Origin of the sequence: Methylocystis sp. B8 (assembly GCF_005771425.1) — a bacterium.
Lineage (GTDB): Bacteria > Pseudomonadota > Alphaproteobacteria > Rhizobiales > Beijerinckiaceae > Methylocystis.
On record NZ_VBTZ01000003.1, the window covers coordinates 55,111 to 112,781 of the forward strand.

At 57.1% G+C, this 57,671-nt stretch carries 47 protein-coding genes and 12 pseudogenes (1 of these 59 running past the window's edge); 51 read left to right on the forward strand and 8 right to left on the reverse strand.

Annotation, left to right across the window (positions count from 1 at the left end; translation table 11 throughout):
- A protein-coding gene (locus FEV16_RS06980; protein ID WP_138166926.1) for a site-specific integrase crosses the window boundary here: on the forward strand, positions 1 to 1,130 show its 3' portion. It extends 217 nt beyond the left edge of the window; the window shows 1,130 of its 1,347 coding nt (coding positions 218–1,347); its start codon lies beyond the left edge, outside the window; its stop codon occupies positions 1,128 to 1,130.
- Between the two features lie 77 nt (positions 1,131 to 1,207).
- Here the strand turns inward: FEV16_RS06980 and FEV16_RS06985 are convergent, their stop codons facing one another.
- Positions 1,208 to 2,161, reverse strand: coding sequence for a GDP-L-fucose synthase (locus tag FEV16_RS06985; protein WP_138166927.1), 954 nt, complete (start codon positions 2,159 to 2,161; stop codon positions 1,208 to 1,210).
- Between the two features lie 1,075 nt (positions 2,162 to 3,236).
- Between FEV16_RS06985 and FEV16_RS17155 the strand changes: the two are divergent.
- The 8 genes and pseudogenes from FEV16_RS17155 to FEV16_RS07025 all read left to right on the forward strand — a co-directional run.
- Positions 3,237 to 3,613 (forward strand): annotated as a pseudogene (locus FEV16_RS17155) (transposase); the annotation flags it as partial.
- Positions 3,614 to 3,806: 193 nt separating this feature from the next.
- Positions 3,807 to 4,828: pseudogene (locus FEV16_RS06995) on the forward strand (IS110 family transposase).
- Between the two features lie 788 nt (positions 4,829 to 5,616).
- Entirely contained in the window at positions 5,617 to 5,997 is a 381-nt protein-coding gene (locus FEV16_RS17160; protein WP_246657212.1) for a DUF3363 domain-containing protein, read from the forward strand.
- A gap of 121 nt (positions 5,998 to 6,118) precedes the next feature.
- A pseudogene (locus FEV16_RS07005) lies at positions 6,119 to 6,421 on the forward strand (transposase); the annotation flags it as partial.
- 158 nt (positions 6,422 to 6,579) lie between these two features.
- Positions 6,580 to 6,946: pseudogene (locus FEV16_RS07010) on the forward strand (integrase core domain-containing protein); the annotation flags it as partial.
- Positions 6,947 to 7,048: 102 nt separating this feature from the next.
- Positions 7,049 to 7,251 (forward strand): annotated as a pseudogene (locus tag FEV16_RS17165) (sulfite exporter TauE/SafE family protein); the annotation flags it as partial.
- Between the two features lie 210 nt (positions 7,252 to 7,461).
- The gene (locus FEV16_RS07015) at positions 7,462 to 8,868 is read left to right on the forward strand and encodes a glycosyltransferase family 1 protein (protein ID WP_138166929.1); all 1,407 of its coding nucleotides are present in this window, start codon (positions 7,462 to 7,464) and stop codon (positions 8,866 to 8,868) included.
- Positions 8,869 to 9,188: 320 nt separating this feature from the next.
- Entirely contained in the window at positions 9,189 to 10,916 is a 1,728-nt protein-coding gene (locus FEV16_RS07025) for a glycosyltransferase family 2 protein (RefSeq protein WP_138166930.1), read from the forward strand.
- A gap of 213 nt (positions 10,917 to 11,129) precedes the next feature.
- On the opposite strand, the pseudogene FEV16_RS17175 reads toward FEV16_RS07025, so the two are convergent.
- Positions 11,130 to 11,264: pseudogene (locus tag FEV16_RS17175) on the reverse strand (IS630 family transposase); the annotation flags it as partial.
- Positions 11,265 to 11,340: 76 nt separating this feature from the next.
- Here FEV16_RS17175 and FEV16_RS07035 point away from each other — a divergent pair.
- The 3 genes and pseudogenes from FEV16_RS07035 (at position 11,341) to FEV16_RS07045 (ending at position 13,813) form a co-directional block, all read left to right on the forward strand.
- Complete coding sequence (locus tag FEV16_RS07035; RefSeq protein WP_138166932.1) at positions 11,341 to 11,937, forward strand: transposase; 597 nt, start codon at positions 11,341 to 11,343, stop codon at positions 11,935 to 11,937.
- Positions 11,938 to 12,107: 170 nt separating this feature from the next.
- Positions 12,108 to 12,297, forward strand: a pseudogene (locus tag FEV16_RS07040) (IS5/IS1182 family transposase); the annotation flags it as partial.
- Between the two features lie 121 nt (positions 12,298 to 12,418).
- The gene (locus FEV16_RS07045; RefSeq protein ID WP_138166933.1) at positions 12,419 to 13,813 is read left to right on the forward strand and encodes a glycosyltransferase; all 1,395 of its coding nucleotides are present in this window, start codon (positions 12,419 to 12,421) and stop codon (positions 13,811 to 13,813) included.
- Between the two features lie 106 nt (positions 13,814 to 13,919).
- Here the strand turns inward: FEV16_RS07045 and FEV16_RS07050 are convergent.
- Positions 13,920 to 14,068 (reverse strand): annotated as a pseudogene (locus FEV16_RS07050) (IS5/IS1182 family transposase); the annotation flags it as partial.
- A 312-nt stretch (positions 14,069 to 14,380) separates the two neighbouring features.
- On the opposite strand from FEV16_RS07050, the gene FEV16_RS07055 reads away from it, so the two are divergent.
- Positions 14,381 to 15,520, forward strand: a complete 1,140-nt coding sequence (locus tag FEV16_RS07055) for a glycosyltransferase (RefSeq protein WP_210234865.1) — start codon at positions 14,381 to 14,383, stop codon at positions 15,518 to 15,520.
- A gap of 613 nt (positions 15,521 to 16,133) precedes the next feature.
- Here FEV16_RS07055 and FEV16_RS07060 read toward each other — a convergent pair.
- A pseudogene (locus FEV16_RS07060) lies at positions 16,134 to 16,334 on the reverse strand (IS110 family transposase); the annotation flags it as partial.
- A 265-nt stretch (positions 16,335 to 16,599) separates the two neighbouring features.
- Here FEV16_RS07060 and FEV16_RS07065 point away from each other — a divergent pair.
- Positions 16,600 to 16,710, forward strand: a pseudogene (locus tag FEV16_RS07065) (IS5/IS1182 family transposase); the annotation flags it as partial.
- Here the strand turns inward: FEV16_RS07065 and FEV16_RS07070 are convergent.
- The 4 genes and pseudogenes from FEV16_RS07070 to FEV16_RS07085 all read right to left on the reverse strand — a co-directional run.
- Positions 16,700 to 17,920: an SGNH/GDSL hydrolase family protein gene (locus tag FEV16_RS07070; protein ID WP_138166934.1), complete on the reverse strand. Its 1,221-nt coding sequence runs from the start codon at positions 17,918 to 17,920 to the stop codon at positions 16,700 to 16,702. The pseudogene FEV16_RS07065 and the gene FEV16_RS07070 sit on opposite strands and share 11 nt — an antisense overlap.
- Before the next feature lie 134 nt (positions 17,921 to 18,054).
- Positions 18,055 to 18,813 (reverse strand): annotated as a pseudogene (locus FEV16_RS07075) (IS5 family transposase).
- A 112-nt stretch (positions 18,814 to 18,925) separates the two neighbouring features.
- The gene (locus FEV16_RS07080; protein WP_138166935.1) at positions 18,926 to 20,122 is read right to left on the reverse strand and encodes a glycosyltransferase; all 1,197 of its coding nucleotides are present in this window, start codon (positions 20,120 to 20,122) and stop codon (positions 18,926 to 18,928) included.
- A gap of 195 nt (positions 20,123 to 20,317) precedes the next feature.
- Positions 20,318 to 20,533: pseudogene (locus FEV16_RS07085) on the reverse strand (transposase); the annotation flags it as partial.
- A 203-nt stretch (positions 20,534 to 20,736) separates the two neighbouring features.
- Here FEV16_RS07085 and FEV16_RS07090 point away from each other — a divergent pair.
- From FEV16_RS07090 to FEV16_RS07270, 37 genes are all read left to right on the forward strand, one after another.
- Positions 20,737 to 21,378 carry a winged helix-turn-helix transcriptional regulator gene (locus tag FEV16_RS07090; protein WP_138166936.1) on the forward strand — a complete coding sequence of 214 codons (642 nt, stop codon included), beginning with the start codon at positions 20,737 to 20,739 and terminating at the stop codon, positions 21,376 to 21,378.
- On the forward strand, positions 21,375 to 21,890 hold the full coding sequence (locus FEV16_RS07095; protein WP_138166937.1) for a transcriptional activator RfaH: 516 nt from the start codon (positions 21,375 to 21,377) through the stop codon (positions 21,888 to 21,890). The genes FEV16_RS07090 and FEV16_RS07095 overlap by 4 nt, the downstream gene beginning before the upstream one ends.
- Positions 21,891 to 22,062: 172 nt before the next feature.
- Positions 22,063 to 22,737: an NTP transferase domain-containing protein gene (locus tag FEV16_RS07100; protein ID WP_138166938.1), complete on the forward strand. Its 675-nt coding sequence runs from the start codon at positions 22,063 to 22,065 to the stop codon at positions 22,735 to 22,737.
- The gene (locus FEV16_RS07105) at positions 22,734 to 23,750 is read left to right on the forward strand and encodes a Gfo/Idh/MocA family oxidoreductase (protein ID WP_138166939.1); all 1,017 of its coding nucleotides are present in this window, start codon (positions 22,734 to 22,736) and stop codon (positions 23,748 to 23,750) included. The genes FEV16_RS07100 and FEV16_RS07105 overlap by 4 nt, the downstream gene beginning before the upstream one ends.
- Positions 23,747 to 24,916: a DegT/DnrJ/EryC1/StrS family aminotransferase gene (locus tag FEV16_RS07110; RefSeq protein WP_138166940.1), complete on the forward strand. Its 1,170-nt coding sequence runs from the start codon at positions 23,747 to 23,749 to the stop codon at positions 24,914 to 24,916. Before FEV16_RS07105 ends, FEV16_RS07110 begins: the two co-directional genes overlap by 4 nt.
- Positions 24,898 to 25,929, forward strand: coding sequence for an NAD(P)-dependent oxidoreductase (locus FEV16_RS07115; RefSeq protein WP_138166941.1), 1,032 nt, complete (start codon positions 24,898 to 24,900; stop codon positions 25,927 to 25,929). Before FEV16_RS07110 ends, FEV16_RS07115 begins: the two co-directional genes overlap by 19 nt.
- A gap of 9 nt (positions 25,930 to 25,938) precedes the next feature.
- Positions 25,939 to 26,700, forward strand: coding sequence for a GNAT family N-acetyltransferase (locus tag FEV16_RS07120; protein ID WP_138166942.1), 762 nt, complete (start codon positions 25,939 to 25,941; stop codon positions 26,698 to 26,700).
- Positions 26,697 to 27,710: an N-acetylneuraminate synthase family protein gene (locus tag FEV16_RS07125; protein WP_138166943.1), complete on the forward strand. Its 1,014-nt coding sequence runs from the start codon at positions 26,697 to 26,699 to the stop codon at positions 27,708 to 27,710. Before FEV16_RS07120 ends, FEV16_RS07125 begins: the two co-directional genes overlap by 4 nt.
- A 36-nt stretch (positions 27,711 to 27,746) precedes the next feature.
- Positions 27,747 to 29,582, forward strand: coding sequence for an asparagine synthase (glutamine-hydrolyzing) (gene asnB, locus FEV16_RS07130; RefSeq protein ID WP_138166944.1), 1,836 nt, complete (start codon positions 27,747 to 27,749; stop codon positions 29,580 to 29,582).
- Entirely contained in the window at positions 29,582 to 30,724 is a 1,143-nt protein-coding gene (locus tag FEV16_RS07135) for an N-acetyl sugar amidotransferase (RefSeq protein ID WP_138166945.1), read from the forward strand. The genes asnB and FEV16_RS07135 overlap by 1 nt, the downstream gene beginning before the upstream one ends.
- Positions 30,721 to 31,104 (forward strand): hypothetical protein, encoded by a 384-nt coding sequence (locus tag FEV16_RS07140; protein WP_138166946.1) that lies wholly within the window; start codon positions 30,721 to 30,723, stop codon positions 31,102 to 31,104. The genes FEV16_RS07135 and FEV16_RS07140 overlap by 4 nt, the downstream gene beginning before the upstream one ends.
- A complete protein-coding gene (locus FEV16_RS07145; RefSeq protein ID WP_138166947.1) occupies positions 31,101 to 31,931 on the forward strand; it encodes a class I SAM-dependent methyltransferase in 831 nt (276 codons plus the stop codon). The genes FEV16_RS07140 and FEV16_RS07145 overlap by 4 nt, the downstream gene beginning before the upstream one ends.
- Positions 31,932 to 31,945: 14 nt before the next feature.
- Positions 31,946 to 32,863, forward strand: coding sequence for a class I SAM-dependent methyltransferase (locus FEV16_RS07150; RefSeq protein WP_171015155.1), 918 nt, complete (start codon positions 31,946 to 31,948; stop codon positions 32,861 to 32,863).
- 4 nt (positions 32,864 to 32,867) lie between these two features.
- Complete coding sequence (locus tag FEV16_RS07155; RefSeq protein WP_246657213.1) at positions 32,868 to 33,581, forward strand: class I SAM-dependent methyltransferase; 714 nt, start codon at positions 32,868 to 32,870, stop codon at positions 33,579 to 33,581.
- Positions 33,582 to 33,660: 79 nt separating this feature from the next.
- On the forward strand, positions 33,661 to 35,439 hold the full coding sequence (locus FEV16_RS07160) for an asparagine synthase-related protein (protein WP_246657214.1): 1,779 nt from the start codon (positions 33,661 to 33,663) through the stop codon (positions 35,437 to 35,439).
- Positions 35,436 to 36,806 carry a DUF4910 domain-containing protein gene (locus FEV16_RS07165; protein WP_210234866.1) on the forward strand — a complete coding sequence of 457 codons (1,371 nt, stop codon included), beginning with the start codon at positions 35,436 to 35,438 and terminating at the stop codon, positions 36,804 to 36,806. The genes FEV16_RS07160 and FEV16_RS07165 overlap by 4 nt, the downstream gene beginning before the upstream one ends.
- The gene (gene dmpG / locus FEV16_RS07170; protein ID WP_138166950.1) at positions 36,803 to 37,885 is read left to right on the forward strand and encodes a 4-hydroxy-2-oxovalerate aldolase; all 1,083 of its coding nucleotides are present in this window, start codon (positions 36,803 to 36,805) and stop codon (positions 37,883 to 37,885) included. The genes FEV16_RS07165 and dmpG overlap by 4 nt, the downstream gene beginning before the upstream one ends.
- Positions 37,882 to 39,444: a class I adenylate-forming enzyme family protein gene (locus tag FEV16_RS07175; RefSeq protein WP_138166951.1), complete on the forward strand. Its 1,563-nt coding sequence runs from the start codon at positions 37,882 to 37,884 to the stop codon at positions 39,442 to 39,444. The genes dmpG and FEV16_RS07175 overlap by 4 nt, the downstream gene beginning before the upstream one ends.
- Positions 39,441 to 40,685 (forward strand): methyltransferase domain-containing protein, encoded by a 1,245-nt coding sequence (locus FEV16_RS07180; RefSeq protein ID WP_138166952.1) that lies wholly within the window; start codon positions 39,441 to 39,443, stop codon positions 40,683 to 40,685. Before FEV16_RS07175 ends, FEV16_RS07180 begins: the two co-directional genes overlap by 4 nt.
- A gap of 218 nt (positions 40,686 to 40,903) precedes the next feature.
- A complete protein-coding gene (locus FEV16_RS07185; RefSeq protein WP_138166953.1) occupies positions 40,904 to 41,476 on the forward strand; it encodes a VOC family protein in 573 nt (190 codons plus the stop codon).
- A gap of 76 nt (positions 41,477 to 41,552) precedes the next feature.
- A complete protein-coding gene (locus FEV16_RS07190) occupies positions 41,553 to 42,221 on the forward strand; it encodes a cyclase family protein (protein ID WP_210234867.1) in 669 nt (222 codons plus the stop codon).
- Positions 42,222 to 42,235: 14 nt separating this feature from the next.
- Entirely contained in the window at positions 42,236 to 42,493 is a 258-nt protein-coding gene (locus tag FEV16_RS07195) for a phosphopantetheine-binding protein (RefSeq protein WP_138166954.1), read from the forward strand.
- A complete protein-coding gene (locus FEV16_RS07200; RefSeq protein WP_138166955.1) occupies positions 42,490 to 43,656 on the forward strand; it encodes a class I SAM-dependent methyltransferase in 1,167 nt (388 codons plus the stop codon). Before FEV16_RS07195 ends, FEV16_RS07200 begins: the two co-directional genes overlap by 4 nt.
- 1 nt (position 43,657) lies before the next feature.
- Entirely contained in the window at positions 43,658 to 44,506 is an 849-nt protein-coding gene (locus FEV16_RS07205; protein ID WP_138166956.1) for an AAC(3) family N-acetyltransferase, read from the forward strand.
- Positions 44,467 to 46,248, forward strand: coding sequence for a hypothetical protein (locus FEV16_RS07210; RefSeq protein ID WP_138166957.1), 1,782 nt, complete (start codon positions 44,467 to 44,469; stop codon positions 46,246 to 46,248). The genes FEV16_RS07205 and FEV16_RS07210 overlap by 40 nt, the downstream gene beginning before the upstream one ends.
- 16 nt (positions 46,249 to 46,264) lie before the next feature.
- Positions 46,265 to 47,503, forward strand: coding sequence for an ABC transporter ATP-binding protein (locus FEV16_RS16850; protein ID WP_171015156.1), 1,239 nt, complete (start codon positions 46,265 to 46,267; stop codon positions 47,501 to 47,503).
- Positions 47,504 to 47,517: 14 nt separating this feature from the next.
- The gene (locus tag FEV16_RS07220; RefSeq protein ID WP_138166958.1) at positions 47,518 to 48,747 is read left to right on the forward strand and encodes a hypothetical protein; all 1,230 of its coding nucleotides are present in this window, start codon (positions 47,518 to 47,520) and stop codon (positions 48,745 to 48,747) included.
- Between the two features lie 100 nt (positions 48,748 to 48,847).
- Positions 48,848 to 49,870: an FkbM family methyltransferase gene (locus tag FEV16_RS07225; RefSeq protein ID WP_171015157.1), complete on the forward strand. Its 1,023-nt coding sequence runs from the start codon at positions 48,848 to 48,850 to the stop codon at positions 49,868 to 49,870.
- Between the two features lie 38 nt (positions 49,871 to 49,908).
- Complete coding sequence (locus FEV16_RS07230) at positions 49,909 to 50,757, forward strand: ABC transporter permease (RefSeq protein ID WP_171015158.1); 849 nt, start codon at positions 49,909 to 49,911, stop codon at positions 50,755 to 50,757.
- Positions 50,758 to 50,776: 19 nt separating this feature from the next.
- Positions 50,777 to 51,523, forward strand: coding sequence for an FkbM family methyltransferase (locus tag FEV16_RS07235; RefSeq protein WP_138166961.1), 747 nt, complete (start codon positions 50,777 to 50,779; stop codon positions 51,521 to 51,523).
- Position 51,524: 1 nt separating this feature from the next.
- Positions 51,525 to 52,433: a glycosyltransferase family A protein gene (locus FEV16_RS07240; protein ID WP_171015159.1), complete on the forward strand. Its 909-nt coding sequence runs from the start codon at positions 51,525 to 51,527 to the stop codon at positions 52,431 to 52,433.
- The gene (locus tag FEV16_RS07245; RefSeq protein ID WP_138166963.1) at positions 52,430 to 53,119 is read left to right on the forward strand and encodes a class I SAM-dependent methyltransferase; all 690 of its coding nucleotides are present in this window, start codon (positions 52,430 to 52,432) and stop codon (positions 53,117 to 53,119) included. Before FEV16_RS07240 ends, FEV16_RS07245 begins: the two co-directional genes overlap by 4 nt.
- Before the next feature lie 25 nt (positions 53,120 to 53,144).
- On the forward strand, positions 53,145 to 53,741 hold the full coding sequence (locus FEV16_RS17420) for an acyltransferase (RefSeq protein WP_171015160.1): 597 nt from the start codon (positions 53,145 to 53,147) through the stop codon (positions 53,739 to 53,741).
- Positions 53,742 to 53,754: 13 nt separating this feature from the next.
- Entirely contained in the window at positions 53,755 to 54,633 is an 879-nt protein-coding gene (locus FEV16_RS07255) for a hypothetical protein (RefSeq protein WP_210234868.1), read from the forward strand.
- Entirely contained in the window at positions 54,630 to 55,556 is a 927-nt protein-coding gene (locus FEV16_RS07260; RefSeq protein ID WP_138166966.1) for an NAD(P)-dependent oxidoreductase, read from the forward strand. Before FEV16_RS07255 ends, FEV16_RS07260 begins: the two co-directional genes overlap by 4 nt.
- Positions 55,553 to 56,773, forward strand: coding sequence for a glycosyltransferase (locus FEV16_RS07265; RefSeq protein WP_138166967.1), 1,221 nt, complete (start codon positions 55,553 to 55,555; stop codon positions 56,771 to 56,773). Before FEV16_RS07260 ends, FEV16_RS07265 begins: the two co-directional genes overlap by 4 nt.
- Before the next feature lie 10 nt (positions 56,774 to 56,783).
- Positions 56,784 to 57,644: a glycosyltransferase family 2 protein gene (locus tag FEV16_RS07270; protein ID WP_138166968.1), complete on the forward strand. Its 861-nt coding sequence runs from the start codon at positions 56,784 to 56,786 to the stop codon at positions 57,642 to 57,644.
- The last annotated feature ends 27 nt before the right edge of the window (positions 57,645 to 57,671 follow it).

Genomic DNA, 57,671 nt, shown 5'->3' on the forward strand with positions numbered 1-57,671 from the left:
GGCTGGCCCAGGCAACGCTCGCAGATGTGCGTCACGGCAGTGACCCCGCAGAAGAACGCCGCGAGGAGCGAGCGGCGATCACCGTCGACGAACTCGCAAAGAGATTTCTCGCCGAGCACGTAGGGCCCAAGCGGAAGGGCACAACGGCGGTTCATTACCGCAGCCTGATAGAACGCTATGTCTTGCCCAAACATGGATCCCGGAAGGCGCATGATTTCACGCGGTCAGACCTCGCACGGTTACATTTGTCGATACGAGACCATCCCTATCAGGCAAATCGGCTGCTCGCGGTAGTCGCAAGCATGTATTCTTTCGCAGAGCGGCTTGGACTAGTCGCAGATGGGTGCAATCCCGCGGCTCGGATTGAGCGGTTTCCAGAGTCGCGGCGGGAACGCTTCCTAACGACGGAAGAGTTGGCGCGGCTCGGAGAGGCATTTCGCCGATTTGAGAACGACGGGCGGTTCCGAGAGGGGATTGTAGCGCTGCGGCTCCTACTTTTTACAGGAGCGCGCTTGCGCGAAATCCTTCATCTGCGCTGGGAACATGTTGATATGGAGCGGGGCTTGCTGTTTCTCCCCGATTCCAAGACCGGCAAGAAGACGATATTTCTTAACGCGCCGGCGCTGTCGGTACTTCGATCGCTGGAGAGGGGCGGAGCTTGCGTCATACCCGGCGCGGATCCAAATTTCCCGCGAGCGGATCTTAAGAAGCCATGGGCGGCAGTGACTGAGGCCGCCGCTCTTCCGGGGTTGCGCATTCATGACCTGCGACATTCGTTCGCCAGTGTCGGCGCCGGAGCAGGACTTGGCTTGCCGATCGTCGGCAAGCTCCTTGGCCATACGCAGGCTTCCACGACTAGCCGCTATGCGCATCTCGACGCCGATCCGATCCGACGCGCAGCTGATGCGATAGGTGAGACCATTGCCGCAGCGCTTGATAAAAATGGCGGCAGTAATGCAAGTTCGAAGTCTGGTCAAAAGCATTTGTCACTTTGCGACAAACTTCAGTTGTCGCCAATCTGGCGTCCTATTCCCGCAAATCGCAATAATCTGCTCTTCCCAAAAATCTCGATCACTTTATCGTCCGGCCCTCTCAAAAGCCACGACTCTAACTTCATCTGGACGACATAGCCGGGATCACGGCAGACCGTCCTTTCCAAAATTTCGCAGCAAATAGCTGTCTTCATCAAGAAAAGGGCGAATGAGCTTCACGCGGACGCTCCCTCCAGCTCGACGGGCGCGACCTTATTTTTAAGAAACCAGCGATAGGCGTCGACCACACCTTCCTCAAGACCAATTTGAGGGAGCCAGCCGAGCGTCATGATTCGGCTCGAATCCATCAGCTTGCGAGGCGTGCCGTCTGGCTTCGAGGCGTCGAAAACGATGCGCCCTTCATAGCCAACGGCGCGCTTCACGAGCTCGGCGAGGCCACGAATGGAGATTTCAGAGCCCGCGCCGCAGTTGATGTGCTCGTAGTCGTCGTAATTGTCTAGACAGAAGACGACGCCCCGCGCGAGGTCGTCCACATGGAGGAACTCCCGCAAGGGCGTGCCGGTGCCCCAGACAACGACTTCGCTCAGCCCTGCCTGCTTCCCTTCGTGGAACTTGCGAATGAGCGCCGGCATCACGTGGCTTGTCTTCAGGTCGAAATTATCATTCGGCCCGTAGAGATTGCAGGGCATAACGGAAATGTATCGGCGACCATATTGCTTGCGGTAGGCTTGGCACAGCTTAATGCCGGCAATCTTGGCGATGGCGTACCATTCGTTCGTAGACTCAAGTGGCCCCGTTAAAAGCGCCTCCTCCTTGATCGGCTGTGGCGCGAACTTCGGATAGATGCAGGAAGAGCCGAGAAATACGAGGCGGTCGACTCCGGCCGCGTGAGCGGAATGAATGACATTAACCTCGATCGCAAGATTGTCGTAAATGAAATCAGCCGGATATGTGTCATTGGCGTAAATGCCCCCGACTTTCGCCGCAGCGAAAATTATTGCGTCCGGACGGCTCTGCTTCAGCCAGACCTCGACAGCCATCTGATGGCGCAAGTCTACGACTGCTCGGTCGGCCTTAATAACCTGGTCCCCCCGAGCTTCCAAATATCGAACCAAGGCGGAACCTACCATGCCGTTATGGCCTGCGACCCATATTCTCCGACAGGTCAACTTATCGTCTCCATCCAAGTGTAGTCCCAGATCTTGGGCCTACGACAACCATCAGTGCTTCATCTCCGTAGGTAACCGCAAAAAGCAATCCCACGCATTCGTTAAAACAACAGTGGTCTCACCTAAATCCCTTGCGGATCACCATACGGACGAGACACCTAATTGTCGAGTATAGAAGCCTGCGCCTGTATTGCGACATATCTGCTGCGATCGCGCTTGTTCATCCGGAGGGGTCAGAGTTCGAGGGTGAGATTGGCGCAACTGCGTCGCGTGATCAACCTGCAACCGGTGGAACTGGCCAGGTTCCAGCCGGTCGATGTTGGTCCATGCGTGCCTTTGAGCGTGACAACAGCAGGGACTCTCATCGCCAGCGAATGGAAGTTCAGGGGCAGGTCAGCATGGAGGGAATACCGCGCGGCAAATAAGTCAGAATTATCCCGTGGAGGATTCCGCGCGGGTCATCCGGAAAGCCGCAGGTGGATTTGGTGATTTAGTCGGCGGACAGGCCGAAGAGTGGGACGCGGCTGATTACTGCTCAAGGCGCCAGCGCCGTGGGTATTACTTCAAAATTCAGTATTCACTGCCAGCAAGTCGGCATCCATGTCGAGAGCAGTACCGTCTGAAGCCATGCCGACAATGACGTCGACCGTAACTACGTCGACATCGAGGACACGATTGCCTCGCTTACGAAGCGGTAGGGTTGCGTCGCCTTCAATTGCATTCGATGGCTCTATTCCTGCTTAAGGGGTCGATATGAAAGATCGTAAGACCAGCTTATTGCCATCGAGATCACGCCATTGTTGCTCGGTGCACTGATCTGCTCGCACCGCGAAATACATAGTTCCTCTCGCAGCTCTCCAACCGAGGACTTGAAAATCAGGTCTCGGCGTGCGCCCCGCAAGACACGCGTCAATTTGCTGCGCAAGCGCCGCATTGCCCGCCACTCTAAAATAGAGCGCATTCCGGCCGCAGATTTTTTGAAAGACCGGAAGATCTGAAACGGTGACGCTCGTTCTATAGCGAGTGGCTTCAATCAAGGGCAATCCGAACCCTTCCGCGATCGAAAGCGAAACGAGATCCACAACGTTTTCGCCGTTCGAAGACCGTCGGCGCCTATTCGGCTTGGCGTCATGGCGCTGGCAGTCAGGAACGTCGATTGACGTTTCCGGCCATATCTCCAAGGCTGGTGACGGGGAGGTCTGAACTCCGCTTTACGAAGCGGCCAACATTATGCTGACGCGCTTCAAGGGCTTTAGCAGCCTCAGAGCCTGGGGCCTGAAGATTGCCCGAAAGCGCGGCCACAAGCGCGCTTGCGTGGCGGTCGCGCGCAAGCTCGCGGTAATCATGCGCGCCATGTGGCGTGATGGTTCGACGTTCCCATTCAAAGCGCCGGCGGCGCAGAAAAAGCCGAAAGGAAAGCGCGCGCTAAAGCTCCTTGGCGCTGCCACGTGAAGCTCAATTTGCTGCATCGACGACGGCGGACTGACGACGTTTTGAATCGAGGGAATCCGCGCGAGCGGAGAACAGTTCTGATGCAGACCAAGGGCGGCGGGAAGCACGATATCTTATGAAATGGCCTGCCCCTCACCTACCGGCTGGGGTGGTGGTGGCCCTGGCGGGTGAAAGAAATCTGGGGGATTCCACAATGAATATCGACGTGCTTGGAATTGACCTTAGCAAAAATGTTTGCAGCGTCGTTGGGCTGGACGGAAAAGGCGAGGTCGTTTTCCGCCGCCGCATCCGGAGAATTACATTGGCGCAGCTGGTCGAGAAGCTCCCAGCGTGCACCATCGGTATGGAGGCATGCTGCGGAGCCCATCATCTTGGACGTCAATTTACGGCTCTGGGGCACACGGTCAAATTGATGCCCCCTGAATATGTAAAGTGTTACGTCAAGGCACAGAAAAATGACGACCGCGATGCCGAAGGAATCCCGGAAGCCGCGACCAGGCCAACGATGCGGTTTGTCACCTTGAAGAGCGAGGAACAGCTCGACATCCAGTCACTCTACCGCACGAGGGACCGTCTCGTCGGCGAACGAACCGCGCTCATCAATCAGCTGCGAGCTGTCCTTTTTGAGCGCGGCCTGGTTATCCCCAAAGGCCGAACAAAGCTGGATCGGTGGTTGCGGGAAGAACTGCCGAGCGCGAGCGGGCTGACCCCCGTATGCAGAAGCTGGTGAGCGACCTGATGCTCGAACTCCGGGAACTCGATACGCGGATTGCTGCATTCGATCGCGAGTTCGCCGAATTGAGCCGAACCGACGAAACAATGCGCTCTCTGCTGTCGATTCCCGGCGTCGGCGTCATCAACGCCACGGCGATCGGAACCGCCATTGGCGATGGGTCCGCATTTGCGAAAGCGCGTGACTTCGCGGAATGGCTGGGGCTCGTTCCCTGTCAAGTGACGACCCGAGGAAAGCCCCGGCTCGTCGGAATTACGAAACGTGGCAGCAGTTATTTGCGTATTTACTGATCCGCGGCGCCCGCTCCGTATTGCCGGGTCTGGCTAAGAGCGAGACCCCGTCTTGGGAGTTGGCCTCGCGCGCCGCTCGAATGGGCGAAACGCAATGTCGTTGTCGTCGCCTTGGCGAACAAACTGGCTCGTATCGTGTGGGCCGTTGCGCGGTCGGGGAACACGTTCGACTCCCGTCTGGTAGCAGTGTGACGGCTGAAAGAATGACAGTGGAAATGCGCCCGAGCCGCATTCCGATTGCAAGAAATGTGCGGGTGGTGTGAACAAAGATGGCCCAACAATCGATCGGCGTTCGGTAAACCTGTCATCAGGCAAGGGCCCATTCGAGGCCGCGTATCTTATCAGGAACCGACCGCGCGACTCTCCATCTTGGCCGGACTTTTCATGTCGAGGCCGGATACGTTGATGCAGATTGTACGGTCCATTTTGAACACAACGCTTGCAGTCGGGGCAGGCCATACGTTGCCAGTGGCGCGCATGCGCGCGACCACGTTGATATGTCTGTGGATGATGCCCCGCGATCCCGATGCGGACTTGTGCCGCAGCTTTTTTTTTGACGTTGCTGAGCACGGAGGAGTGCATGGCGCTTCAGAGCTTTTCAAACGCGGGAGCGGTGCTGACATGACGGCTTTAACAGCCCGCGCGATCAACCGAAAACGCGCGCCTTCGCGCGCGACATCACCGTTGCTTGCGATTAACCGATGGAGGAAGATATGGAGACGAAAAAGCCGGGACGACGCCCGATTAAGAGGGCAAGATAAAAGAGACAGCCTGCGGCCTTGTCCGGCGGTCGGTTTGTTATTTCGGATCAATACGCTCGCACAGGCTGCCGGTTTCATCCACAGCCTGCCAAACAGAATAACTATTTGCGCTCGCATATCAATTTCCACCTCGCACGACTCTTGAGATGGCTGGCGACGACGATATCCGGATTCGCCCCGGGCATATTCGCCAGAAAAAGCCGGGAAAGGGAAAGAGTTTTGTGTCGCGCGTGCTCGCGGCGACGCAGAAGGCGGACGGATTGTATCGATCAGCCCCGCGCGGGAAGGGTCGCGGCGCCTTCGGCCGCGGCCGCGCCGCGAGCTTCTTCGCACTGCTTGGGTGGAGTGGCGTGGCTTGTGCTTGCTGTTCGATCCGCACTTTCGCTCAAGGATCAGATCCACGCAAATGGCGCCACGTGGCTGGACCGGCGTCTTTTCGCCAACGAGCCTTTGCCGATCTTGGAAGCAGGCTTAGGTCTGGATGTCAGCAACGCGGTGGAGGCGGAGGGCGTCTTATCGCCGAAGGACTTGCTAGACGACAGCGGCAGCGACTCGTCTTCGCCAACGATCTCCTCGAAACGCTGCGCGCTCGCGAGCTGAATGAAGCGTCCGCCCGACTCCGTCCGATCAGCGTCTAGCTGGCGCGCCACGCGCTTGCCGGAGATCGACGTGTCCGGGATCGCCGCGAGGCAATTGCGGGTCACGTCATCGACGATGTTCAGGACTGACCCGCTTCGTCGACGACGGGCGTATCGAGATCGACTCCAATATCGTCGAGCGTTTCATTCGTCCGATCGCTTTGAACCGAAAAAATGCGCTCTTCGCCAGATCCGACGGCGGCGAGCACTGGGGGATCATCGCCTCGCTCGCGGAGAACTGCAAACTCTGTCGCGTCGATCCGCGGGCCTACTTCGGGGACAGGCTCACGAAGATCGTCAACGGTCATCTCAACAGCGAGATCGACGGGCTCCTAGCTCCTACCTTGGGCCTCGCGCCGCCCGCTGCGCTCAAAGACGTGGCCTGAAAACGCCGCTTACGATCTGGGAGGGTACGCCCGGCGAGGTTGAAACGCACCGCTCCCGCAGTATTCAAACTATTTCCTCCCGTTCCCAACCGACGCTGTATCGCATTCGCCCAAATCGTTTCATCATGAGGCAGATGCTCTGCTATGGCCGGAGCGTCCGAGAATGCCTGGCCATCAGGATAAATCGCAAGCTTAACTCGACGGACGTCATCGACGTGCTGTCCGATCTGTTCATTCTGCGCGGCGTCCCCGGCCATGTGCGATCAGACAATGGCCCCGAGTTCATCGCCAAGGTCGTGCAGGATTGGATAACCCGCCGTCGGCGCCAGGACCGCTTACGTCGAGCCAGGCAGTCCATGGGAGAATGGCTATTGCGAGAGCTTCAATTCGAAGCTTCGCGACGAACTGCTAAACGGCGAGATCTTCTACTCGCTCAAGGAAGCGCGGATCGTCATCGAAAGCTGGCGGCGTAATTACAATGAAGTGCGGCCACATTCGTCGTTGGGATTTCGGCCGCCAGCCCCCGCGGTTCTGTTCCCCGAGCGCCCGGCTGCGCAACCCCAGCCAGCTCCGCCCGGGCGCTCAGCCGCTGGTCCAAATGCCGCTCTTAAACTAACATTCGAACTGGATCACCAAATGGGGGCGGGCCACCTCTCGCTCGCGATCAGTCTGCCGACGATGATTGTGGGCTTCACCCGTTACAGCCGTGATCGGAGTTTTTTCGGTCTTGGGACAAACCCGCTCCTTTGTCCTCCTCATGGCGCTCGGCTCTATCTTCGGAGTTCATCGGCGGTCGGCTGCTCGGCATTGTGCCGAGCGCGATTTTGTGAAAAGGTTATAACTCTGGTATGAATTTAGCGTGCGAGATAAGGCTTCTGCGGTCCCTGCCGCAAAATCATTGGGCATCAGCCAGCTTTGAGCCGCTGCATTCGCGCTCGAGGATGAAGTGGCTTTTTTTGATTTTCGAGGGCGCCATGAACAGAGTCCTTGTGACGGCCGCCGGCCGCGCGTTATCGGCGTAAATCCGACGAAGAATTAAGATGAACTCCGACCGAAAATTATCGTTGCATTTTGTTAAGGAGCGGCGCGCCGAAGAAGAATATTTGCGCGCCTACGCTGTCGATGACGCGACGAGATTCGTCTACATAAAGCTCAAGGAGCTCTATTGGACCGTGGGCCGGTTTCTCGGCTTCGTAGGCCGGCGAGAACCGGCCCCAAGAGAGGCATATTGCGAACGTCCCAAGCTGACCGACGAACAAATGGAGGGAGCCGCCTCCGCGCTCAAGTGCCCGCGCGTGCTGATCGACGTTACGCTCACGCATCGATTCGAGCGACACACAGGGATACAGCGCGCCATCCGTGAGATGAGCAGGCTGGCTTTCGGGGACGGCCGCGCGCTGCCTGTGATCGTCGAGGGGGGCCGCCTGCGCTCCTATTTCGATCACCCGTCGCTGCCGAGCGTGATCGAGGTCGGCCCCGGCGACAAGTTCCTGATGGCGGATTCGAGTTGGGAGCTGCTCGATGAATATCTGCCGGTCCTCGCGCAAGTTTCGGCGCAAGGCGGCGAAGTCGTCGTCTGCCTTTATGACATCATCCCGCTTCTCTACCCTCTTGCGGTCTCCCCTGAAGCGGCGGAGCTCTTCAGCCTATGGTTCGAAAAAATCGTCTTAAAGAGCGACGTGGTTATGTGCATTTCCGAATGGACCGCCACAAATTATCGTGATTATATCACAAAAAATAGTTGCCAGACGAAGCAGGGACAGAGAATTGGGTGGTGGCGCTTGGGTGCCGATTTTCAACTCGACACGCATCAGCCGCCGTCGTCCCGCGCTGTCGGCCTCACCTCGCGAGACTCGCCGTTCTTCCTGAGCGTCGGCACGCTGGAGCCCCGGAAAGGCTATTCCATCGCCCTAGCCGCTTTCGAAAAGCTCTGGAACGACAATGTCGATGTCCGCTATGTCATCGTGGGTCGTCAGGGAGGCCGGGCCAAGGCGCTCGAAGCGAGAATTACCTCGCACGCCGAATATGGCCGCCGGCTCATCTGGGTCAATGACGCCAATGACGCGGATCTTTGTCATTACTATACGCATGCCCGGGCGTTGATCTACGCCTCGGTGATCGAGGGCTTCGGTCTCCCATTAGTCGAAGCGCAGCATCATGGCTTGCCCGCAATTGTCTCCGATCTCCCGGTCTTTCATGACATCGGCGGCGAACAAGTGCGCTATTTCGATCTTCTTGACGAAGAAAGTCTTGCGGTGGAAATTTTACGCGTGATCCAGAACCCGAGGCCAAAAGGCGCCGTCACCCCAACGTACACATGGCGTCAGTCGATCAATTGTCTGCTGGATACGATCAACGATGACACCCTGCAACTCGGAGTTCCCCGCAGCCCGGATAAGACATCGCCACCGCAAGAACGTGGATCGCGCCGACTCAGCCTGCGATGACCGCCGGCGTGGTCGAGCGCGGGAATAACGCCTACCTTAATGTCGGCGAACTGTGTGTAGAGAGAATGGGTCGAGGTTTTGCATGGCTCGATACTGGCACTCCCGAATCGTTGATTGAAGCCAGTGACTTTATAAGGACAATCCAAACCCGCCAAGGTCACGGAATAGCGTTTCCTGAAGAAATTGCTCACTCGGCCGGTTGGATATCTGACTCAGACTTGGAGCAAATTATCGATGGAATGCCCAAGAGTAGACTTGCAGCCATTTTAGGATCGATTTTGTCGGAACCTCGATAACTCTAGCCATTTCGGAGGCGCGCCGTGGTCAACACCAATGTATTCCGGATACAGGATGATCAAGCCTACGCCAGCTGGATTGAGGAATTTGACGAAATACGTGATGATCAGATCAAGAGCATTAAATGCCGCGTAGAATCACTTTCCAGCACACTGCGCATCGCTGTTGTCCCCCTCGCAGCAAGTGCGTCATCCGGGGAACTAATCCAATTCAAGCGCATGCTTGAGAGTCAGATCTACCCGCATTGGCACATATGTTTCCAAGACAATATCGATCTCGACGATGCTTCTCTTGTACCGTGTACTGCCGGATCGCTGGCAGCCTTGATCTCACAAGCAGCGCTGACCGCCGACTTTGTTCTCCCTTTGCCGCTCGACGCGATCCTGCCGCCCCAAGCGTTAGCGCATTTTGTGTTAACCCTTTCGGAAATTCCTGACGCAGATATCATTTATGCTGACGAAGATGTCCTGAGAGGAAAGATTCGCTCACAACCCTCTTTCAAAACTGATTGGGATCCATTGCTGATTCTAGGTTCCAATTTCGTAGGAATTCCTGCTCTTTATAGAGCACAAGCGATACAAAGGGCTCAACCTGAAGAACTGTGTGAAAAAGCGTGCGCCACGGATAATCTGTTACATGCCCTGACGTTGCGTGTGAGTAGCACTTCGTCGTCCGAAAGAATCCTTCACATTCCTTCCATTCTTGCTCATCGCTCGAAGCTACCAGAATGGAGTGGTGATCAAGCTCGTCACATTGTTTCCTCACATCTCGCTTCTCTGGGCCTCGGAACCATAGAGGTCCGTCCCGCCCCATTGGATTCGAAATGGAATCGGGTTAGTTTTCCGTTGCCGACGCCGGCTCCAAGCGTATCCATTATCGTCCCGACGCGCGATAGAGCGGATCTAATCTCGGCCTGCGTCACCGGGATACTGAATCGCACAGATTATCCATCCTTTGAGCTAATTATAGTCGATAACGGCACCAAAGCGCCCGACGCGTTGGCGATCATCGAGTCCTTCAAATGCGATAACCGCGTACGAGTCTTACGTGATGATCGGCCGTTCAATTATTCTCGGTTGAACAACTATGCTGTAACGACTGCACGAAGCGACATTCTTGTCCTTCTGAACAATGACGTCGAAATATTGCACGACGACTGGCTAACTGAGTTGGTGTCACTCGCATCGTATCCTGGAATTGGCGTTGCAGGCACCAAGTTGCTTTACCCAGATTTACGAATTCAGCATGCTGGCGTGACATTTGGACCAGACAGTACAATTCAACATCAAATGCGCCTAGCAAGTCGAAACGACCCTGGCCCGGGAGGCGCGCTTGCTCTCATACGATCGGTATCGGCTGTTACCGGTGCTTGCCTGGCGATACGTAGAGAAATATATATAAAAGTAGGAGGGTTGAATGAAGAACGCCTGCGCGTTGCGTATAATGATATTGATCTATGCCGCAAGGTAGCGCGACTTGGGCTTTCAATCGTTTGGACCCCATTTGTAGAACTCGTACACCATGAATCTATCTCTCGTGGACAGGCATCTACACCAGAGAAGGCCGGGCGAGATTCGGCAGAAAGTATAGCTTTTTGGTCCATGAACCGCGACCTATACGAATTTCCTGACCCTTTCCACAATCCGCAAATTCATTTCCAGAATGATTGTGTTGACTTCGCTCGACCACCAAGGCCTCACAGGTTTCGGCACCTCAGAAATCAAGAGCGATATGTGGCCTTCCTTTATTGAGAAGACTTCAATTGTACGCGGCGGCGCAATAATCGCCCAATGACGCATTGTGCGACCGCGTGGCGGCGCAAAACCGCGGCTGAGTTTTTCCTAATTTTTTTGGGAGGGCGGCCGGGGATGTTTGCGGTGGAGACCTACGCGGCGGTTCAGTGCTTTGTGTTCGTTGAGGGGAACGGCCGGCGTGAGGTAAGCGCTTTTTCCAACCTGCGCTGATCAGAACCGATGCACCCAGTCGCGCAATCCGATGGACATGATGCGCCAGGGATGTTCGATGAGTTTTCTCCAGGCGTCGCGGCAATGATCGACGATGTCATCGTATGATTTGAACACGCGATTGGAGAGCCAGCTGGAGAACTTCATAAACCACTGGGCGAATCGGCGCTGAGTTGATTCACTGGGTCGTGTCGCAAGGAGGATCGCGGACATGAAGAGGGACTCGCCCGGTTTCTTTGACGTCGATGAACGGTTGGCGGAGTTGTCTGCAAAGGGCGACGATCTGGAACGATTGAACGCGCTGGTTGATTTTGAACTGTTCCGCGCCGCGTCGGAGACGGCGGTTCCACTCAGCGACCACTCGAAGGGCGGACTGCCGCCGTTCGCTCACGTGCTCATGTTCAAAGTCCTGATCCTACAAGCGACGCATTCTTTGTCGGGCGAGCGCTGCGAATATCTGATCAAGGAGCGGCTTTCGCTCATGCGCTTTCTTGGTCTTGGACTGGCGGATACGGCATATCGCTCGGCGAAGAACGAAGCGACGCTGTCGCGGCGCGGCTTTGTCTCGCGCATTCATCGCAAGAAGCCAAAGGGCAAGCCGATGCCCGAGCGCATGCGTATCGCAAATGCGTTGATGTCGAAAGTGCGCAGTGCCGTGGAGTATGTCTTCCCCCACAAGAAGGGACCGACGGGCTACCTCGTGCGAACAATCGGCATCGTCAGAGCCAAGGTGGAGATCGATCTGGCCAATCTCGCCTACAAGATGCGTCGCTTCGTCTGGCTGACGACACAATATGCCACTGCGTAAGGGCGTGGGCCGCAACGACGCCTGCCGTCGGTCCAAAAAGGAGAGTGATTCAGCTCACACGCTCTTACGCGCGGCCGCCATTCCCGGCGATCCCGCCAGCCAAAAAAAGCCGGTTTCTGGAGGTCTTCAACTGTTGGCTGATGATGGCTACCAGAATCCACAATTTCGCGGAAATCGTCAAGCGTTCGGATGCGGCCAAGGGCTTCGAGGTCTTGCCCAGGCGTTGGGGTGTTGAGCGAACGGCTAGGCCACTGCCGCCGATTGGCCAAGGACTGGGAAAATCTCAATCGAAAGGCACGCGCTTTCTTGCACCTCGCCTTCCTTCGCCTCATGCTCAGAAGGTTCTGTAATCAATCATGAAGTCTCTGGACCGACTCTTAAGTGTGATGGCCGACTCACCTTCGGGTTCATCACGGTCGCTTCCACTTCCGCGAATATTTGCTATTTGAAATGAATCGCTAGCCTAACCGCAGAGGTTAAAGTGCGTTTCCTGGTCGATCTTACTCACCTTCGCTGCCCGTCGATTGATAGATACAAACGGACAGCGGCAATGCTTTCGTCTGAGCTCGAGACAACTAGTGGCCTTGCTGTGGAAATTTCGGACGCTGGTAGTGTGCAATTAATTCTCGCGGAAACACGTGCCGATTGGAAGGCATGGTGGGAGCAATCTTGGAGCCTCCCTAAGCGGTATATCGACTTGGGGCGGGCGATTGACCTGACAATGCTTTTTCTTTGTTCGAAATTCTTGCCGATATCCCTCAGACCGGAACAAAAAGATGATTTTGGCTGGAAGCTGGCCTATGCGTTCGAGTTCGTGCCGAGGCCTTTGCGCAAGCGTCTTACCGAGTTGCTCGACGTTGATAAAGACTTGTCTCGGCGCGGAAAGTTTCATCACTGGCTAAAGGAACGCGGCGTCAAGTTGGATTGGCTTCCGAGACCCGCCATACATCAAGCGAAATTGGAGGTGTCTTTGAATGACCAAGATGTGCTTGTTCTTCCAGGCGCTAGCTGGTGCTATATCGATTTCGATTCATTAAAAAAGTTGAAGGAAGTCGCAGGCTTTAAATTGGTTTGTTTTGTCTACGATTTGTTGCCCGTCGATTATCCTTCTTTTATCAAAGCTACTCAGCGTGAACAATACAAGAATTTTATTTTAGACGTCGGTCGCCTCGCAGATTTAATTGTTACGCCGAATCAAACAACTTTGTTTCGACTAAAATCGTTCTTAGAGGACCAAAACACTCGTGCGCAAAAGATCGTCTCAATTTCACTTATGGGGGCATCGCTTGCGAAACGACAAACGAAACCTACGATGCGACTTCTGAAACATAGACTTCCTAAAAAAAAATTCATTCTGTGTATCGCGCCACTGCGTGACCGTAAGCATCTGTTGTGGCTTTATGCCCTTTTCGAAAAGCTTCATCGTGAGCATCAAAATTTTCCATTACTGGTGCTCGCAGGAAAGGCGGTGGAGGTGCGCATTTTGAGAATGCTTTCAGCCGATCCCTCGTTCGGTAAGGTCGCAATATACTTGGAAGAGCCTACTGATGAAGAATTATCGTGGTTGTATTCAAATGCATGTTTATGTCTTTGCCCTTCCTTCGAAGGGGGGCTTGGAATGACTGTTGCTGAGTCGCTCAACTTTGGTAGGCCGTGCATCGCCTCAAATGCGCCATCCCTCGTTGAAGCCAGCGAAGGCTCTGCGATTCATCTTGGATTCAACGAAAAGGAATGGTGTACGGCCATCTTGAACGTACTGCAAGGACGATACTTATCTCCTCCAACGAAGGCCGAGTCGGGATACTTATCTCCTCGTCCGGAGGTGCTGAAGCAGATCAGCGTCTTACTCGGGACTGAATTGAAGTCTTCTCAATAAAGGAAGGCCTGTCAACGGCGGAGAAATTTCGGTAGTGTCTCATTTGAGACACTACCGAAATTTCCGGCCTGCGGCGAAAATTTTTGCGCTGGGGAGATTTCCCTGTGCGCTTGAGCATGAGGCAAGCGAAGGCGATGACACGGAAACCGACGAGGGATTGAGCATGGCGCTCGTAGTCTTTCACGAACCTTCTGCACCTTGTCATCCAGGCGAAGGAACGCTCGGCGCCCCAGCGTTCGGCAGAAGGACGAAGCCCATCGGTCTAGAACACGGGTCGGTGATAGAATTGTCCAAATTTCTAAGCTGACAAAGTAGTGCTAGGCTATACCACGAAACTATTCGATTACGCTTGCGCGAGTCGGCCCATCCTCGCGCTAGGTGCGCCGGGCGTAGCGCGGTGGATCGGTGAAGCCATCATTGGCGAGGTGGCTTGTAACAAAAGAAGAACGACGAGGGCGAGCGAATGGCCGAGCCTGTGACGGGCCATGATTTCACACGCGAAATACAATTCGCGGTAATCAAAGCGCGGTTGTTTGCTTTGACTGGCGCACGGCATGGGAGCGGCGCATGATCAATCAGCCGCCGGCCAGCATTTGCGTGGTGCTCACGAGTCCACTTGTGCTCAACGCTTTCCTGCTCAACCACCTACACGCGCTGGTCGAACATTTCCGCGTGACAGTGTGCGTGAACACAGAGGATACGCCGGTGTCACACCAGCTGGACCCGCGCGTCGAGCTCCTGCACCTGCCAATTGTCCGCCCCATCGACTTGATGCGCGACCTTCGCGCGCTCTTCTGGTTGATTCAGCTGTTTCGATCGCAGCGTTACGATGCCGTGCATAGCGTCACCCCTAAGGCGGGCCTGCTGGCTATGCTGGCCGGGCGCCTGTGTGGCGTGCGGTTACGGACCCATATCTTTACTGGGCAGGTATGGGCCACGCGCCGGGGTTTTAGCCGGGCGTTACTTCGCCGCATGGACCAGTTGATAGCTACCTGCGCTACTGACTTGCTGGCCGACAGCGTTTCACAGGCCAGGTTCCTGGAGGAGGAGGGCGTATGCCCGCCGGAGCGAGTGCAGGTATTCGGTGCGGGCTCGATCAGCGGCGTGGATCTGGCGCGTTTCTCGCCCGAACCCGGTCGACGCGAACGGGTTCGGGCAGCGCTAGGCGTGCCGCTGCAGGCGCCGCTGTTCCTATTTCTCGGCCGCGTACAGCGCGACAAGGGCATAGCGATCCTGGCCGAAGCCTTTGCACAATTAGCCGCACGCCATGTTGCACCACATTTACTGTTAGTCGGCCCAGATGAAGACGGTCTCTCCGATGTGATCCGCAGCTCGGTCCCCGGCCGGTGTCATGTGGTAGGCCTCACGTCCCAACCTGAAGACTACATCGACGCAGCCGACGTCCTGTGCCTGCCCAGTTTCCGCGAGGGCTTCGGTAGCGTGGTGATCGAAGCCGCGGCGCTGGGCAGAGCGACGGTGGCTTCGCGCATTTACGGCCTGACAGATGCGGTGATCGACGGGCAGACGGGCCTTCTTTTTCCGCCTGGCGATGTAGCGGCCCTCACCCAGGCGTTGGAACAAACGCTCGATCCCGCTCTGCGCGAGCGAATGGGCCAACAAGCACGCCTGCGGGCTCATGCGGACTTCGGTATGGACGCGGTCACGGGCCACTGGCTCGCATTTTATCAGCGACACCTGGGGCGCTAAAGATCGGGGTGAGTTTTCAATGAACACTCATCCCAGGCCGCCCTCGACAACACTATCGGCGTCTTGACGAAGTCATTGTCGCCTGATTCAGTCTGAAGATCGAAGCTTAGCAATTGACGGACTGCGATGATGGCGATGGGACCCGAGCGGGGGCAGGGCGAACTCTATGTGACGTGGCAGGAGATGCCTCTTAACCGCTGTTTTGACTTTGCAATTACCGTAAGCGTGATCCGATGACCGCGAATAATCAGGCGGCCTTGGCTTGCATCTGATGTTGACGCCATTTCGAGGGGAGCAGTTCGTCGAATCGGAGCGAGGTATCCACCAAGACAAACGACCTTCAGCAGATAGTGCGTAACGGAGGTTACATACTATCTCTATAGACGCTCTCCCGTTGCAAGGCGATTTTGAACTGAACTGCCCGGTCAGTTGCAAACATCCATCCGCCATCACCCAATCCCAATTGGGTCGGAGCGCCCAAATGGGGAATCCGCTCGCGCACGGCTTTACAGCTGGTAAGCCTCTGGGGCCTCGATAATACTCAGGCTCTTTGCACGCCGGCCTGACCTGTGCAGCTCATTTCTCTATCGCCTCGCAACCTCTGGGGCAGCCTTCAGCAGGCGGCGCGGTAAGGTTCGCCGTTGCGAAGCACGGCCCAGATAATCCGCGCATTCTTATTGGCGACCGCAACCGTCGTGCGGTTGAAGCCGCGCCGCTGTCGAAGATGGTTGACCCATTGGTTGTTGGGATCGGTCTTATTGGGCGCCGTTCGCGCCACCGATCGCGCGCCATGGACGAGCAGGCTGCGTAGATGCGGTATTCTGGCGCAAACGCCACAAGCGGCCTCGCCTCTGCGCCTCCACATGTAGGGAGGGATGACGTGCAGGAGTCGCGCGCTTGTTCGGTGTCGCGCGTTGCGCGCTATTATGTTGCTTCGTTGCCCTTGCGATCGGCCATCATGACGCCGCCGCTTTCAGTTGGTGCGGCAATGCCATTATACATGAAGCGACACTTAGATTAGGCTCCGGACTCATAACCAGTAGCTGACGGTTGCGGCAAGGCAGACTGCGGCGAGGAAGATGACCCGCTGGCGGTGCCTCCTGCGCGATTACGAAAAGCGTATCGACGTCTCAAAAGCCATGATCCACGTCGCAATGGGCGGCCTCATCTTGCGAAGGATCACTCATTGAGCAACATTCTCGAACGGACTCTAAGAGCCTGCCCGATTTCGCTTGCGACAATTTTGTAGCCATCTGGCGACAAATGAGGCCCCTTTATTGCGTAAGCTTGCAAACCAAGTGGAGCAAGCGGAGAGGTCATATCAAGAAATACGCCGCCATGATTTTCCGCGTGCTGCTTCAAAAGCTTAGCATAATTTTTTGAATAAGGGTCTGGACGCCAGAATTCGCTATTTGGTATATATACAAGCAACGGAACACAATGAGCTGTTTCGCAGAGATTTATCGCAGTCTCAATGGCAACCTTAGAGCCATAAGGGAGCTCTTCATGCGCAAATGCCTTAGTCGTGCGAGATAATAACTGAAACAGCGCTCCTCTAATGGTGCTGAGCTTGGCATGGTACGTTATACGATCAATGAGTTTTGCGACAGGTTCAGTTTTACCATTTTTATCTAGCTCAGCAACAATAAGTCTGTCCGATTCTTTATATATACTCTGCAGGTTGTCCGAAAGTTCGCACTGTCCAATGCCATTATCGCAGTCGTTTTTGAAATATTTAGCTTCATTCAAAATAAACAGCTTGTTATAGATGCTACTAAATTCGTCTTGTACGTTATCATTTGCGTAAAAAACAACGATAATATATGATGGTTTTATCTTTGCCGCAAAAATTTTTGTTATCGCAGCATAATGTATCGGCGAATTGCCGCCAGTTCCCAAGTTAAGCACTTTGAACCCAAGCGAAGTCAGCCGCCCGCCAATTGTCTTATCTTCGTCAACGCAGGCACCGTGCACGAATGAGTCGCCGACGAGTGCTATGTCTATATTCTTTGCATCCCAAAGGCTGTCATCGTTTCGAAATCCAAAGCGATCAGACTTGTATCTGACCTGACCATAGCCTTCGTTACAACCATACAACATGGTGATTGGTTGTGGGCCAAGTGGGGCAACGTGATAGCTTAATGCTAGCTCCTTCCATTTCCCTGAATCGTATAAGCTGGGGAATAAAAGACTTTTAAACCCGAGATTTCTCGCTTCGGTGATTAGTGTCTTATCTTCAGAATCTTGTCTTAGTTGCTCTATTTCGTGTGCTTGTATACCAAGATTTGACATCACGATAAACTCAAAAACATAATCAAACGCAACAAACGCAAAATACCAAATAATCATCACTATCGGAAAAGCGAAAAATACAACTGTTTTATTTTTCTGCTCCGACATTTCTGTCCGCCTATTCAATCTTGTTTGAGCCGTTCGCAATCAGCGTTCGTGAGGGATATAGGATCGGACCGTACGCTCTTAAGTCGAGTTCGAAAGCGCATTCGTAAATGAGAGCCAGTCTCTGGGCTCCAGACTTATAAGCAATAGCCGACGGTTGCGGCAAGGGAGACTGCGGCGAGGAAGTTGGCGGCGAGCCGGTCGCATCGCGTCGCGATCTTGCGAAAGTCCTTACTGGTATCCAAACATTCTCTCGATTGCGTTGCGATTGCTATAGAGAAACGGCGAGAAGCAATTTTTCCAACGCCTATTGGCCTTTGACGGAATGTTCGGCATCGCGCCTTTATCCTGGACTTGCCGGCGCAGGGCGTCGCTGTCGTAACCCTTGTCAGCGTCCAGGATCGAGGACGGCGGCATCTGCTCCAGCAAGAGCGCGCCAGCCGTGCAATCGGCGAGATGTCCGCCGGTCAGCAAGAACGCGATCGGACGACAATCGACATCGATCAGCGCGTGGATTTTCGTGGTTCGTCCGCCGCGCTAGCGACCGATCGCCTGAATGTGTTCCCCCCTTTAGCTCCGGATGCGCAGCGATGCGCCTTGACGGCCGAACTGTCGATGAGAACTTGTGCGGGCGGGCCGCCCGCCGATGCGAGCGCATGGAAAATGTCGACCCGCACGCCTTTCACCGACCGGCGGACGAAACGATTGTAGAGCGTCTTGCGCGGCCCATAGACGTCAGGCGCGTCGATCCAGCGTCTGCCGCACTTAAGCACGTGCACGATCCCACTGATGACCTTGCGGTCGTCGACGTGAGGCTTGCCCCGCCTATCGGTCGGCAGAAGTGGCGCGAGCCAAGCGAACTGGTCATCCGTGAGCCAGAAGAAATTGCGAATCATCAGCCGCCTCCTCTCGGAAGCCGTGAATCACAAATCCGAAACGATGGGAATCTTTATGGGTCCAGAGCCTAGAATTTTGCAGCTTCAAACAGTCCAAAAATCCGGAGGCAGGTCAACCTGTGATCCAGTCAAGATAATCCCGACGATAAAATTCATCCGTAACTTCCCAAGGCCTGCCGGTTGGCTTAGGTGGAGCCCCTTGATGGAAGTTCCGCTCACGAATGGTTAGAAAAAACTCGATCCATTCGCTAGGCGTATTGTTCCAATTCTCAATCCACGTCCATGGACGCGCTCCGACCCGTTCGGGCAAGGCCCCGATATTTGCGACAACAAGTGGAAGGTTGGCCGACATGCCTTCTGACAGTGTGTAAGAGAACGTCTCAGGGCACTGAGCTGGAAACCATATCAAGTGCGGATCAAATTCCTGCAAGAGCCGCGGGAGATCGCTGTTAATGTACGAACCACTGATCTTAACCGCAAGCTCTCGCAGTCGGTTAGCGTCCACCACATCTCCTATCACTTGGAATTCTAAAGGTAATCGCTCGCTCTTCGATATGTGCGCACAAGCTGCCAGAACTTGAGCCCCTTTATGCGGACCTATCGTTCCCATCAACGTGATCCGTAGCGGCAGACCGGCCGGCGCGGGCGCAATGCAGGTTGGCGTGCTCGATTGCCGGCGAACTTCCGGATGAGCCGCTATCACCCCGCACAACTCAGGGAAAAAACGCTCGAGTCTTCTGAAAGTATCGTAGCTTGGAACAATAACTCGGCTCGCCTGAGCGAGCAGCCAACGAGTCTTGCACTGCCACTCTGTAAGCGATGACGGCCGGTCGGGCGCAATCCCAAAAGTGACTAATTCACATCTAGCGAACATGCCGAGGTCATCGCCAATGAAGCGTCCCTCACGTCCAACAAGATGCGGCTGAGGTGAGAGCACATGATAGTCGTGCACAGTGAAATCGAACGGAAGGTGCAGCTCATTTGAAAGTGATTGAAGATAATGTTCATTGCCAAAAAAATGATGAATATGTAATCGACGAACATTGCAGTTTCGCAAAAACTCTAATAACTCAGCGCGTTGCGTGTTCGGCTCAAATTGCAAGCTTGCTTTGTGCATTGACTGGGCAAGCGAGAGGTTAATAAGGCCATCTCTGCTGGGGAATGCTAACAAGTAATTGACACGGTCAGCAAAAATATCAGCCAGTAGCTCGATATGCTTTTCGACTCCGCCTCCCCAGCCATGGTGAATGGCCAGGATTGTCGGGAGACCATTCGTGCATTTCTGCATAACAATACTGTAATCGGACACCTATAAGCCTCCTGGGTCTGCGCGGCTGACGTTTTGCTTGGTGAACGTCTTAGAATTGGACAGGTGGTCGGCCCCCATGGGATTGGCCTGACCGATATTCCGGTCCAAGGAATATTAGGGTTTAGTGCATTGCCTCGGTATGATCGAGAGGAGGCGACAAGGCCGCGATCGCCAGCGGCGTCAAATCGGTGACCGCCTGCGAAACCGGACGTACTCCGCCTCAAGGTCCTTCAGACGCTTGACCTGGTCGCTCTTCAGCCCGCCGTATTCCTGGCGCCATCGATAGTATGTAACCTCCGCCATGCCGATCGATCGAATGGCTTCCGCCACCGGTTGACCCTGTGTCGTCAGCGCCTCGACCTGACGGAGCTTCGCGACAGTGACCTCGGGTTTATGCTGTTTCCTGCCCATCACAAATCCTCCTCGAAGCTCAAAAAGCCAAACCTCATAGAGGATCACTTTTCAGGGGGCAGACCGGGCCCGCATTCGCCGGATAACCAACCGTTCTTATGAATAGGACGATTCAAGCTTAATACTGTTCATAGCGTGAACGCCGACCTTGACGTTCACATGGTGAACGCGCTAAGACGCCTCAATCCTTGATGAGGCATTTCATGGGTCGGCTATTGGACGCAAAGCACGAGAATGAGCGCATCGTTCTAGGCCTTCTGAATACGTTGGCGAGCGCCGACGTTCGCTCGCAGCGCTATATCGCTGCCGAATTGGGCATCGCACTCGGCCTGGTCAACGCCTATCTCAAGCGCTGTATCAGGAAGGGTCTCGTCAAGGTCCACGGCGTACCGGCGCGTCGCTATGCCTATTACCTGACGCCGCAGGGCTTAGCCGAGAAATCCCGCCTAACAGTGCAGTACCTGTCCAATTCGTTCTCCTTCTTCCGGCTCGCCAAGCGTGATTGCGCGCGGGCGTTCGAGGCCGCCAACGCCCTCGGCTTCTCCCGTCTGGTGCTCGCCGGGCAGTCCGACCTGGCGGAGATTGCGATCTTGTGCGCAGTGGAAGCCGGGGTCACGATTGTGGCCGTAGTCGACACATGCAGCGCGGAGACGAAATTTTTGGGTGTCGACAGGGCCGGATCTTTCGCCGACGTCCAGGCCGGCTTCGATGCAGTGCTCATCACTGACGTGACGCGCGCCGCGCAGTCGTTCGAGGCCGCCGTCGCAGCCTGCGGGGCCGAGCGCGTGCTCGCGCCGGCCCTACTAGGACTGGGTCACCTCACCCAAAGGGAAGGTGCGGCATGAACAATGTCGATGGCACGCGCTGGTACGTGGTGCAGACCCAGGTGAATGGCGAGGCTAGGGCGGCGCAGAACTTGCTTCGCCAGGGCTACCAGGTCTATGTGCCGCGATATCTCAAGCGGCGGCGCCATGCCCGCAAGGTCGACTTCATCGCGAAGCCGCTGTTTCCACGTTATATATTTGTCGCCATCGACGTTACGGCCCATCGCTGGCGCTCCATTCAGTCCACTTTCGGCGTGTCGCGGCTCGTCACCAATGGCGACGACCCGGCGATGGTGCCCGATGGCGTGATCAGCACGATCCAGGCGCGTGAGGACGAGAAGGGATTCATCCGGCTCGACAGCCGCCCGGCTTTCGCGCCCGGCGACAAGGTCCGCGTCCTGGCGGGCGCCTTCATGGACAGTGCCGGCCTGTTCAACGGCATCGCCGACAATGATCGTGTCTCGATTCTGCTGGACATGCTGGGTCGAAAGGTCCGCGTGTTGCTGAACGCAGAGCTGGTTGCCGCCGCGTAAACGGCTTCAATCGCACACCGGCTGCAGGTGGTGTGCTCCGCTTCGGCTCCACCTCGGGAGCAATCCGCGTGACGCAGGAGTCACCCGGAGTGCGGTAGCGTGGAAAGACCTAACTCAGGTTTCTCCGTTTGTAGGGCGTCGCGCGTGCAGGATCGCGGCTTTAGGTTGAAGGATGGATTTTCGAGTCTTCATACAGGCACGGATGAGTTCGGTGCGGTTCCCCGGCAAGATGCTGGCGCCGTTCCGCGGACGCCCGCTGATCGCCCAGGTCCTCGACCGGTTCAGCGATTCCGATCTGCAGCCGCGTCTGGTCGTTCTAACGAGCGTCGATTCGACCGACGATCCATTGGCGGATTTCGTTATAAACCGCTGCAGCGTGCCGGTCTTCCGGGGCGATCTTGACAACGTCGTCTTGCGTTTCCAGTCGGCGCTCGTTGCATACCCCTGCGCGTGGTTCGTGCGCATCTCCGGCGACAGTCCGCTGCTGGACGCCTCTCTGGTGCAGGCGATGATCGGCCTCTGCGATGATCGCGTCGACGTCGTCTCCAATATCGTGCGGCGCACCTTTCCGCCAGGCCAGAGCGTCGAATGTATCTGTAGCGACGTCTTCCGCTCCCTTGATTCCGGCTCTATGACCCACGACCAGCGCGAGCATGTGACGAAAATCTTCTATGAGCAGGCACAGCCGTGGCGAGTCCGTAGCGTTGTCTGCCAGGACCCCCGCTGGGCGGCTGTGCGCATGGTGGTCGATCAGATCGAGGATCTGCGCGCGTTGCAAGAGGGCGTGGAGCTGCCGCCGTCGTTCGCCGCGCTGGCCCGCCTCGAAGCCATGCCGGGCGCCGCATGACGCAGCCGCTCGGAATCGCCGTGATCGGGCTCGGCATCGGCGAGCAGCATGCCCGCATGTATGCGACCTTGCCATCCTGCCGTGTGCAGGTACTTGCGGATCTGGACAGGGCGCGCGCGGAAAGCCTCGCCAACGCCTTTCCTGGCAGCGATGTCGAAACCAGTCTCGATCAGGTTCTCGCCCGCCAAGATGTCGACGTCGTCTCAATCGCGTCGTTCGACGACGCGCATTTCGACCAGGTCATGCGCGCACTGGCAGCCGGTAAACACGTCTTCGTGGAAAAGCCGCTGTGCCGGACGGCCGCAGAGCTGGCGCAGATCCGGGCCGCGCTGGATGCCAATGCGTCGCTGCATCTTGCAAGTAATCTTGTGCTGCGTGGCGCTGATCTCTATCGCTGGCTTCGCGCCGAGATCGCCTCGGGCGCCTTCGGCGAGATCTATGCGTTCGATGGCGACTATCTTTACGGCCGTCTGCACAAGATCACCGAAGGCTGGCGCGGCGAGACCGAAAACTATTCCGTCATGCTGGGCGGCGGCATTCACATGATCGATCTCATGCTATGGCTCACCGGCGAGCGGCCGGTCTCCGTCCAGGCCGTTGGCAACCGCATCTGCACCCGGGGCACCAATTTCCACTATGACGACTTCATAGCCGCCACGCTGACATTCGCCTCCGGCATGGTCGGTCGCATCACCGCGAATTTCGGCTGCGTCCACCGGCACCAGCATGTCGTGCGCATCTTCGGCACGCGCAAGACGTTCATTCTCGATGACGCCGGGCCGCGCCTGATGACCACGCGCGATCCGGTTATCCCTGGCCTCCAGGTCGCTCCGGCCGAGCCGATCAATCTCGCAAGCAAGCCCGCTCATAAGGGCGCGCTGATCCCGGCCTTCATCGAGGGCGTCATGCTCAAGCAGGTGCCCCAGACGCCCGATCTCGACGTAATCGCCGTCGCCGTAGCTTGCAGCGAGGCGGCCGCATATTCCTCGTCCGTCAAAATCAGGTACCAATGACTCAGCCTCGCAAGATTTCGTTCGGCAAGCCCTGGATCACCAAGGCCGAGTGCAGCGCCGTGCTCGGCGTGCTCGCCGGCGACGTCCTCACTCACGGTCCACAGGCTCACGCCTTCGAGAAAGAGTTCGCCGAGGCGATCGGCGGCGGTCACGCGCTCACGCTCTGCAACGGCACCGCAGCGCTGCATCTCGCCTATTGGCAGCTCGGGATCGGAGCCGGCGACGAAGTCATCGTGCCGGCCCAGAGCCACGTTGCCACCGTGCATGCGGTCGAAGTCGTCGGCGCGCGCCCGGTCTTCGTCGATTGCGACCGCGCTACCGGCAACATAACGCCCGAGGTGATCGCGGCAGCCGTGACACCGAGGACCCGTGCGATCGGGCTGGTCCACTTCGTCGGCATTCCTTGCGATATGCCCGCCATCATGCAGATCGCGACGAAACATGGCCTGAAGGTGGTCGAGGACTGCGCGCTGGCGCTGGGGACAAGGTGGGACGGCATCCATGCCGGGCTGTTCGGCGATGCGGGAACATTCTCGTTCTACCCCGTCAAACACATCACCACCGGCGACGGCGGCATGCTGGTGACGCGCCATGTCGATCTGGCGCAGAAGATTTCCAGGGCGAGGGCCTTCGGTGTCGATCGCACCTTCGCGGAGCGGGCGGTCCCCGGCGTCTATGATGTGCTGTCGCTCGGCATCAATTATCGTCTCAGCGACATAAATGCGTCGATCGGGCGCCAACAGCTCAAACGTCTTAGCGCCATCCTGGAGCGACGCGCCCGGAACTTTGCAGCACTGAAGAATGGGCTGGTCGATCTCGAGCATGTCACGGTCCTCGATATCACCGCCGCCAACCAGACCAACAGCCACTACTGCCTGATCGCCATACTTGATGGGCCATTAGCAGGTCAGCGCACGGAAATCATTCGGCGCCTCAATGCGGCCGGCGTCGGAACCAGCGTCTACTACCCGCATCCGATACCGCGGCTTCGCTACTACCGCGACAAATATGGCGAGAACCTGTCGCGTTTTCCGAATGCGACGCGCATCAGCGACCAGTCGATCGCTCTCCCGGTTGGGCCGCATCTTGAGATCGACGACATGGCCTATATCGCCCATGAGCTGACAACGATCGCGAGGGATTTGACGTGTTCCAAGATAAGCTGAAAGGCCGGACCATTGCGCTGATCGGCGGCGCAGGTTTCATTGGCCACAATCTAGCGCTGGCGCTGAAGCAGTACGGCGCTGAACCACACGTTATCGACGGGCTGCAGGTCAACAATCTAGGCGCATTTACAAATTCTGGGAACGATCCCAACAAGACTCTCTACGTCAATTTCATTTTCGAGCGCATGAAATTGCTGCGCGAGGCCGGCATTCCGCTGCACGTGTTGGATGCGCGCGACTACCATGCGCTGTCGCGATGCCTCTCCGAAATCAAGGCCGACTGCTACGTCCAACTCGCGGCGATCGCCCACGCCAATCGCTCGAACAAAGATCCGTACAGCACGTTCGACCACTCATTCCGGACTTTGGAGAATGCGCTCGACACCGCGCGCGACCAGGACGTCCATTTCATCTATTTTTCGTCGTCGATGGTGTACGGCAATTTCGATGGCGAGGCGGCCGTCGAGGAACGCCATTGTGAACCGATGGGCATTTATGGCGCGTTGAAATACGGCGGCGAGAAGCTGGTGATCGCGCACAACCAGGTGTTCAAGACTCCTTACACTATCGTCCGTCCGTCGGCGCTTTATGGCGAGCGCTGCGTGAGCCGGCGCGTCGGGCAGGCGTTCATCGAGAACGCTTTGCGGGGTATGCGTCTCACCGTAAACGGCGACGGCAACGATGCGCTCGATTTCACCTATATCGACGATCTGGTTCAGGGCGTGCTGCGTACGATTGCGCTTCCGGAGGCGAGGAACCAGACGTTCAACTTGACGTATGGCAGCGCCCGGATGCTTAACCAGATGATCGAGCTGATGAAACAGGCGTTTCCCAATATCGAAGTGGTGCACAATCCGCGGGACGGTCTGATGCCGGATCGAGGAACGCTGTCGGTCGACAAGGCAAAACGTCTGATCGGCTACGAGCCGCAGTATCCACTGGAGAAAGGCTTTCCGCGCTACATCGCGTGGTACAAGCAGATGGCGGCCGAACATCCGGACCATTTCGGCTGAGCTTTCGCCTTGCGCGTTGAAAAGGACAATTGGCTATCTGATGCCCTGGGCGTCTCGAGCTGGAAAGCACTCGGCATGACGACAGCCGTGTCGCCCGCTGAAATTCAAGCGGGTTTGTTCGATCGCGCCGGACAGGGCGCCGCCTTTTTCTCTACAAGAATTCCGACTCGGGACGTGGTTGTTGTGACGAATGCTACGCGGGCCGGCTTCTCCGTGGTCGATGTCAATGTGACGTTCGATTGGGAGAATCGCGCGACCTGTGCCTCTGGGATTGATAAGAACCGCAACAGCATTGTGAAAATTGAAATAGCCAACGCAGGCGACGCGGCGGCGATTGAGGCGATCGCCAGTCATTGCTTCACATTCTCAAGGTTCCACCTTGACCCCGCCATCGGTCTGGATCGGGCAAATGAGGTCAAGCGTCAGTGGGCGCGCAATGCGTGCCGGGGACGCGCCAGCGTCGTTTACGTCGTACGACAGCAAAACGCCGTCACCGGTTTTTTGGCCGTGCTCGAAAACAAGTCTAGCAGAGGAACGGACGCGATCATTGATCTGGTCGGGGTCGACGCTGCCCATCAGGGCCGGGGTGCCGGCCAGGCGCTCGGCAGAATGTTCGTTGATCAGTGGCGCGACCGAGCAGTCCGGCTTCGCGTCGGCACGCAGATTTCCAACATTCCGGCGATGCGGCTTTATGAAGCGATCGGCTTCCGAGTGGCCGAAACGTCATACGTCCTGCATGCCCATGTCAAAAATGGAGCGATTGCGGCATGAAGATCGGTTCCTTCGACCTTGCCGAACGGCCGTTCTTGATTGCCGAGATCGGAAACAATCACGAAGGCAATCCTGAGCTTGCCCTGAAGTTGGTCGACGCGGCGGTCGACGCGGGCGCGGATGCCGTCAAGGTGCAATTGATCAACCCCTTAAGGCTCGTCAACAGGTCGGAACAGCAGCGCATCGCGCAATTGTCTCGGTTCAGGCTGGAGCGCGAAGTGTTTCTGGAAATGGCGCGGCGGGTGCGGGGGCGCGGTGGGCTGTTCATGGCGTCCGCCTTCGATTGCGACACGCTTCAGGAGTGGGTCGGCGATCTCGACGCCATCAAGATTGCGTCTGGTGACCTCGACTTCGATCCGATGCTGAAGTTGGCGGCAAATAGCGGCAAGCCTGTGGTGCTGTCGACGGGGATGTCGACACTACCTGAAATTGAGCGCGCAATCGGCGTGTTTTCCACGGCATTACCTGCGGGCGTTGCCGCGGAAGACTGCCTCGCGGTGCTGCATTGCGTGAGCCTCTATCCGACGCCGCTTACGCAAGCAAACCTGTCCGGCATTTCGGAATTGCGAGCCCGATTGGGCGTGACGATTGGTTATTCCGACCACACGCTCGGCGTGACCGCCGCAACAATTGCGCTCGGGCTCGGCGCCCGTGTAATCGAAAAGCATTTCACCCTGGACAAGGCTTATTCCGAGTTCCGCGATCATGCCTTGTCGGCGGAACCAGAAGAGTTTTCGGTACTTGCTCAGACGGTCCGTTGCTATTCGGATATTCTGGGGCGCGGCTTCACCGGCGGCGAACTGGCCGACGCTGCGACGCGTGCGGTCGCACGGCGCAGTATCGTGGCCGTTCGCGACATCCCCATGGGAGCCACGATCACCGCGGTCGACCTCGACTATGTTCGCCCAGCGATTGGCTTTCCGCCATCGGCTGCAGAACATGTGATCGGCCGGCAAGCGCGCAAGCGGCTTGCGATTCATGAAGTGATCCGCGAGGAGGACCTCGCGTGACGCTGTTGTCTCGGTTCGGTGGGCTGACGTAACATCATGTGTGGAATCGCTGGATATCAGGGACGGACGCCGCTGGCGCCGGAGCGCATCGACGCCTGCTTTGCGTTGATGAACCGGCGGGGGCCGGACCATCGCGAGGCCCGGCAGTGGCAGGCGGCATCCGGAACGCACGCCGTCTTGCTGCATAGCCGGCTCTCGATCATCGATCTCGATCCACGTGCGAACCAGCCCATGGGCTTCGAAGGATCGTGGATCTCGCTGAACGGCGAAATCTACAATTTTGTGGAGCTCCGCACGGACCTCGAGGCTGCCGGGGTGGAGTTGAAGACCAGCTCCGACACCGAGGTGCTGCTGGCGTCGATCAGCCGCTTCGGCTGGGACGTGCTCGACAGATGCGAGGGGATGTGGGCGTTCGCGCTGTATGATGAGGCGAGCGGCCGGCTGACCTTGTCGCGCGATAGGTTCGGTGAAAAGCCCCTTTACTATTTCGCGACCGGAGACGGCATCTACTTCGCCTCCGAAATCAAGTTCATCGCAGCACTTCTCGGCGAGAGGCTCGCGGTTAATCACGATCATCTGTGGCGCTATCTGATCAATGGGTACAAGGCGCTTTACAAGAACAGCGCGCATGCGTTTTTTCACGGCATCTGCGAGGTGGCGGCGGGCGCAAATCTTGTCTGCGAGCGTGGCGACATCGTCTCGCAACAGCGCTATTGGTCGCCGGCGACGGCGATTGATGACGGGATGACGTTCGCTGATGCGGTGGCCGGCGCGAAAGAGCGCCTGATCCGTTCGGTCGAGCTGCGGCTGCGAGCTGACGTGCCGCTGGCCTTCTGCATGAGCGGCGGCGTCGATTCCAACGCGCTCATCAGCATCGCCAAACGGGTATTCGGATACGACGTGCACGGATTCACGATCGTCAACACCGATGCGCGTTACGAAGAGGGCGACATGGTCGATCTCGCGGTGCGCGAACTCGGGGTGCGTCACACCGCTATTCCCATGGAAACCGATGGCTTTCTGCAGGGTCTGCGCGCGCTGGTGCGCCAGCACGATGCGCCTGTCTACACCATCACTTACTACGCGCAGTGGATGCTGCAGAAGGCGATCGCCGATGCCGGCTACCGCATCTCGATCAGCGGAACGGCCGCCGACGAATTGTTCAGCGGTTACTACGATCATCACCTTGCCTACCTGCAGGAGGTGAAGGGCGACAAGGCGCATCACGCCTCGTCGCTTGCTTTGTGGCAGACCCACGTCAGGCCGCTGGTGCGCAATCCGCATCTTGGCAACCCGGACCTGTTCGTCGACGATCCTGGGTTTCGCGATCATATCTATCTCGATGCCGAGGAATTCAGCCGTTTCCTGACTGACCCGTGGAGCGAACCGTTCGGCGAGACGCGTTACAGTGACCGACTGTTGCGCAATCGAATGCTGAACGAGCTGTTTCACGAGAGCGTGCCCGTGATTCTGCACGAGGATGACTTGAACGCGATGTATTTTTCGGTGGAGAACCGCTCACCGTTCCTCGACCGCAACCTGTTTGAGTTCTGCAACAGCATTCCGACCCGTCACCTAATCGACGAGGGAAAAGCCAAAGCGATCTTACGTGAATCCGTACGAGGGATTGCGCCCGACGGCATCATCGACAATCCCCGCAAGGTCGGATTCAACGCTCCGATCCTGGATTATCTCGACGTCAAGGATCCGGATGTGTGCGGCTATCTGCTGGATGACAGCCAGATCTACGAATACGTGCGCAAGGACCGAATCGAGCAATTGATCGGCCAGCCTGATCTGCCGAACAGCCAGAGCAAGTTCCTGTTCTACTTCCTGAACTGCAAAATGTTTCTCGAAGAGTTCGCTGCCTGATGCGCTATTGTAGCAACTGCATTTTGCCGGATACGCGACCCAATCTGGTGATCGGGCCCGACGGCGTTTGCAACGCCTGCAAATCGCATGGCACGAAACGCGAGATCGATTGGCAGGCGCGCAAGCAGGCGTTCGACGGCGTCGTCGAACGGGCCAAGTCTCGCAGTACTGGCTACGACTGTCTCATCCCAGTGAGCGGCGGCAAGGACAGCACGTGGCAGGTCGTGAAGTGCCTCGAAGCCGGCCTCAATCCGCTCGCAGTCACATGGAAGACTCCTGGTCGCACGGATATCGGACAGCGTAACCTAGACAATCTCGTTGCGCTTGGGGTCGATCACATCGACTACCAGGTCAATCCGAAGGTCGAGCGAAAGTTCATGCTGGAAGCGCTGGTGCGCTTCGGTTCGACGGCAGTTCCGATGCACATGGCCATCTTTGCCATACCCGCGAAGATTGCGGTCAAATTCGGAATTCCCTTGGTCGTCTGGGGGGAGAATTCAGCGTTTGAATATGGCGGGCAGGACGAGGAGAGAACCGGGTTTAGGCTTGATCGCGCGTGGTTGCAGCGTCATGGCGTGACCCACGGCACAACGGCGAAAGACTGGATTTCGAACCGGCTGACCGAGCGGGAATTAACCCCGTATTTCGGTCCGAGCGAAACCGAGCTCGACATGGCCGGCGTTCTGGCCGTCTTCCTTGGATACTATCTGGAGTGGGATCCGGAGACCACGCGGCGGACAGCCGTCGAACATGGCTTTGTCGCCGACGGGAAAGGTCCCCGGACCGGCCTCTACGACTACGCCGACATCGATGACGACTTCATCTCCATTCACCACTGGCTGAAGTGGTACAAGTTCGGATTCACTCGACTTTTCGATAACCTCTCGGTGGAGATCCGCAACGGACGGATGACGCGCGAGGAGGCCATTGCAATCGTCCGCGCACGGGGGGATGAAACACCGCATGGGGACATCGAAAAGCTCTGTGGCTTTCTCGACATCACGACCGAAGGGTTCTTCGAGATCGCAGAGACGTTTCGTAACCGCGGGCTTTGGGTGCGCGACGGCGCGACATGGAAGATACCGGGCTTTATCGTTCCGGAGTGGAACTGGGCCGATAGCGGGCAGATGCAAAGCGCATGAAGTTCGAACCGAAGATTCCGCCTCGGGAATTTGAAGTCGGTTATGACGTCAAAGGCATCATCCGCGACTGTGGGTCGATGAGGCTAACGGCGGACGAGCAGGTCACGTTTTTGACCGAGGACGGCGGCGAATATGATCTTACGCGCAAGGAGTGGGGTTTTTATGCGACGCCCTCGCTGAACGGACGGCTGGCCAGCTTTGATCTGCGCGCAGTGCTGGTGAAGAATCGAGTGGACCGATTTTTCGTCTTGCTCGTCGAGCGCGGCAAGGAAGAAGCGTTCGATCGCTATGTTCGCCAGGAACCACTGAAGATTGTCACGTGGCTCGACTCGCTTGAAGCCCTGCAAACTTTGGAAGCCGCGCTGGAACGCCAGCCATGAGCGACCTTCGTCCAGCGGTCTGCCCAATTTCCGGCGAAACGCAAGCGCGCCTGGTCTTTTCCTATGATGCGCCGCCCGCGGGCGAGATCGGTTTCCGCCGCTCCGCCAGCGAGCCCTATCGCCGGGAAGTCTGGCAATTCGCGCGGTCGAACCATTACGTCTCGCGCCACGCAATGACCGTGGCGACCGACTATAGCGGCGATTACGCCAACGCGACCTACGGCAACGATGCCGGCCTGCGGGTCGCCTTCGAACGCGTGATCGCGCTTCCGCCGGAGCGTTCCGACAATGCCGGCAGGATTGCCCGCGTGCGGTCGTTCGCCGTTGCATATTTCGGTGCCGGACGAAATATCCGGCTGCTGGATGTCGGCGCGGGCTTGGGAGTTTTTCCGTATGCCGTAAAGCAGGCAGGCTGGCACTGCACGGCAATCGATCCCGACGAGCGGGCGGTGGCGCATATGCGCGACCACGTTGGTGTCGAGGCGATCCTCGGCGATTTCACGAGCGTAGAGGGGCTGGGGCAGTTCGATATTGTGACCTTCAACAAGGTGCTCGAACACGTCGAAGATCCCGTTGCCATGCTGCGACGGACGCAGCAATTCGTCGCCCCGGGCGGCTTTGTCTATCTCGAACTGCCAGACGGAGAGATGGCGGCGCAGGCTGGCGCGGGACGGGAGGAGTTTTTTGTCGAACACCTTCACGTTTTCAGTTTTGTGTCGATCGCGATGCTTGCGGATCAGGCCGGTTTCCGGCCGATCGAGGTCGAGCGGCTGCAGGAGCCCAGCACGAAGTTCACGTTGCGGGCGTTTCTTTCGAAAATGGCATGAGACAGGGTAATTCCATGAGTGCCGCCGACAGAGATTCAGTCGAACGCAGTATCAAGCACTGCTATTCGACCTGGGGAACCTCGTACTACGCGGACTACTATGGTGCTGATGCGCCGTATCCTCCCGTTCATCTCGACCTCGTCAGTCGACTTGTCGCCGAACGCGACGTCAAGCGCCTTCTGGATGCCGGATGCGGTCCTGCTTCGATGCTTCGGCACCTAGTCGCGCCAGGCCGGGATATTTATGGTTTCGATCTCACGCCGGAAATGGTCGTGGAAGCGCGCCGCGTTCTTGCTGAACAGGGCGTGCCGGCGGACCATGTCTGGGAAGGCAGTGTAGCGGTTCGTGCCGACTTCGTCGCCCCGACCGGCAATGCAGACTACGACTGCGTTCTTTGCAGTGGCGTGATGCCGCATATCGCTGAAACGACCGAGACGGATATCATCGCAAATATCCGTGATGCCCTGCAACCCGGCGGCCATGCTATCGTTGAGGCGCGCAACGAGCTGTTTTCGATGTTTACGCTCAACCGCTATTCGCATGAGTTTTTTCTCAAACAGCTTCTCCCGGTCGACGAACTTCGTAGGCAGGCTGGCGACGAGGGGGATGGCATGAACGCTGCGCTGGCGCAGGTGGAACGCATGTTCCGGACGGACGTTCCACCGATCAGGCAGGGGAAGGACGACGAGCCCGGCTACGACGAGGTTCTGTCGCGGACCCACAACCCGCTTCTGCTGCAACAGAAGTTTCTGGCCACCGGCTTTACGAACGTGCAGCTCTATTATTACCATTTCCACTGTCTTCCACCGGTGGTGAGCGGACATGCGCCGCGGCTTTTCCGGGAAATCAGCCTGCAGATGGAAGCCAATCCGAAGGACTGGCGGGGCCTGTTCATGGCCTCGGCGTTCTTCGTCGTCGCGCAGCGAGCCTGATCCGGTGACTTCGGTCACGACTGTTTCGCAGGACGGATGGGACCGTTTCTCGATTTGGGGGCACAGCGCAATTGTGCGTGAGCTCTACACGCGCAGATGCCGACGCGAAGTCGAGGAGATGACGGCGCATGCCCAGGCGGCCGAGATGCTTTCGCGTCGGATCGGTGCTGGCGACAGCGTTCTCGATGTCGGTTGTGGCAGCGGCTATTTCTATCATTCGCTCGCCGCACGGAACTTGCCCGCCGAATATTGGGGGATTGATGTCTGTGGTGCGCTGATCGATATCGGCCGCGATATCCTGCCGGGCTTCGGCTTGCCGGCGGACCGGCTAATCGAAGCGCGGATCGAAGATCTGAGCGGCGAGGTCGACCACGTGGTCTGCCTTAACGTTCTCACCAATCTCGATAACTATCATCGGCCGCTCGAGCGCTTCCTCAAGATTGCGCGAAAGAGTGTCATCCTGCGCGAATCACTCAAGCAGGGTGCGGAATATCACTATGTGCGGGATGATTTTCTGGATCCCGGGATCGATCTCAAGGTTCACGTCAACCACTATGACATCAGCGACGTCACGCAGTTCGTCGCGTCATATGGTTTCAAGCCCGAGATCGTCGTGGATCGACGAAGCGGCGGCCAGCCGGAACTTGTGATCGGCTATCCGCACTATTGGACATTTTTGGTGGCGGATCGCGTGGCGGCCGACCGGATGACGAACTGACATGTCAAGAATTGCTGGGTTTCTCTGTGGACACTCGAACCCCCAGTCTGAGTTGTTCGCCGCTGGAATGGCGCGGCTGATGGCGACCGGCAATGCCAATTCGTGCAGCTTCTCGCAGGGGTCCTTTGCGGTTGCCGGCGCCGGGGTGCCCGCGATAGCGCAGGACAGCGGGTGTGTCGCGGTCGTCGATGGCGTCTTTTACAACGCCTCCGAACTCGCGGCCGGTGCCGGATACGGTCCGGCCCACCAGCTAATTGCAACGTATCAACAGGTCGGATTCGCTGATGCCTTGAGGGGCATCAATGGCGATTTCGCAGTGGCCTTGTTCGACGAGCAGACCGACACGCTCTGGCTGGGCCGTGACCGGATTGGCGTGAGGCCGCTCTATTACCATGCGCAGGCCGACGCATTCGCGTTTGCATCCCAGCCTCAGGCGCTTCGCTCGCTTCCGGGTGTATCGCGGCATGTCAATCGACGCTATGTCGCCGTGTTCGCCGGGAGTCACTATCGATATATCGACAACGCTCCGGATGAAACGCCTTTTGCGGATATCAGGCAGCTGCCGGCCGCCTCCTACCTGCAGCTGAAGGGACAGATGCTTCTGGTCCGCAGCTACTGGTCTCTTGGGGAACAGCCGGAGTGGACCGAGAACGAAGCCGTGTTGGCGGAACGGTGTCGTGAACTTCTGTTCGATGCAGTCGCAAGCCGACTGAAAGCTGCACGCAAACCTGTCTTTACGCTCTCAGGGGGCATGGACAGCTCGTCGGTGCTGGCATGTGCCGTTCAACTGACGGGGGAACGTCAGGAAGCCGTTTCATCGGTTTACGCGGACAAGACATATGACGAGAGCGACGACATCCGTGGTTTCGTGGCCGAGAAGGTTCGGCGATGGCAACCGATACCGATCGATGGGTTCGATCTGTTCGACGTCGTGCGCCAAATGGTGCGCGCCCATGACGAACCGGTCGCTACGGCAACCTGGCTGTCGCATTTTCTGTTGACGAAATCAATCGCGGAGCAGGGCTACGATGTTGTCTTCGGCGGCCTCGGTGGCGACGAGCTGAATGCCGGCGAGTACGAATACTTCGTCTTCAATTTTGCAGATCTGAGACACCGCGGGCTTCACGCTGATTTCGAGCATGAAATCGCAACCTGGGCGAAGCACCATGATCATCCGATCTATCGGAAGCATCGCGATGCGGCGATGGCGCATTTGGGACGGCTCGCCGGGGATGCGGCGGGGGAGGTTCTGGTCGATCGCGAGCGTCTGAGCCGTTACTATCCGGCCGTAAAAACGGCCTATCACGATTTGCGGAACTTCCAACCCATTCTTGATCATCCGTTTTCGAGCTGGCTGAAGAACCGGACCTATCAGGATATCTTTCGCGAAACGGCGCCATGCTGCCTCCGTGCCGAGGACCGTAACTGCGAAGCCGCCGGGCTCGGTCATGCCGATCCGTTCTTCGACTACAGGCTGGTGGAGTTCATGTTCCGCGTACCGGGAGCGATGAAAATTCGCGACGGCGTGACCAAGCGGCTGTTGCGTGAGGCAATGAAGGGGATTTTGCCCGAGGAGACGCGGACCCGTATCAAGAAGACCGGCTGGAATGCGCCTGCGCACATTTGGTTCAATGGACCGGCGGTGGAACAGCTTCTCGACCTGGTACACTCTCGGGTCTTTCGGGAGCGGGGGATCTATGATGCGGCGGAGGTCATTCGTCTGATTGAGGAGCATCGGTCGATCGTCAGCGACAGTGTAGCTCAGGATAATCACATGATGTTCCTGTGGCAGCTCCTTAATGTCGAGCTGTGGTTCCAGGAAGTGGTGGACCGCGTACCGGAGTTGGTTGCCGCATGAATGCCGGCGTGAACGCTCCGCTCAAATCGGGACCCACGGGTGGTAACCTGACTTTCCCGAAGCTGGGTTTGCCGGAACTCGATGCCGCCACGCACGAGGAGATGTATCAATGGGCTTCCGATCTCTTTCCGGTCTGCCGCAGCCTTACTGGTGATGGCGTAAGAAGCACCCTCAAGTATCTGCAGGGTATCGTTCCCGGAATTGTCTCGCACGAGGTGCCGACCGGCACGCGCTGTTTCGACTGGGAAATTCCCCAGGAATGGAACATCCGGGACGCCTATATTATCGGTCCCGACGGTGACAAGATCGTCGATTTCAAGAACAGCAATCTCCATGTGGTAGGCTATTCGCTTCCGACCGATCAAGTGCTGACCCTGGATGAATTGCAGCAACACCTTTATTCGTCCGAAGATCAACCTGACGCCATTCCCTATGTCACGTCCTACTACACACCCAGATGGGGTTTCTGTCTTCCTCACCATATCCGGCAAGGCCTGAGGCCCGGTTCATACCGCGCTGTGATTGATTCATCTCTGAAAGAGGGGGCGCTGACCTATGGTGACTTTGTCCTGAAGGGACAGAGTCCCGACGAGATTCTTTTGTCGACATATGTTTGCCATCCATCGATGGCGAACAATGAGGTGTCAGGACCAGTCGTATTGGCGGCGCTTGCGCGCTGGCTGTCGTCGCTGCCGGAACGGCGGTACACATATCGCTTCGTGTGGGTGCCCGAGACGCTAGGAGCGATCGCTTATCTGTCCAGAAACATCGACGTGATGAAGGAGAATACCCGCGCCGGCTACGTGGTAACGTGCGTCGGCGACGATAGGGTCTATTCTTTCCTGCCATCGCGCTTTGGGAACACATTGGCTGATCGCGCGGCCCGCCACGTGATGGGCGGATCGCAACCAGGATACCTGGAATATAGTTTTTTGGATCGGGGTAGCGACGAACGGCAATATTGCGCGCCCGGCGTCGATTTGCCCATCGCCTCGATAATGCGTTCAAAGTACGGGACCTATCCGGAATATCACACGTCGCTCGATGATTTATCGCTGATCTCGGCGAAGGGGCTCGGCGGTGCGTACGAGATCTATCGTCAGGCCTTGACGCTTCTCGAGCATAACTTTCGCTACCGCAACACAATCCTGTGTGAGCCGCGACTCGGAATTCGAAATTTGTATCCTGACCTGCAACGCAAAGAGATTTCCGATGACGTCGTGCCGATCTTGAATCTGCTGGCATACGCTGACGGTGATCGAGACTTGATCGGCCTTTGCGATATCGCCCGGGTCTCGTTTCGACGAGCGATCCCGCTCCTACAAGCGCTAAATCGAGAAAGCCTCGTCGAATGCGTGAAGGAATGAAAGAGCGTCTTCGTCTTCTCGACACGACACTCCGCGACGGGAGTTACGTGATAAACTTCCAGTTTACCGCACGCGATACGGCCGTCATCGCCGCACAACTCGAAGCGGCGGGCTTCGAGCTGATCGAAATTGGGCATGGCGTTGGCCTTGGGGCGTCCGAACGCAATTACGGACGGGCCGCGGAGACGGATGAGTCGTATATGGCCGCAGCTGCAGAGGCCGTGAAGCGCGCCATGTGGGGAATGTTCAGTATCCCTGGGATCTCGACGCTCGAAGACATAGATATGGCCGCCGACTATGGAATGAAGTTTCTGCGTGTCGGCACTAACGTTGCGGACGTTCCCGACTCCCAGCCTTTTATTGAGCGTGCGAAGAAGCACGGCATGTTCGTCTGCGCCAACTACATGAAATCGTACGTGGCAGCGCCGAAGGAGTTTGCGCGTAACGCGCAGCTTTCCCAACAATACGGTGCCGATGCGGTCTATATCGTCGATTCCGCTGGCGGAATGCTGACTCGAGATATGGAATCATATTTTCACGCGGTTCAGGATGTTTGTGATGTCTCGATCGGGTTCCATGGGCATGATAACTTAGGACTGGGGGTCGCCAACGCTGTGCGCGCAGCGGAACTTGGGGCAGCGATCGTCGATACGTCCCTTCAAGGAATGGGTCGCAGTGCAGGCAATACGCCCACCGAACAGTTTATTGCCGTAATGGAGCGATCCGGCGTTCCGATGGGCTTCGATCCGCTCCGGGTAATGGATATTGGCGAAAAATACATCAAGCCTTTGATCCGATATGATGGACTGAATTCGCTCGATATCGTGTCGGGCTACGCACAATTTCATTCCAGCTATATGGGTGTCATCAGGGAGTACTCCAGCAAGTTCGGCGTCGATCCTCGCAAGCTGATCATCGCATTGTGTGAGCGCGACCGGGTGAATGCGCCTCGCGCGCTGGTCGAGGAGTTGGCCCGAACCTTGAGTGCCGAGCCGGACGATACGTTCTCGGCTCGCTTTCACCTTGATCGGTATTACGGTGCCGAACAGAACCCTGATCCGCCAAGATCAGCCTCATGACGAACTGGTCCAAGCGGTTCACGCGTATCTTTGGCGAAAACGCCGAGCGTACGTTTTTTATCGACGCGATCGATGGGGGGCAGACGTCGTACGGGGAACTCGCCCGCAACGCCGCTGCGCTCGCGCAGCAGCTCGAGAGCCGGCGGTTGCGTGCCGGGGACCGAATTGGAATCCATCTTCCGAATGGTTCTTTGTTCGCCACCTTCTACTTTGCGTGTCTCCTGGGCGGCTTTACCGCTGTTCCCGTCAACAACGCCTTGTCTTTGAAGGATCGCGCGTTTGTACTGGGTCGGTCGCGCTTGTCCGCGATTGTCACCGGCTTCGGCATGAAGGATGTCGGGGATCTCCTGCCGTCTCGTGAACAGGAAGGATCCGACGGGCCGCCTGTGCTGACGATTTCGAAAGGTGACCCTCGCGCCGATCTGGTGTTGAGCGCGGCCGCCGACACCGACGTCGATGGAAGACTGGCGGAGATCGACAACGACAGGCTGCTTTCGATCCACTTTACATCGGGCACCACGAGCCTACCCAAGGGCGTGGCGCACCGGGCCGGAGGACTTCTGGACAATGCTTCCTCGTTCAATCGGGCGTTCGGCCTCGGCCGAGACAACAGATTCGTGCACGTCATGCCGATGCCCTATATGGCCGGTTTTCTGAATACGCTGCTTGGTGCGTTCACGGCGGAAGCGTCGATCATCCTTGCCCCGCAGTTTGGGCCCCAAAGCGCGCTTCGATTCTGGGATCCGGTTGCGGCGCATGGCGGAGACACCATTTGGATGTCGCCGACAATGCTTGCGACGTTGACGCGGGTTGATCGTGGGCGTGTCGGAGTCGACATCTGTCAAACCCGGCGTATGCGAATCTTCAGTGCGACAGCTCCGCTCGCTCGCAAAATCCAGCAGGAATTCGAGGAAAAGTACGGGGTAAATGTTGTAGAAAGCTACGGCCTGTCCGAGCTCCTCTTGATCACAGCCAATGACGGACCGGCCGGATCGAAAATGTTTTCCGTTGGAACGAAGTTGCCCGAAGTCCGGATCGAGATTCGTGGCGATGAGGGACAGCTGCTGGCCGCCGGAACGGATGGGGCGATCTTCGTCAATACGCCCTACGCCACGGTCGGCTATATCGATTTTGAGACGGGCTTCCCAATCTCGCCCTCAGACCAATGGTTCGACACTGGCGATGTCGGCCATGTCGATACCGATGGCTATCTGTTCGTGACGGGGCGGGTGAAGGATTTGATTATACGTGGTGGCTTCAATATCAGCCCGAGGCAGATCGAGGAGGTGCTTCTGCAACATCCGGCGATTGATGATGTCGCGGTTGTCGGTGTTCCCCACGAATTCTACGGCGAACAGATCGTCGCGGTGGTCATTCCGGCAGCTGGAAGCCACATTGAGGATATCCAGGCGGGTCTGCGCGAGCATTGTCTGTTGGCGTTGGGAAAATCTGCGCTGCCCGACCTATTCATCGCGCTCGATGCCTTCCCGGTCACGAATCTTGGAAAAATCCAGAAAAATAGAGTTCGGGAAATGATTGTTGAAAGGATGCCTGCGTGACGTCGGAAGCGGGAAAATCTCTGCCCAATCGCGCCATTGGCCTCCGGGTGCGCAATTGCGAAAGCTGCCACGGTAACGACCTGGAACAACTCTGGCGTCAGTCCTTCACGGCGCGAACGCGATTGGGTCAATACAGATTCGACGTCAATAACGTGATCTGCAGGAATTGCGGTTTTGTATTCGTGTCTCCAGTGTTCGATGAAGCGGACCTCGCCGATTATTATGCAGGGTCGTTCAGCGCATTCGCCGGCGCCGCGCCCGACTATGACGTCGCAAAGCGGTTGGCGTTTCTCGACAACGTGGTTCCCAGGGGCGATTTATTTATCGAAGTGGGCGCAAACCGGCCGACAGAGTTTCACCGGCGCTTGAAGGAGATCTACGGCAAGGTGACGACCGTTGAGATCAACGACAGCGTGAGTTCCGATCATCGGTCGTTGGCGACGATACCAGATGCAGGCGCCGATGTCGTGGCTCACTACTTTGTTCTGGAGCACATCCCTCAGGTCATGAAGTTCCTGAAGGAATGCGCAAGGATGCTGCGGGATGGAGGCATGATGATATGCGAGGTCCCGGATATTTTGATGTATCCGCAGGATCCTTCGGCCCTTCAGCTCTATGAGCATACGAATCATTTTTCCCGGGAAGCTTTGCGTGAACTTGCTGAACAGGTGGGCTTCGTGGAGATTTCGGTCAGCGCAGAATACTGCAGCCGTTCCTTCGGATTTGCCGCGGCCTTCAGAAAATCGGTCCCTCATGATGCGCGTGTGTCACAAGCTACGGGTCAATATCGAAGGAATCGCGAATTGTTTCTGGGCGGTGTCAGAAATCTCGAGCGGTCCGAGGCGGAAATGGACCACTCATACAAGACATTCCAAACGTACCAGGATCGGGGATCAAGCGTCGTCCTTTGGGCCGCGAACGATTTGATGGCTAGGTTTCTGGGCAGATGTTCCTGCCTCGATAACGCGACCATTGTCGATTCCAATCCGGAGAAGGCGAGCGTGTTCAGCCCGCTGATGGTGTTCACGCCGGACGCGGCTGCCGACCAAATCAGATGCGCGAAGGCTATCTTCATTTTTACCAACTTCCACGCAGCTGATATTCTGCGGCAAATCGAAGGCTCGCTGGGGAAGACGTTTGATAAAGGGGCGGTGCATGTCGTTGATCCCTCAAGCGACGGATCGAGGGGCTTTGTTGATCGTCCGAGCTTGCGAGACGGGCTTGGTGAGACCCGCGCATGATCTTGGGGGCAAGTCACATCACGCTTGGCTGTGACAATTTGGATGCTGCGGCTACGAGCCTGGAGGACTATGGCTATCGTCCCGAGTTCATTGATCGCAACGTAATCAACAACCCTTCGAAACAGTCGATTCTGGCAGCCCATTGCGAGGTCCATGGGATCGGGCTGTTGCGCGCCGACGGCGGTTTTCCGATTGAGCTGGTATCTTATCGGAATCAAATGCCCGATGGTTTCGGGCGCTACGTCGGCGTATTCGAAACCGCGGGGGTGCCCCGGCGTGTGGACAATATCGATTTCAGCGCGTCGCTGTCCGGCATGCCGTCCGACGCGGTTTCAGCGTGGGCCACGGGCACCATCGGGGATTTGAGCGCTCCGGCATTCTTTGTTAGGGGCGCACGGACAAATGCCGGACTGCGGCAGGTAGTCCTGCCGGTCAGCGATCTCAAATGCTCGCGGCGCCTGTGGTGTGACGTGCTTGGCTTCGGCTTGGTCAGCGAAACCAGCGCAATGGCGGAGCTTCGGTTTGTTTCGCCGGTAGCGGCTTGGCGCCTTGAGCTCGTTCTGGTCGCCTCGCCACCGCCCAAAGCGCGATCGGTGCTCGACGCCAAGGGCATGGCTTGTCTTTCGCTCCTGTCTTCGAATATCGCCGACGATGTCCCGCGCGTGATTGGCGGCGGGGCAAGGCTTCTCACCGATATTTTCGCCATAACGATCAACGGCCGGAATATGAAGGTCGCGATCCTCGCCGATATGGACGGCGCCTTCGTCGAGCTGCTTCAGGTCGGCCGTTAAGGAAGCCACAGCCGAAAGTTCGAATCCTCTCGAGCTTCAAACGTGGTTGAAGACAACTTTAAATGGGGATGCTGATGTGAAACGAATTGTCGATTTATCCTACCTCCTGCACGATGGCATGGCGACTTATCCGGTCCAGTGGTCGCCTCCGTTCGGGATTACGCAGCTCGGCCGCCATGGTATTGAGGGCCGCGAATCCCGCAAGATAGTGATGGGAACCCACACGGGCACCCATGTCGATGCGCCGCGTCATTTCATACCCGGCGGTGCGACGATCGATCAGCTGCCGCTCGAACCGTTCGTCGGGCCGGCCACGGTTGTCGATTTTACATTCGCAAAACCTCTGCAGGAGATCGAGGTTTCCGATTTTGAAAAGCAGCTGGGAAGCCGGCGCATCGAGCGCTTGATTATGCGTTTCGACTGGTCTGATCATTGGGGCAGCCTGAAATTCTATTCCGAACAACCCTATATCTCAGACGCAGCGGCCCGTTGGATCGTCGATCATGGCGTGAAGCTATTAGGAATGGACACGCCCCAGGCTGACAGCCCCAAGAACGGGCGTGGCGCGGAGCGAGATTCGCCAGTCCACAAGATCCTGCTGGCGGCCGGCATTATAAAACTGGAATACATGACGAACCTTCGCGAACTCGGTTCGAACGAATTCGAACTGATCGCACTGCCTCTCAAGATCCGCGAGGCCGATGGGGCGCCGGTACGCTGCGTCGGGATCGTAGACAATCAATAAGGTTGAACGCAACAATGAAGCACGAACAGCTTGTGCGCGAGTTCTTCGCACGGAATGCCGCTTCCTCGCTACCTGAAGGCCAGGACGGGCTTGATGTGTATTATCTGGACGCCGGCCTGATCGACTCGTTCGGAATTGTCACAATGATTTCCGATTTCGAGAGCGCATTGGGTATCACGTTTACTGCAGAAGACATGCAGTCGTACGAGTTTCAGACGGTCGGGGGACTGATCGGTATCCTTGATCGCCTCGCGGCTTCTTCCGCAGCATGACGATCGTTCCGAAAGACGTGATCTTCCTGTCGGAGTCGACGGAGAGTTGTGCGGATCGCTGGGTTGCGATGAATGTGTTTGCGCGAACATCTGTGGGGCTGAGCAGTGAGGTTTTCGAGCTTTTGGGCAGGATTGCGAACGACCCGGAGGCCGGAGGCGAAGGGCCGTTTCATTGCTGGCGCATCGAATATTTTTCGAATGAAGCGGGGTTACTCGCTGATCCAAGCCGTTTTCGCCGAAATGTCGACGAGTGGGAGGAGTTGTGCCTGACCCGAGCGGAATTGATCGCGGAACTGAAAACGCATTGCATCCTTGTTGATGACGAAACGGCTTATCGCAAGCGGTTCAAGCCGAAACGGAATCTGCTCGATCGCGAGCATTTCGGCAACTTCCATCAGCAGCACGGCCAGCATATGGCGCTGGCAAGACGGAAAGATCCGACCGACTGGTGGATGCGGCAGAAGTTTACGGAAGATCAGCTGTCGGTCCGGCCAGATACATTATATGGGGCTATCCAAAGCAAGTTTCTCGAAGCCTATACCGAAACGCGGATCAGTGAGGGGATGACGGTCGTCGATCTCGGCTGTGGAACCGGCGTCTATTCAAACATGATGGCCCGTCGGGGAGCGAATGTCCTCGGTATTGATCCCAGCGAGGAATATCTCAACGTCGCGAGGGCGAATGCGGTCCCGGGCACGCGCTTTGAGAACATGAAAATCGGCGAAGTAGGAGCTCTCGACAAAATACCGGCCTCGTCTGCGGATATGATCTTCATGAGCGACGCTTTGTTGTTCTATTTCGTGCCGTTCTATCCGGGCCAGAACGCGGATATTCATACCTTGCTGAAAGACATCAGGCGTATTTTAAAGCCCGGCGGTTTGTTCGTCAGCATGGAACCGCATGGCGTTTTCTACCTGATGCCGTGGCTGGGCGCGGTCGACCGGCCGTTCGTTGTCGTCACTGAATATCTTAACAAGTCGTTCGGAATCGTGCCGCCGCTGTCGTGGCTGATTCAGCAGGTGACTCGGACGGGATTCGCCGTAACTGACATGCGGGAGATCGTGCCGGGGGACTATTTTGAGAAGATCGATCCCCGAGGCTATCACTTCGCCAGCGAGTTTCCGCTGTGGCACCTGATCGAATTCAGACCATTTAGCTCCTGACATGAATCATCATTACACGCGGGACGATCTATTGCGAGCGATCGAAGGCGTGGGAATTCGCCCGGGCGATACTGTGTCTCTGCAGGTAAGCCTCGGGCGCCTCGGGATGCCCTTCGGCGTTGAACCGAACTATCCGGCGCTTTCAAATTTCATGATCGATTCTTTTTTGGAGGTGTTGGGTCCTCAAGGGACTCTCGTCGTGCCCACCTACACCTATTCGATCGGGCGCGGGACGGTGTTCGAAGTCGAAACAACGCCATCGTCGATCGGGCAGTTTCCTGAAGTGTTCCGCAGCCGGCAGGGTGTCGTGCGATCGCGCGACCCGATGATGTCATCGGCGGCCATCGGGCCACGAGCGGCCGCAGTGCTGCGGAACATTTCGCGGTCGTGCTATGGCGAGGGAAGCACCTTTCAACGGTTGCGCGAGGTCAATGCGCACATCTGCACGCTCGGCATTAGCCTCTATTGGGCAACGTTTCGACATCATATCGAGGAAGTCGCCGGCGTGCCATTTCGCTTCCCCAAGTCCTTCACCGGAATCGTTCGCGAAAACGGAAGGGAGTCGCGAGAAACCTGGTCTTACTTCGCTGCTCCGATTGTCGATAACTGCCAGCCGAACGGATTGCCTCTGGAGCGCCGCGCACGCGACACGGGATTGGTAAGAATAACGCCGGTCGGCCGTGGCGAGATCATGGCCATCGATGCCGGGAAATATTTCGAATTCGGCCTGAACGAACTGCGGACCAATCCGTGGCTGACCGCAAAGGGTCCTCCTGCTGCGGCCGAGGTGATCTTCAAGGATGAGCCGCAATGGTGGGCGGCGCGATCCGCGAATGGACCTCTGACTTGAGAGTCGTCTGTTTCTCTCCGAATGACGCGGTCTGGCGCTGGACGTTGCCGCAAGCTCAGTTTCTCGAGGCATTGCAGCAGCGTGGGGATGAGATCATCTATGTTTACTGCGACCGCGAGTATTCGTCTTTTTGCATGTCGATGGCGTCGTCAGGAATTCGGTTTACGTCTGACCCCAGCGCCAAGCAGGCAGTCTGCAATACGTGCGTGCGGCAATCGGAGATGGTGCGCTCCCGGGTCGGCTTTGCCGGCCGCACGCTACGATCGTTTCTGCGGCCCGAGGATATCGATGTCGCGGATCGGCTGAGCCGAGAGGCATCGATCGACGACCTCTATGATTATGTCGAACATGGCCTCACGGTCGGCCGGCTCGCACTTTACGAAACGATGATTCAGACAAAATCAATATCGAAAGATCTATCGCCTGAAGCCCAAGGCTTTTATCGCTCCAATTTCCGGAACACCCTGATTTCGGTCCGGGCGAGCAAGGCCATGCTGAATGAGCTTAAGCCCGATATCGGGGTCAGCTACCACACCGCATACGCCTACAATCGCGCCTTTCAGCGCGTTTTTGAAGAGGGCAACGTCCCAGTTTGGTTCCTGAACGCGAGCTTCAACGTTGCCGAACTCGATACGCACCTGATCGCGGCGAGATCTGATCCCGAAATTCTCTTTCGCAAAATGCTGGAGGACTGGCCGCGCTTCGAAGGCATTGCCTGCGCCGAACGGGACGTCGCCAGCGTCGCGGACCATCTGCTGGCCCTCATGGGTGGCGGCGGCTTCGGGTATTCAAACGCGATGCATCGGGGAACAATTGCCGTCATGCAGAAGCTGGGGTGCCCTCCCGGGAAAAAAATTGTTGCGGCGCTGTTGAGTAGCTATGATGAGCTTCTGGCCGCTGAATTGGCAGGGTTCGGATGGACGACACATAACGACGTGTTTTCATCCCAGGTCGAATGGGTGAGGTGGCTTTTTGAATTCGCCCGCGCGCGGCCGGATATGCACATCGTGGTCCGGGCTCATCCGCGCGAGTTTGCCGTCAACGGAGTCGGCAATCGATCCGAGCATTCCTATTTGCTGGAATCCGCGTTTGAGGAAAAGCCCGCAAATGTATCGATCAATCTGCCTTCGGACGGTATTGCGCTATACGATCTCCTGATGGAGGTCGATGCCGCGCTGATCGCATGGTCGTCCGCTGGGATGGACGCCGGAATGCTGGGCGTGCCGGTCGTGACTTATGCGGGAGATGCGCTGCTGTTTCCGCGGCAGTTGACCTACGACGCCAACAGTCGTGAGGAATATGCGGAGTTTGTCGATCAGGCAATCGGGGCAGGTTGGTCGCTCGAACGATCCAGGGCGTATTTTCGGTGGGCCGTGCTGATGATGGCGCGCACCCGAATCGACGTGACAAATGGCGCTAGCACGCCGACTAGGCAAAGCCGGCTGGGTCGCCTGGCGCGGCGTGCATCCAGGCGGCTTGCGCTTGCAGCGACTTCATTGAGCAGGGAAGAACTCGGGTTGCGTTTTTTGCGCCCGAGGCGGCTCTGTGACGCGTACAGGATTTTTACGCTGCTCGATCAAAACTTGTCGGCATTCTACGACGCAGACGCCGCACCGACTGGCCCTGATCTTCGAACGGAAACGGAAGCGCTCAGACGGCAGCTTCGAAGGATTTCCGAATTTGTCGAGAAGCGCCGCGGCAACTCGCCGACGAAGCTGAATTCCGCAATCTGTCGTTCATAGAGTGCCAGGTTACCAGATGTCTTCGTCCGCAATCGAAGTTCGATCGATCTCCAAGCAATATGATCTTGGCGAAGGCGGCAGTGTGTTGAGCTTTTTCAGGCAAACGAGCGAGAAGTTCTGGGCGCTTCGCGATGTCTCGTTTGAGATTCGTGAGCACGAAGCCGTCGGCGTCATCGGCTCCAATGGCGCCGGTAAAAGCACGCTGCTTAAAATTCTGTCGCGGGTCACCGCCCCGACGCAAGGCCGCGCTCGCATACGCGGCAGGATGGGGACGATCCTCGAGGTCGGTACCGGCTTCCACCCTGAACTGACCGGACGTGAAAACGTCTATTTGAGCGGCACGATTCTCGGCATGCGGAAGTGCGAAATCGACCGACGCTTCGACGAAATCGTGGACTTCGCCGGCGTCGAGAGGTTCATCGATACGCCGGTCAAACGCTATTCTTCCGGAATGTATGTCCGGCTCGCTTTCGCGGTCGCGGCCCACCTAGATCCCGATATCCTGATCGTCGATGAGGTTCTCGCCGTTGGGGACGTCGGATTTCAAAAGAAATGTCTCGCGAAGATGGACAGCAGCATCAATCAGGATGGGCGTACCATTATTTTCGTTAGCCATAACATGCAGGCCATCCGTAGCTTATGTTCCCGCGCGCTGCTGCTGCATCAGGGATCATTGGTCGCCGACGGACCAATCAGTGAGGTGCTTGCAAATTATGCCGATCGACAGCAAACGTCGTTCGATGTCCGAGAGCGCTCGCTCAACAACCGCTTGAATCGCACGCGAGGGCATGCACGGATCACCGCCTTATCGGTTTCGAGTCCGGGGCAGGCTGAACGTCGGAATTGGTCGTTCAATACCGATGACGCCCTCGAACTCAATATTTCCTATGAAGTGGTCGAACCGATCGAATCTCTCGATCTGGTGGTCTCGTTTTCTGTGGCCGGAAACGGGGATGTCGTGACCAGCCTCAGAGAAACTGTCCGCAGCGAGCCGTCGATGCCAGGCGCCTCGGGGCACATCAGGATCGAAATTCCGAAATTGCCGTTTCGGCCAGGGGAATTCGCGCTAACGCTTGGATTGGGCAGCAACGGTTTCGCCGTCTTCGAAGATATTCTTGATGCGAACGTGAACCTACCGCATCTCGTTATCGAGTCATTGGAAGACGACCTTTTTCGCCGCAATGGATTGGTTTCGATCGACTACAATGTTCACCATACAGAAACAAGAAATCTGCGATCTCTTGCCAAGGCGTGAGGGGAGATATCTTGATGAAGCAGCAGCTACGTTTTTATCCGGACATCGACTATCGGGTCCATCCAGCCTTTCGTGATCTTGGCGTTCCTGCACGCGATGACGATAGCGTCGTCGATGGCATGATCGCGAATATCGATCGCGATCTCGAAGCACTTCACGCGACGCGATATCATGCTGCCGCTCTGCGGGAGGCTTTCGACAGCGGACCGGGCTGCCGGATCGCTGAATTGGCGGCTTATCTCGATCGGACGACATCTAATGAGCGCGTTCGGCGGTTGCTCAGCCGAGCTTTCAAGGACGTCACCGCAGAACTGCTGTACGAAGCGCGGATCAGGAACGACCGTCATGAGTTCAACCGCATGCTGTCGCCGCAAGCGCGCCGCGTCGCCGACGATTTGAAACGGGATGGTGCGCATATTTGTCGGTTGACCGGTGCGGAAAGGCAGAAGCTCTGGGAGCTATGCGCGCCGGCGGTCGCAAGATTGCGCGCAGCGGCGGCTCTTAATCCCAAGACCCGCGTCGCGGAAAGCATGCCGCGCTACTCCGGTGTAGGAGTTCGCCTCGAGAAGTTCTTCCGCCGAAGTGGCGCTCTCGACGGACTGTCGGCCTATTTTGGGAGCAACGTAACTTTCACCGGGTTTTCGCTTGAATACTCCCACAACAAGCAGGATTGGTGGCAAAATTGCTATGCCGACGTTGGCTTGGCGACGTCAAAAACCGTCTACATGCACTACGACCATGGATGTCGAAATCCGAAGGCGATCGTGGCGCTCTCGAATGTGACCGAGGAAAACGGGCCGACCGGCTATATCAAGGGCAGTAACACCAAGCCAAGATCGAACTTTATTCATTTCCTAATCAAGTCCATCGACCTGCGCTTTTATGACGACTATGTTGCTGGAACGCGGAGCTATTATCGGCGGCGGTTTCAGGAGGTCGAATATAGGCGGGAGTTTCTCATGCTGCCGACGGCGCTTCAGGCCTGCAGCCATTTCGGCGAGGACATTACCGACGATACCGATCTCTCGGCCGATCTTCTGAAGGACGAAATCAAACTTACGCATGACGTCGGAAATTGCGTGGTTTTCGATGGCGACTATGGCATTCATCGCGGCGCGCTGGCCGAATCGGGCGAACGGTTTGTGTTTCAAGTTATTTTCGCAGTTGAACCGGAGATTCCGAAAATCAAGGCGCTCCAACAACGCGCGCGCGCAATCGCGCGCCGATTGTTGAAAGGCGAATGATTTCGAGATGACCCTAATTTCAAGTTTACACAAATTGGCGGATACGCTTCGGCGCAGAGTGGTGCCGCGCCGTACCGATAGTTTTACCGCGGCGGGGTTGATGAACGACGTCCTCAATGAGGAGAGATTCGTCGCCATCGATGTCGGAGCGGCGAACGGTCTTTTGCCGCATTGGAATTTGCTAAATGGCGTTGCCCATGTCTACCAGGTCGAGCCGCGCCAGGACGCCTGCGCTGAGCTTGAACGCGCCAATCAAGCAGCTGGTCTGACCGCGACACGGCATGTCGTTTGCGCCGGAGTCGCCGCGACGGACGGGCCGCGGACGCTCTATGTATCGAACGTTCCCACTGGAACGTCGATTCTCAAATTCGAGCCCGGCGCCGGCGCGGATTGCGCCGACTATGTTGATCCGAGCTATCTATTCCCGATTGTAGAGCAACGCATCGAGACAAGACGACTAGCATCGATCTTGAATGACGTGGGGGAGCCTCGGGTCGACCTGATCAAACTCGATATCCAGGGCGCCGAACTTGAAGCTCTTCGCGGACTCGGGCCGGAACGACTTCCAGATCTCCTCGGAGCCGAGCTCGAAGTGGGTATGCACGCATTCTATCCCGAGGAAGCCCGCTTTCCCGCAATCGAACGGTTCATGAACGAGATCGGCCTGGAGTTGTTCGACGTTCGCGTCGCGCGTGTTCGGCGGCCGCTGAACGGAGCAGAAGGAGGCTACGAAACGGAGATATTCTCGGTCGACCCCAACAGTCCGACGATTGCCGCACGCATCTGGGAATTCGACGCAATCTACTTCCGGAAGAAGTCATTGCTGCTGTCGAAAGGGGATGCGGGCGAGGTGAGGCGAATGACCCTCGTCTATGCGACTTACAATTACTATTCCGAGGCCCACAGCTTGGTCGACAAGGCCGAACACGCCGGGATTTTCGATGCCACTGCAGCGGCCGAACTCAAGCAGGCCATCGTCGACCTGCATCACGTCGCGACCTATCGCGCCTGGTTGGCGAACACGCCATTCTGGCGCAGGGTTCGCGCGCTCGGTGCGCGCATTGCGCCGAGGAACGCTCCGCGCTGGTGCCAGCACATGTACCAGGCCTATCCGAACGGATAGTCTTGCGCCGCACCCGCCAATTTTCGGAAAAACCCGCAGTGACCTCTTTCGCATCCCGATCCGCAAAGCCGGTCTACGAGATTTCACCGAGCGCTTTGCACGCGTTCAAACTCGGCGAGCTTTGGCACTATCGCCATCTTGCCATGCTGCTGGCGTGGCGGCATATCAGAGCGCGCTATAAGCAGACGGCGCTCGGTTTGCTCTGGGCGGTGATCGTGCCGGTCGCGTTCACGTTGATTTTCGTTGTCTTCTTTCGGCTGGTGCCGGCCCAGCCGGCTGGAAATCTGCCCTACATTCCCTCGGCCTTCGCTGGCATGATCATGTGGCAATTGTTTACCCGCGGCGTTTCGGAAGGGGCCACCAGCCTGACCAGCAACGCCAGCCTGATCACCAAGGTCTATTTTCCACGCATTATTTTGCCTCTGGCGGCGGTTCTATCCGCGATATTCGATGTGTTGATATCGTTCGTGTTGCTGGCCGGCGTCCTGGTCTGGTTTCAGATCCCGCTGCAGCAGCAAATGCTGCTGGCTCCGCTGTTCGTGCTGCAGGTGGTGCTGGTCGTCGTTGCTTTCAGCCTCTGGCTCTCTGCGATCGACGGAGTATTTCGCGATCTTCGTCATGCGCTGCCGCTTATTCTTCAATTGGGAATGTTTGTTAGCCCGGTGGCCTACACCACCTCCGCGATCGTCCCGCAGAAATGGACATGGCTCTACGAATACAATCCGCTGGTGGGACCGTTGGAGGGCTTTCGTTGGTCGCTCCTTCAAGGCGCCCCTGGCGTCAGCACCTCAGCCGAAATCAAGTCGTTGGCCATCACGGTTGTTTTGCTTTTGACCGGGCTTTTGTTCTTCGCGCGCATGGAGCGCACGATCGTGGACCAGGTCTGAAGCCCATAGCGCCCTGAAGATGGAATTTGGTCTCAAGCAGTTCGTTCGGGCGGCGGTCCCCATATGGTTGACCGAGCGCGCGCGACGGCTGGCCGAGAGGCTCGATCCGTTCGTCAATCTTGCCTACTCGCAGGACGGCGAGGATATGATCCTGCGGCGCCTCTTCGAAGACAAGGCCTGCGGATTCTATGTCGACGTCGGTGCGCATCATCCCTTTCGATTTTCCAACACGTGCTATTTTTATCGGCGGGGCTGGTCGGGCATCAACATCGATCCGAACCCGGAAGCGATCAAAGCGTTTCAACGCGATCGCCCGTCTGACATCAATGTTTGCGTTGGGGTTTCGGACGCGGCGGGAGAACTATCATTTCACTTCTTCAACGAGCCTGCCTTGAACACTTTCGACGCCGAGCTGGCGGTGGAGCGTGCGCGGTTGCCTGGCTACCGTTTGCTTGAAACAAGAAGCGTTCCGGTGCGCAGGCTGGAGGATCTCCTTACCGCGCATCTTCCGCCCGACAAGCAGATTGACTTTTTATCCATCGACGTCGAAGGCATGGATTTGTCCGTTCTTCGTTCAAACGACTGGAGCAGGTTTCGTCCTCGCTTCCTGCTGGTCGAGGCGCACGAACGAACCATTTTGGCCATCGAGCGTGACCCGATCAACCGCTTTGCAGTTGCAGCTGGCTACCGGTTGGTCGCGAAGACGCTCAACACGCTGATCTATGAAGACGGATCATGCGCGTCGATGTCGAGCGGGCCATCCTAAGATGCCCGATTTGGCGCCCATCGTTCTGTTTGTCTACAACCGGCCGGAGCATACGCGCCGGACCCTGGATGCTTTGGCGGCCAATCCGCTGGCAATCGAGAGCGATCTGATCATCTATGCGGATGGTCCGAAGAGACCGGAGGATGCGGCAGCTGTCCAGCAGGCGAGGGATGTCGCTCGTGGCGCGTTCGGCTTCAGATCCGTAAGATTGATCGAACGCGAGAAGAATCTCGGGCTGGCCAATTCGATTATCATGGGAGTCTCGGATGTCTGTTCGGCGCGAGGCCGCGCGATCGTCGTCGAAGACGATCTGCTTGTCGCGCCGCAATTTCTGACGTTTCTCAATCGGGGCCTGGAGCGCTATGCGGATGAGCCGAGCGTGTTTCAGGTTTCGGGGTATATGTTTCCCGTTATGGCGGAAACGTCGTCTGACGGGCTGTTCCTGCCGCTAATCAGCTGCTGGGGATGGGCGACTTGGCAGAGAGAGTGGAGTCAGTTTGAACCGTCCGCTACCGGATACAAGCAACTTGAACGCGATCCGCGCCTGCGCGCCCGCTTCAACCTTGACGGTAACTACGACTATTTCGGCATGCTGAAGGATCAGATCGATGGAAAGATCGATTCCTGGGGGGTACGCTGGCTGCTCTCGGTGTTCCTCAAAGGGGGGGTGGTCCTCTATCCACGAACATCGCTCGTCCAGAATGTTGGTATTGATGAGTCCGGTACGCACGGGGCGGGTCTTGCGGTATTGCAGGGGGATATGGACATTGATGCCGATGTCGCTCGTTGCTACGAGAATTGGCCGTCAGAAATAAGCGTCGATATGGACGTACTCGATCGCGTGAAACGCGTGCTTTCCGGCTCGCAGTCTCATCCGGTGATCCGGCTCATCAGAAGGCTTCTCAAATGAAAGACTACGTTCGGGAGTTTATCCCTCCCATTCTTCTGCGTGGTGTCCAAGGACTAAGGAGCCACGTGGTTGCGCTGCGACCCATTAAAAGCGATGGCAGCGAACAAGATCTCGACATCTATTGGGATCCCAAGATGGCCGAAATGCTCGATCACTGGGGCGAAGGCAACGCCTGGAACGATATCCAGCTATTGATGGCTGGCCGTAAGGGGCGGGTACTGGATATTGCCTGCGGCACAGGCCGCACCATGGAATTGCTAAAGAGCAATCCCGATCTTGAGGTACACGGCTGCGACATTTCGAACATGTTGATCGAAAAAGCCATTGCGCGGGGAATTCCCAAGGAAAGGCTTCTGGTGACAGACGCGATGGCCATGAGCTACCCCGACCAGCTTTTCGACTGGGCCTATTCCATCGGGTCACTTGAGCACTTTACGGCAGATGGAATCGAGAAATTTTTGAAGGAATGCCGTCGTGTGGCTCGCTACGGATCATTCCACATGATTCCCGTCTCACGAAGCAACGCGGACGAAGGATGGATAAAAACCTTCCAGAGCTACCACAACAACGGCACGGCTTGGTGGGACAAGAAATGCCGTGCTGTCTATGAAAAGGTGGAAATCCTGGATTCGTCATGGACCGATCGGATGTCGCTCGGCAAGTGGCTCATTTGCCTCTCGTCATGATCAACGACTTTTTATCGTCTTAAAGATGTTTTCGCTGATCTTGAAATTGCGAAGCCGCTGGCTGGATGTCATGGGCCGCCTATGGGATCATCGGCAGCGACAGTACTGTCGCTGCGGCGAAGGCTCCCGAATTCTCGTGTCCGGCCAGATCGTCAATGCCGGTGACCCAGAAAATGTCGTGCTGGGGAGATGGACCTGGCTTGCGGGGGAACTGCTTGTCTATCCTTACGGCGGTCGTATCGAAGTCGGAGATCACTGCTATGTCGGCGAAGGGACGCGAATATGGTCGCTTTCGCATGTAAAGCTAGGCAGTCGTGTTTTCCTATCGCATGGCGTGAATGTACACGACAACGATGCTCACTCTTTCTCCGCCTCTGAGCGTCATCGGCATTTTCGAGATCTGACTCAGATGGGTGCGGCAAGTTTTGTCGAGAACATTGCCGCCGATAAGATCGAGATCTGTGATGACGTTTGGATCGGCTTCAACGCCACGATTTTGAAGGGCGTGCGGATCGGAGAGGGGGCCATTGTGGGAGCCTGCTCCACTGTCACTCACGACGTCGCTCCTTATACTGTGGTCGCTGGCAATCCAGCTATAGCAGTCGGTCAGTCTCTGCCATGAACGGATAGATATTGTGCGTATCTTAGAATCACTGCTGTCTCGTATTCGTCGCGTCGATTCGATCGAATCCCGGACGATCTACCTTCAGGAAGGGATCGGTCGAATCGAGGCCAGACAGACCGAGAATGCAAAAACGCTTCGTGAAGCCGAATTTCGAGTTTTTTCGCAGTGGGGTGAGGATGGCATTATTCAATTTCTCACCCGGCATGTCCCCGTCGAAAACAAGACCTTCGTGGAGTTCGGGGTCCAAGACTATCTTGAATCCAATACGCGCTTTCTCATGGTCAAAGATAACTGGTCGGGTCTTGTCGTCGACGGCAGCGTTGAAAATGTCGATAGGATCCGCCGCAGTGAAATTTATTGGCGGCATAATGTACGTGCCGAGTGTGCGTTTATCACCCGCGACAACATAAACGATATTATCCGTTCAGCTGGAATCGGCGGCGATATCGGTTTGCTGTCGGTCGACATCGACGGCAACGATTATTGGGTTTGGCAGGCGATTGATGTTGTCAAGCCCCGGATCGTTGTGACGGAATATAACGCGCGTTTTGGCGCGGATCGTGCGGTGAGCGTTCCTTACGATCCTCAGTTCGTGCGAGCACACGCACACTATTCGATGATCTACTACGGCGCTTCGCTGGCTGCATTGGCCCAGCTTGGCGAAGCCAAAGGCTACAATCTTGTCGGCTGCAATTCGGCCGGCAACAATGCATTCTTTGTGCGTAAGGATATTCAGCCGGCCAGCCTGCCGAGCTTGAGTGTCCGGGAAGCTTACGTCCGGGCGTCTTTTCGCGAGACGAGAGATCCGTCCGGAAATCTCAGCTTTTTGTCGACAACGGAGGAGCAGAAGCTTCTCGAAACATTGCCGTTGGTCGATCTCAGTTCATGACATCCCCGAATGCAGCGACCGTCCTCGTGACCGGGGGGCTCGGCTTCATCGGTCGACATGTGTCGCAGCACTTTAAATCGCAAGGCAATCGCGTCGTCGGCATCGGTCACGGCAACGCTACCGAAGCCATCGATTTTGGACTAAGTCGCTGGCAGTCCGGCGAGGTGTCGCGCCAGTCTCTTGAGGCTCTAGCTGAGCGCATTGATCTGATCGTTCACTGCGCGGGCAGCAGTCTTGTTGCCGCTTCATTCGCCGATCCCGATGCGGAATTTCGCAAGAGTGTCGGCTCCGCGATTGAAGTTCTGGAGTTCGCGCGTCATCAGGCGAGGAGCCCGCGCATCGTCGTGCTGTCCAGTGCTGCTGTCTATGGTATCGTCACGCAATTGCCGATCAGCGAAGACGCGCCGCTCGATCCGATTTCCCCCTATGGCAAAAGCAAGCTTGCGATCGAACAGCGCTGTCAGCGGTATGGCCGCGACTATGGGTTGGAGATCGCAATCGTCCGCCTGTTCTCGGTCTACGGACTCGGCTTGCGCAAGCAGCTTTTCTGGGATGCTTGTCAAAAGTTTGCAAAAGGCGACGGCCGCTTCGGCGGCACAGGGAACGAGCGCCGGGATTGGCTGCATGTCCGTGACGCGGTTCAATTGATCGATGCTGTCGCGAAGCAGGCATCCGTGGCGGTTCCGATCGTCAATGGCGGGACCGGAAACTCCATGACGATTCGCGACGCATTGATGCACCTTCGTGGGCTCTGGCCCGCATCGGTGCCGGAGATTAGCTTCTCCGGAGAGGCGCGCCAGGGCGATCCGCCGGGCTACGAAGCTGATATGGCGCGTGCGTACGCGCTCGCGTGGGCGCCTACACAAGAGTTCGCTGAAGGCCTGGCGGATTATGTCTCATGGGCCAGTAGTCTTCTGACATGATCCGTGTCGGCTTTATCCTGGAATTCGCCGGTAACGGCTGGCTTGGCGGAACGAGTTATTATCGCAATCTGTTTTCTGCCATCGCGGATTTACCCGAACGAAGGATCGACCCGGTTCTGATTACATCGAGTCGTGGTTTCGAACCGATGAAAAGCCAATTTCCGGATGTAGCGGTCGTCAGCCTGCCGCTGCTGGACGCCCCTTCGGTCGTCGGCAAGGCGCGGCGAGTGATGCGCGTCTTATCCGGGCGCGATATCCTGATAGAGCGTGCTCTAAAGTCCGAGAACATCCGGATTCTCTCGCATTCGGGATATTTCGGTCAACGCTCACGGATCGCAAGCATCGTTTGGATTCCCGACTTCCAGGAACTGACATTTCCCGGCTTCTTCTCGGAACGCGAACTAGCGGCTCGCCGTCGAAATGCGAGCAACTGCTGTCGGCATGCCTCAACAGTGTTGCTGAGCAGCCAAGCTGCCCTCTCGGATCTGCGCAAAATCGGGGTAAGAGATATCGAAACGGCGGTGCTGCCGTTCGTCGCGTCTGTACCGTTGGCGCAGGACATCTTGCCGCGAGACCAGCTCAGAACCAAATATGGCGTAGCCGATAAGTTCTTTCATCTGCCTAACCAGTTCTGGATTCATAAGAATCATATCGTGGTCTTGGAAGCACTGGCGTTGTTACGTCAGCAAGGCGCTGTGGTTGAAGTCATCGCGACCGGTAATACGGCCGATCCTCGGCAGCCGGATTATTTTTCATCGCTGACGGCGACCGCGCTCAGGCTTGGTATCGAAGATCTGTTCAAGCCGTTGGGTGTGGTGCCGTACCAGGACTTAATGAGTCTCATGCGCCACGCTGTCGCTGTGATCAATCCATCAAAATTCGAAGGCTGGAGTACCACCGTCGAAGAGGCGAAATCGATGGGAAAGGCAATCGTGCTCTCCGATATTCCTGTTCATCGGGAGCAGGCTCCGGACCGGGCAGCATTTTTTCCCGCTGACGACGCTCGCTCGCTAGCGAAACAAATGTGGGAAGCGTGGAATCGGTGGGACGCTGACGAAGACGTGCAGTTTGTTGATCGAGCTGCGGCCAATCTTGTGGGCCGACGAGCAGCGTTCGCGCGACATTATGAAGAGATCGTTCTCTCCACCTTGGACAGACACGGCGCCGGTGTGAAACGGACAGCAGTGTTCGCGCGCCAAAGTCCTCAGAATCGATAGTCCTTCGCGCATGCGCATTTCCGTGGTCACGCCATCCTTCAACATGGCGCTTTATCTGGAGGATACGATCAAGTCAGTGATCGACAATCTCCGGCCTGGCGATGAGTATTTCGTCATCGATGGCGGTTCGACCGACGGCAGCGTCGAAGTCATTCGAAGCCATGAGGCCAGCCTCACGGGCTGGGTCAGCGAAGCGGATGCCGGCTATGCGGACGCGCTCGCCAAAGGCTTTGACCGTGCGACCGGTGATATCCTGTGCTGGATCAACGCAAGCGACATGTATCTGTCTGGCGCGCTCGATGCAGCGCGGCGCTTGCTAACCGACGATCTCGACATGATCTTCGGTGACGATTTCTACATCGATGAAGACAATCGGGTGCTGTCCTATAGTTGCGGATGGGTTCCAGACTTGCGCATGGCGACTTTGTACGGGGGCTGGACGCCACTCCAAGATGCGTGTTTCTGGCGCCGCAGACTGTATCAAAAGATCGGTGGGATCGATCGCTCACTGAAATATGCCGCAGACTATGATTTGTTCCTGCGAATGGCCCTTGCAGGCCGCCCCGGCTACATGCCATTCACCTTCAGCGCATTCCGGCGGCATGGGGGACAGAAGTCCATCTCCGGCTCCGCGGCATACGAGCGCGAGCGCAGGCGCGTCCGGGCAAGGGAAATCGGCGCATGTAGCTCTAGTCCAGTGCTGAAGGTGCTTTTCCGGGGGATCCATCGGGTGGCGATGAGCGCGCGCGCCCGGATCGCGCCGCTAGCATGGCGCAGGCCGGACCTAACGGGAAGGCTGGTGACGAGCCTTCCTTGCGCCGCTTACTGGCAGCCCGACGAGCGGGTAAGAGAAAGCGCGTCGTCGGGCTGATCGCTCTGCTAAGGGAAACGTTTCCCG

Bases quoted from the DNA above. Each gene is read 5' to 3' on its own strand.
- FEV16_RS07240 (WP_171015159.1), top strand. From the start codon at position 51,525: ATGCCCGATTTGGCGCCCATCGTTCTGTTTGTCTACAACCGGCCGGAG.
- FEV16_RS07260 (WP_138166966.1), top strand. From the start codon at position 54,630: ATGACATCCCCGAATGCAGCGACCGTCCTCGTGACCGGGGGGCTCGGC.
- FEV16_RS07165 (WP_210234866.1), top strand. From the start codon at position 35,436: ATGAATGCCGGCGTGAACGCTCCGCTCAAATCGGGACCCACGGGTGGT.
- FEV16_RS07035 (WP_138166932.1), top strand. From the start codon at position 11,341: ATGAAGAGGGACTCGCCCGGTTTCTTTGACGTCGATGAACGGTTGGCG.
- FEV16_RS07100 (WP_138166938.1), top strand. From the start codon at position 22,063: ATGGATTTTCGAGTCTTCATACAGGCACGGATGAGTTCGGTGCGGTTC.
- FEV16_RS07110 (WP_138166940.1), top strand. From the start codon at position 23,747: ATGACTCAGCCTCGCAAGATTTCGTTCGGCAAGCCCTGGATCACCAAG.
- FEV16_RS07220 (WP_138166958.1), top strand. From the start codon at position 47,518: ATGAAGCAGCAGCTACGTTTTTATCCGGACATCGACTATCGGGTCCAT.
- FEV16_RS07160 (WP_246657214.1), top strand. From the start codon at position 33,661: ATGGCGACCGGCAATGCCAATTCGTGCAGCTTCTCGCAGGGGTCCTTT.
- FEV16_RS07175 (WP_138166951.1), top strand. From the start codon at position 37,882: ATGACGAACTGGTCCAAGCGGTTCACGCGTATCTTTGGCGAAAACGCC.
- FEV16_RS07070 (WP_138166934.1), bottom strand. From the start codon at position 17,920: ATGTCGGAGCAGAAAAATAAAACAGTTGTATTTTTCGCTTTTCCGATA.
- FEV16_RS07270 (WP_138166968.1), top strand. From the start codon at position 56,784: ATGCGCATTTCCGTGGTCACGCCATCCTTCAACATGGCGCTTTATCTG.
- FEV16_RS07195 (WP_138166954.1), top strand. From the start codon at position 42,236: ATGAAGCACGAACAGCTTGTGCGCGAGTTCTTCGCACGGAATGCCGCT.
- FEV16_RS07200 (WP_138166955.1), top strand. From the start codon at position 42,490: ATGACGATCGTTCCGAAAGACGTGATCTTCCTGTCGGAGTCGACGGAG.
- FEV16_RS07015 (WP_138166929.1), top strand. From the start codon at position 7,462: ATGAACTCCGACCGAAAATTATCGTTGCATTTTGTTAAGGAGCGGCGC.
- FEV16_RS07150 (WP_171015155.1), top strand. From the start codon at position 31,946: ATGAGTGCCGCCGACAGAGATTCAGTCGAACGCAGTATCAAGCACTGC.
- FEV16_RS07140 (WP_138166946.1), top strand. From the start codon at position 30,721: ATGAAGTTCGAACCGAAGATTCCGCCTCGGGAATTTGAAGTCGGTTAT.
- FEV16_RS07235 (WP_138166961.1), top strand. From the start codon at position 50,777: ATGGAATTTGGTCTCAAGCAGTTCGTTCGGGCGGCGGTCCCCATATGG.
- FEV16_RS07125 (WP_138166943.1), top strand. From the start codon at position 26,697: ATGAAGATCGGTTCCTTCGACCTTGCCGAACGGCCGTTCTTGATTGCC.
- FEV16_RS07185 (WP_138166953.1), top strand. From the start codon at position 40,904: ATGCCCGATGGTTTCGGGCGCTACGTCGGCGTATTCGAAACCGCGGGG.
- FEV16_RS07145 (WP_138166947.1), top strand. From the start codon at position 31,101: ATGAGCGACCTTCGTCCAGCGGTCTGCCCAATTTCCGGCGAAACGCAA.
- FEV16_RS07105 (WP_138166939.1), top strand. From the start codon at position 22,734: ATGACGCAGCCGCTCGGAATCGCCGTGATCGGGCTCGGCATCGGCGAG.
- FEV16_RS16850 (WP_171015156.1), top strand. From the start codon at position 46,265: ATGTCTTCGTCCGCAATCGAAGTTCGATCGATCTCCAAGCAATATGAT.
- FEV16_RS07095 (WP_138166937.1), top strand. From the start codon at position 21,375: ATGAACAATGTCGATGGCACGCGCTGGTACGTGGTGCAGACCCAGGTG.
- FEV16_RS07135 (WP_138166945.1), top strand. From the start codon at position 29,582: ATGCGCTATTGTAGCAACTGCATTTTGCCGGATACGCGACCCAATCTG.
- FEV16_RS17420 (WP_171015160.1), top strand. From the start codon at position 53,145: ATGTTTTCGCTGATCTTGAAATTGCGAAGCCGCTGGCTGGATGTCATG.
- FEV16_RS07265 (WP_138166967.1), top strand. From the start codon at position 55,553: ATGATCCGTGTCGGCTTTATCCTGGAATTCGCCGGTAACGGCTGGCTT.
- FEV16_RS07225 (WP_171015157.1), top strand. From the start codon at position 48,848: ATGAACGACGTCCTCAATGAGGAGAGATTCGTCGCCATCGATGTCGGA.
- dmpG (WP_138166950.1), top strand. From the start codon at position 36,803: ATGAAAGAGCGTCTTCGTCTTCTCGACACGACACTCCGCGACGGGAGT.
- FEV16_RS07245 (WP_138166963.1), top strand. From the start codon at position 52,430: ATGAAAGACTACGTTCGGGAGTTTATCCCTCCCATTCTTCTGCGTGGT.
- FEV16_RS07205 (WP_138166956.1), top strand. From the start codon at position 43,658: ATGAATCATCATTACACGCGGGACGATCTATTGCGAGCGATCGAAGGC.
- FEV16_RS07055 (WP_210234865.1), top strand. From the start codon at position 14,381: ATGATCAATCAGCCGCCGGCCAGCATTTGCGTGGTGCTCACGAGTCCA.
- FEV16_RS07090 (WP_138166936.1), top strand. From the start codon at position 20,737: ATGGGTCGGCTATTGGACGCAAAGCACGAGAATGAGCGCATCGTTCTA.
- asnB (WP_138166944.1), top strand. From the start codon at position 27,747: ATGTGTGGAATCGCTGGATATCAGGGACGGACGCCGCTGGCGCCGGAG.
- FEV16_RS07210 (WP_138166957.1), top strand. From the start codon at position 44,467: ATGGTGGGCGGCGCGATCCGCGAATGGACCTCTGACTTGAGAGTCGTC.